The organism is Streptomyces sp. NPDC007917, assembly GCF_042959105.1.
Lineage (GTDB): Bacteria > Actinomycetota > Actinomycetes > Streptomycetales > Streptomycetaceae > Streptomyces.
Genome location: NZ_JBIBKK010000010.1, coordinates 171,249 through 227,916, shown reverse-complemented (window position 1 = coordinate 227,916; position 56,668 = coordinate 171,249). Strand labels below are relative to the sequence as shown.

General features: G+C 72.2%; 46 protein-coding genes and 1 tRNA gene (2 of these 47 only partly in view). 15 read left to right on the top strand and 32 right to left on the bottom strand.

Annotated features, from left to right (window positions below; genetic code table 11):
• The 6 genes from ACFZDL_RS22175 to ACFZDL_RS22150 all read right to left on the bottom strand — a co-directional run.
• A protein-coding gene (locus ACFZDL_RS22175; protein WP_353593642.1) for a bifunctional DNA primase/polymerase crosses the window boundary here: on the bottom strand, positions 1 to 16 show its 5' portion. The gene continues 548 nt to the left of window position 1, outside the view; 16 of the gene's 564 nt are visible here — the first part of the coding sequence; the start codon lies at positions 14 to 16; its stop codon lies off the left edge, out of view.
• Between the two features lie 124 nt (positions 17 to 140).
• Positions 141 to 506 carry a hypothetical protein gene (locus ACFZDL_RS22170; protein WP_353593641.1) on the bottom strand — a complete coding sequence of 122 codons (366 nt, stop codon included), beginning with the start codon at positions 504 to 506 and terminating at the stop codon, positions 141 to 143.
• 61 nt (positions 507 to 567) lie between these two features.
• Positions 568 to 1,941 carry an AAA domain-containing protein gene (locus ACFZDL_RS22165; RefSeq protein ID WP_353593640.1) on the bottom strand — a complete coding sequence of 458 codons (1,374 nt, stop codon included), beginning with the start codon at positions 1,939 to 1,941 and terminating at the stop codon, positions 568 to 570.
• Positions 1,938 to 3,554: a hypothetical protein gene (locus tag ACFZDL_RS22160; protein WP_353593639.1), complete on the bottom strand. Its 1,617-nt coding sequence runs from the start codon at positions 3,552 to 3,554 to the stop codon at positions 1,938 to 1,940. Before ACFZDL_RS22160 ends, ACFZDL_RS22165 begins: the two co-directional genes overlap by 4 nt.
• Positions 3,545 to 4,741, bottom strand: a complete 1,197-nt coding sequence (locus ACFZDL_RS22155) for a hypothetical protein (RefSeq protein WP_353593729.1) — start codon at positions 4,739 to 4,741, stop codon at positions 3,545 to 3,547. The genes ACFZDL_RS22160 and ACFZDL_RS22155 overlap by 10 nt, the downstream gene beginning before the upstream one ends.
• On the bottom strand, positions 4,722 to 5,756 hold the full coding sequence (locus ACFZDL_RS22150; protein WP_353593638.1) for a phosphatase PAP2 family protein: 1,035 nt from the start codon (positions 5,754 to 5,756) through the stop codon (positions 4,722 to 4,724). Before ACFZDL_RS22150 ends, ACFZDL_RS22155 begins: the two co-directional genes overlap by 20 nt.
• A 290-nt stretch (positions 5,757 to 6,046) precedes the next feature.
• Here ACFZDL_RS22150 and ACFZDL_RS22145 point away from each other — a divergent pair, with 290 nt between their 5' ends.
• Positions 6,047 to 6,640 carry a histidine phosphatase family protein gene (locus tag ACFZDL_RS22145; protein ID WP_353593637.1) on the top strand — a complete coding sequence of 198 codons (594 nt, stop codon included), beginning with the start codon at positions 6,047 to 6,049 and terminating at the stop codon, positions 6,638 to 6,640.
• A gap of 16 nt (positions 6,641 to 6,656) precedes the next feature.
• Here the strand turns inward: ACFZDL_RS22145 and ACFZDL_RS22140 are convergent, their stop codons facing one another.
• Entirely contained in the window at positions 6,657 to 8,048 is a 1,392-nt protein-coding gene (locus ACFZDL_RS22140; RefSeq protein WP_353593636.1) for a hypothetical protein, read from the bottom strand.
• 209 nt (positions 8,049 to 8,257) lie between these two features.
• On the opposite strand from ACFZDL_RS22140, the gene ACFZDL_RS22135 reads away from it, so the two are divergent.
• Positions 8,258 to 8,677: a hypothetical protein gene (locus ACFZDL_RS22135; RefSeq protein WP_353593635.1), complete on the top strand. Its 420-nt coding sequence runs from the start codon at positions 8,258 to 8,260 to the stop codon at positions 8,675 to 8,677.
• Positions 8,678 to 8,754: 77 nt separating this feature from the next.
• Positions 8,755 to 9,651 (top strand): fused MFS/spermidine synthase, encoded by an 897-nt coding sequence (locus tag ACFZDL_RS22130; protein ID WP_353593634.1) that lies wholly within the window; start codon positions 8,755 to 8,757, stop codon positions 9,649 to 9,651.
• A 76-nt stretch (positions 9,652 to 9,727) separates the two neighbouring features.
• Here ACFZDL_RS22130 and ACFZDL_RS22125 read toward each other — a convergent pair whose 3' ends face one another.
• The 5 genes from ACFZDL_RS22125 to ACFZDL_RS22105 all read right to left on the bottom strand — a co-directional run bounded on the left by ACFZDL_RS22125 (position 9,728) and on the right by ACFZDL_RS22105 (position 16,427).
• Positions 9,728 to 11,401, bottom strand: coding sequence for a ubiquinol-cytochrome c reductase cytochrome b subunit (locus tag ACFZDL_RS22125; RefSeq protein ID WP_353593633.1), 1,674 nt, complete (start codon positions 11,399 to 11,401; stop codon positions 9,728 to 9,730).
• Positions 11,402 to 11,562: 161 nt separating this feature from the next.
• A complete protein-coding gene (locus ACFZDL_RS22120; protein ID WP_353593632.1) occupies positions 11,563 to 12,966 on the bottom strand; it encodes a GH1 family beta-glucosidase in 1,404 nt (467 codons plus the stop codon).
• Between the two features lie 154 nt (positions 12,967 to 13,120).
• The gene (locus ACFZDL_RS22115) at positions 13,121 to 14,038 is read right to left on the bottom strand and encodes a carbohydrate ABC transporter permease (protein WP_353593631.1); all 918 of its coding nucleotides are present in this window, start codon (positions 14,036 to 14,038) and stop codon (positions 13,121 to 13,123) included.
• Between the two features lie 18 nt (positions 14,039 to 14,056).
• Entirely contained in the window at positions 14,057 to 15,082 is a 1,026-nt protein-coding gene (locus ACFZDL_RS22110; RefSeq protein ID WP_353593630.1) for a sugar ABC transporter permease, read from the bottom strand.
• A gap of 7 nt (positions 15,083 to 15,089) precedes the next feature.
• On the bottom strand, positions 15,090 to 16,427 hold the full coding sequence (locus tag ACFZDL_RS22105) for an extracellular solute-binding protein (protein ID WP_353593629.1): 1,338 nt from the start codon (positions 16,425 to 16,427) through the stop codon (positions 15,090 to 15,092).
• A gap of 281 nt (positions 16,428 to 16,708) precedes the next feature.
• Here ACFZDL_RS22105 and ACFZDL_RS22100 point away from each other — a divergent pair, with 281 nt between their 5' ends.
• A complete protein-coding gene (locus ACFZDL_RS22100) occupies positions 16,709 to 17,755 on the top strand; it encodes a LacI family DNA-binding transcriptional regulator (RefSeq protein ID WP_353593628.1) in 1,047 nt (348 codons plus the stop codon).
• A 263-nt stretch (positions 17,756 to 18,018) separates the two neighbouring features.
• Here ACFZDL_RS22100 and ACFZDL_RS22095 read toward each other — a convergent pair whose 3' ends face one another.
• The gene (locus ACFZDL_RS22095; RefSeq protein WP_353593627.1) at positions 18,019 to 19,497 is read right to left on the bottom strand and encodes an MFS transporter; all 1,479 of its coding nucleotides are present in this window, start codon (positions 19,495 to 19,497) and stop codon (positions 18,019 to 18,021) included.
• Positions 19,498 to 19,594: 97 nt separating this feature from the next.
• Between ACFZDL_RS22095 and ACFZDL_RS22090 the strand changes: the two genes are divergently transcribed.
• Entirely contained in the window at positions 19,595 to 20,605 is a 1,011-nt protein-coding gene (locus ACFZDL_RS22090) for an AsnC family transcriptional regulator (RefSeq protein WP_353593626.1), read from the top strand.
• 182 nt (positions 20,606 to 20,787) lie between these two features.
• On the opposite strand, the gene ACFZDL_RS22085 is transcribed toward ACFZDL_RS22090, so the two are convergent.
• Both ACFZDL_RS22085 and ACFZDL_RS22080 read right to left on the bottom strand, forming a co-directional pair.
• Positions 20,788 to 22,188, bottom strand: a complete 1,401-nt coding sequence (locus ACFZDL_RS22085) for a glycoside hydrolase family 6 protein (RefSeq protein ID WP_353593625.1) — start codon at positions 22,186 to 22,188, stop codon at positions 20,788 to 20,790.
• Positions 22,185 to 23,672: a cellulase family glycosylhydrolase gene (locus ACFZDL_RS22080; protein ID WP_353593624.1), complete on the bottom strand. Its 1,488-nt coding sequence runs from the start codon at positions 23,670 to 23,672 to the stop codon at positions 22,185 to 22,187. The genes ACFZDL_RS22085 and ACFZDL_RS22080 overlap by 4 nt, the downstream gene beginning before the upstream one ends.
• 327 nt (positions 23,673 to 23,999) lie before the next feature.
• Here ACFZDL_RS22080 and ACFZDL_RS22075 point away from each other — a divergent pair, with 327 nt between their 5' ends.
• On the top strand, positions 24,000 to 26,936 hold the full coding sequence (locus ACFZDL_RS22075) for a glycoside hydrolase family 48 protein (protein WP_353593623.1): 2,937 nt from the start codon (positions 24,000 to 24,002) through the stop codon (positions 26,934 to 26,936).
• Between the two features lie 76 nt (positions 26,937 to 27,012).
• Here the strand turns inward: ACFZDL_RS22075 and ACFZDL_RS22070 are convergent, their stop codons facing one another.
• From ACFZDL_RS22070 to ACFZDL_RS22045, 6 genes are all read right to left on the bottom strand, one after another.
• On the bottom strand, positions 27,013 to 28,017 hold the full coding sequence (locus ACFZDL_RS22070) for a glycosyltransferase family A protein (protein ID WP_353593622.1): 1,005 nt from the start codon (positions 28,015 to 28,017) through the stop codon (positions 27,013 to 27,015).
• A complete protein-coding gene (locus ACFZDL_RS22065) occupies positions 28,014 to 28,403 on the bottom strand; it encodes a hypothetical protein (protein ID WP_353593621.1) in 390 nt (129 codons plus the stop codon). Before ACFZDL_RS22065 ends, ACFZDL_RS22070 begins: the two co-directional genes overlap by 4 nt.
• A gap of 44 nt (positions 28,404 to 28,447) precedes the next feature.
• On the bottom strand, positions 28,448 to 30,907 hold the full coding sequence (locus tag ACFZDL_RS22060) for a glycosyltransferase (RefSeq protein WP_353593620.1): 2,460 nt from the start codon (positions 30,905 to 30,907) through the stop codon (positions 28,448 to 28,450).
• A gap of 189 nt (positions 30,908 to 31,096) precedes the next feature.
• Complete coding sequence (locus ACFZDL_RS22055) at positions 31,097 to 31,447, bottom strand: hypothetical protein (RefSeq protein ID WP_353593619.1); 351 nt, start codon at positions 31,445 to 31,447, stop codon at positions 31,097 to 31,099.
• Positions 31,448 to 31,579: 132 nt separating this feature from the next.
• Complete coding sequence (locus ACFZDL_RS22050) at positions 31,580 to 33,016, bottom strand: hypothetical protein (RefSeq protein WP_353593618.1); 1,437 nt, start codon at positions 33,014 to 33,016, stop codon at positions 31,580 to 31,582.
• Positions 33,017 to 33,094: 78 nt separating this feature from the next.
• A complete protein-coding gene (locus ACFZDL_RS22045) occupies positions 33,095 to 34,726 on the bottom strand; it encodes a N,N-dimethylformamidase beta subunit family domain-containing protein (protein WP_353593617.1) in 1,632 nt (543 codons plus the stop codon).
• 142 nt (positions 34,727 to 34,868) lie between these two features.
• On the opposite strand from ACFZDL_RS22045, the gene ACFZDL_RS22040 reads away from it, so the two are divergent.
• Both ACFZDL_RS22040 and ACFZDL_RS22035 read left to right on the top strand, forming a co-directional pair.
• On the top strand, positions 34,869 to 35,225 hold the full coding sequence (locus ACFZDL_RS22040; RefSeq protein WP_391191960.1) for a hypothetical protein: 357 nt from the start codon (positions 34,869 to 34,871) through the stop codon (positions 35,223 to 35,225).
• 23 nt (positions 35,226 to 35,248) lie between these two features.
• Positions 35,249 to 35,479: a hypothetical protein gene (locus ACFZDL_RS22035; protein ID WP_353593616.1), complete on the top strand. Its 231-nt coding sequence runs from the start codon at positions 35,249 to 35,251 to the stop codon at positions 35,477 to 35,479.
• Between the two features lie 53 nt (positions 35,480 to 35,532).
• Here the strand turns inward: ACFZDL_RS22035 and ACFZDL_RS22030 are convergent.
• The 4 genes from ACFZDL_RS22030 to ACFZDL_RS22015 all read right to left on the bottom strand — a co-directional run bounded on the left by ACFZDL_RS22030 (position 35,533) and on the right by ACFZDL_RS22015 (position 38,383).
• Positions 35,533 to 35,605 (bottom strand) — tRNA-His (locus ACFZDL_RS22030).
• Between the two features lie 91 nt (positions 35,606 to 35,696).
• A complete protein-coding gene (gene orn, locus ACFZDL_RS22025; protein WP_353593615.1) occupies positions 35,697 to 36,305 on the bottom strand; it encodes an oligoribonuclease in 609 nt (202 codons plus the stop codon).
• 5 nt (positions 36,306 to 36,310) lie between these two features.
• Positions 36,311 to 37,618: a helix-turn-helix domain-containing protein gene (locus tag ACFZDL_RS22020; RefSeq protein ID WP_353593614.1), complete on the bottom strand. Its 1,308-nt coding sequence runs from the start codon at positions 37,616 to 37,618 to the stop codon at positions 36,311 to 36,313.
• Between the two features lie 438 nt (positions 37,619 to 38,056).
• Positions 38,057 to 38,383, bottom strand: a complete 327-nt coding sequence (locus ACFZDL_RS22015; protein WP_353593613.1) for a hypothetical protein — start codon at positions 38,381 to 38,383, stop codon at positions 38,057 to 38,059.
• A gap of 452 nt (positions 38,384 to 38,835) precedes the next feature.
• Here ACFZDL_RS22015 and ACFZDL_RS22010 point away from each other — a divergent pair, with 452 nt between their 5' ends.
• Complete coding sequence (locus tag ACFZDL_RS22010; RefSeq protein ID WP_346174501.1) at positions 38,836 to 39,357, top strand: universal stress protein; 522 nt, start codon at positions 38,836 to 38,838, stop codon at positions 39,355 to 39,357.
• A gap of 400 nt (positions 39,358 to 39,757) precedes the next feature.
• Here the strand turns inward: ACFZDL_RS22010 and glmS are convergent, their stop codons facing one another.
• The gene (gene glmS, locus ACFZDL_RS22005) at positions 39,758 to 41,599 is read right to left on the bottom strand and encodes a glutamine--fructose-6-phosphate transaminase (isomerizing) (RefSeq protein WP_353593612.1); all 1,842 of its coding nucleotides are present in this window, start codon (positions 41,597 to 41,599) and stop codon (positions 39,758 to 39,760) included.
• A 78-nt stretch (positions 41,600 to 41,677) separates the two neighbouring features.
• A complete protein-coding gene (locus ACFZDL_RS22000) occupies positions 41,678 to 41,953 on the bottom strand; it encodes a hypothetical protein (protein ID WP_319694380.1) in 276 nt (91 codons plus the stop codon).
• A gap of 217 nt (positions 41,954 to 42,170) precedes the next feature.
• Between ACFZDL_RS22000 and ACFZDL_RS21995 the strand changes: the two genes are divergently transcribed.
• The 3 genes from ACFZDL_RS21995 to ACFZDL_RS21985 all read left to right on the top strand — a co-directional run bounded on the left by ACFZDL_RS21995 (position 42,171) and on the right by ACFZDL_RS21985 (position 45,968).
• On the top strand, positions 42,171 to 42,830 hold the full coding sequence (locus ACFZDL_RS21995) for a response regulator transcription factor (RefSeq protein WP_353593611.1): 660 nt from the start codon (positions 42,171 to 42,173) through the stop codon (positions 42,828 to 42,830).
• 37 nt (positions 42,831 to 42,867) lie between these two features.
• Positions 42,868 to 44,214: a HAMP domain-containing sensor histidine kinase gene (locus ACFZDL_RS21990; RefSeq protein ID WP_353593610.1), complete on the top strand. Its 1,347-nt coding sequence runs from the start codon at positions 42,868 to 42,870 to the stop codon at positions 44,212 to 44,214.
• 92 nt (positions 44,215 to 44,306) lie between these two features.
• The gene (locus tag ACFZDL_RS21985) at positions 44,307 to 45,968 is read left to right on the top strand and encodes a S41 family peptidase (RefSeq protein WP_353593609.1); all 1,662 of its coding nucleotides are present in this window, start codon (positions 44,307 to 44,309) and stop codon (positions 45,966 to 45,968) included.
• 42 nt (positions 45,969 to 46,010) lie between these two features.
• Here ACFZDL_RS21985 and ACFZDL_RS21980 read toward each other — a convergent pair whose 3' ends face one another.
• Positions 46,011 to 46,958, bottom strand: coding sequence for a DUF4429 domain-containing protein (locus ACFZDL_RS21980; RefSeq protein WP_353593608.1), 948 nt, complete (start codon positions 46,956 to 46,958; stop codon positions 46,011 to 46,013).
• 110 nt (positions 46,959 to 47,068) lie between these two features.
• Between ACFZDL_RS21980 and ACFZDL_RS21975 the strand changes: the two genes are divergently transcribed.
• Positions 47,069 to 48,721: a beta-N-acetylhexosaminidase gene (locus tag ACFZDL_RS21975; RefSeq protein WP_353593607.1), complete on the top strand. Its 1,653-nt coding sequence runs from the start codon at positions 47,069 to 47,071 to the stop codon at positions 48,719 to 48,721.
• A 97-nt stretch (positions 48,722 to 48,818) separates the two neighbouring features.
• Here ACFZDL_RS21975 and ACFZDL_RS21970 read toward each other — a convergent pair whose 3' ends face one another.
• The 4 genes from ACFZDL_RS21970 to ACFZDL_RS21955 are packed head-to-tail and all read right to left on the bottom strand — an operon-like array spanning position 48,819 to position 54,751.
• The gene (locus ACFZDL_RS21970; RefSeq protein WP_353593606.1) at positions 48,819 to 49,985 is read right to left on the bottom strand and encodes an acyl-CoA dehydrogenase family protein; all 1,167 of its coding nucleotides are present in this window, start codon (positions 49,983 to 49,985) and stop codon (positions 48,819 to 48,821) included.
• 3 nt (positions 49,986 to 49,988) lie between these two features.
• Entirely contained in the window at positions 49,989 to 50,933 is a 945-nt protein-coding gene (locus ACFZDL_RS21965) for a hydroxymethylglutaryl-CoA lyase (protein ID WP_353593605.1), read from the bottom strand.
• Positions 50,933 to 53,059, bottom strand: coding sequence for a biotin carboxylase N-terminal domain-containing protein (locus tag ACFZDL_RS21960; RefSeq protein WP_353593604.1), 2,127 nt, complete (start codon positions 53,057 to 53,059; stop codon positions 50,933 to 50,935). The genes ACFZDL_RS21965 and ACFZDL_RS21960 overlap by 1 nt, the downstream gene beginning before the upstream one ends.
• Positions 53,060 to 53,098: 39 nt before the next feature.
• On the bottom strand, positions 53,099 to 54,751 hold the full coding sequence (locus tag ACFZDL_RS21955) for a carboxyl transferase domain-containing protein (RefSeq protein ID WP_353593603.1): 1,653 nt from the start codon (positions 54,749 to 54,751) through the stop codon (positions 53,099 to 53,101).
• A gap of 143 nt (positions 54,752 to 54,894) precedes the next feature.
• On the opposite strand from ACFZDL_RS21955, the gene ACFZDL_RS21950 reads away from it, so the two are divergent.
• The gene (locus ACFZDL_RS21950) at positions 54,895 to 55,536 is read left to right on the top strand and encodes a TetR/AcrR family transcriptional regulator (RefSeq protein WP_353593602.1); all 642 of its coding nucleotides are present in this window, start codon (positions 54,895 to 54,897) and stop codon (positions 55,534 to 55,536) included.
• Positions 55,537 to 55,667: 131 nt separating this feature from the next.
• On the top strand, positions 55,668 to 56,668 hold the 5' portion of the coding sequence (locus ACFZDL_RS21945; protein WP_353593601.1) for an acyl-CoA dehydrogenase family protein. The gene runs 157 nt beyond the window's last position; only the first 1,001 of its 1,158 coding nucleotides appear in the window; it begins with the start codon at positions 55,668 to 55,670; the stop codon falls past the right edge of the window.

Sequence of the window (56,668 nt, the reverse complement as noted above, 5' to 3'; positions counted from 1 at the left end):
GGGGCCATTCGCTCATGTTTCTACACTTACCGGTGGAAGAGGCTACGGAGGGGAATGAGGCAAAACCGGTACGTGACGACGAGGGGTGCGGTATCTTCCGCCCGCATATGCCAACGGCCGCATACCGCTCACAGTCGCGATCAGTCCGTCGCGTCGCCGCCCCGCATCAGCTCGCGGCCGAATTCGATCATCTTCTTGGCGTAGTCCTCGGTCCACTCCGCCCGCTCCGCGATCACGGCCGGGGTCAGCCGGTCGAACCGCCGCGGATCGGCGAGCTGGGCCGCGGCCATCGCCTGGAACTCCATGGCGCGGTCGGTCGCCGCGCGGAAGGCGAGCACGAGTTCCGTGGAGCGGGACAGCAGCTCACGCGGGTCCTCGATGGACTCCAGGTCGAAGAAGTGCGCCTCGTCCGCGACGGCCGCGGTGGGCTCGAAGAGCAGGGGTGCGGGTTTCAGCCGCCGGGGCGCTGTGCCGTGGGGGCCTTGAGCCGGATGCGGCTCGGGCATGTGATCTCTCCTCGTGAGTCGTCGTCTCTCCCCCTATTGTCGCGCCTGGGGCAAGAGCGCCTCAGGACATACCCGATGGCCGCCAGCTCACACGGTGCTCCGACAGGTGGGCCATGACCGCGTGGTTGGCCTCCCACCCGTCCGGGAACTTCACCGTGACGCCCAGCTGCACCGGCTCCGTCGACGGGTGCTCATCCAGCAGTTCGGCCACGCCGGCCCGGCACACCACGATGCACGCGTGCCGGTGCCGGGAGGCCAGCACGCACAGCCGGCCGGTCTCCAGGTGGAACTCCGTCGCGTCCGGCCGGCCCGACAGCGGGTGCAGCACCACCGTCACGTCGAACTCACGCCCCTGGAGCCGGTTGGCCGTGTCGACCGTGACCCCCACCACCCCCAGGTCGGCCAGCGCGGCCCGGACGGCCGCCGCCTGGTCCCGGTGCGCGGTGCCCACCGCGATCCGGTCCGCCGTCAGCGGCACCGGGTCCGCCGAACGCTCGCTGACCGCGGCCCCGCCCCGGTCCAGCAGCCGCCGCGCCACCAGGGCCACGGCGCCCACCGCCTCCGGGTCGGTGCGCGGCGTCCGCCGGGCGGGCAGCTCCAGCAGCCCCCAGCCCGTCTCGGCGGCCTCGTCCAGCACCCGGTCCGGGCCGGAGCCGTCGGAGGGCACGCCGAAGCGCAGCCGCCGGACGCCGTGGCCGGTGCCGCTGCGGAACGGCGTGTACGGGTAGAAGGCGTCCGAGACCAGCGGCGCGGCGGAGGCGGGCAGCCGCCAGGACACCGGCAGCCGGTGCTGCGGAAGGTGCGGATTGTGCGCCAGCAGCGTGCTCACCGCGCTCGCCGACGGGTCGTACGACAGGCCCGCCCACTGCTCCGCGCCCACCACGCTGAACGGGTCCAGCTGCCCGGGGTCGCCCACGAACAGCGCCCGCTCGAAGAGGCCCGCGACGGCCAGCAGCGCGTCCGACCGCATCTGGTACGCCTCGTCGACGATCGCGTGCCGCCACGGCTCCACGTTCTTCACGTGCGCCCACTTCGCGGCCGTGGAGACCACGACGTCGAGCCCGGCGAGGTCCGCGACCTTGGCCGAGGCGCGGACCGAGGGGTGCTGGTCGAGCACCGGGTCGTACGGGTGCGGCTCGCTGCTGTGCAGCCGCCCCACGGGCAGCTCCGGGTCCTCCCGGGCCAGCCGGTCCACCAGGTCGTCCACCTGGGCGTTGGTCTGCGCGACCACCATCAGCGGCCGTCCGGCCGCCGCCAGCTCGCGGGCCGCGCGCACCACCAGCGTCGACTTGCCCGCGCCGGGCGGGGAGTCCACGACCACGCCCCGGTGCGGGCCGTGCAGCGTGTCGTGCAGGATCGCGTCCGTCGCACGGGCGGCGGCCGCCGCGGGGTCGAACGCCTCGGCGCCACCCGCGGTCGGGTTCGGGGCGGTCAAAGGAAGTCCTCCTCGGTCACCGGATCGGGGGCCTGGGCCGCGGCCGCGTCGGGCGGGCCGCCGTGGGTCCAGGGCGTGGCCTCCGGGTCGGGCAGCTCCGGGCCGCCGCGCGGGGCGTGCTCGAACAGGGTCCAGCACACGCGGTCGCCCGCCTCCGGCACCGACCCCGGCTCGGGGGTCTTGCCCCGCCCCATGCCGCCGGTCAGCCGCACGACCAGGGCGTTCTCCTCGCCTTCCGGCGTCTCGTCCGGGTCGGCGTGGCCCGCGAACTCCCCGGTCTGCGTCCTGCCGTCGGCCAGCACGCGGTACAGCTTCACGCCCTCGTCCAGGTGCGGGCGGTCCCCGGTGCGCACCGTGACCAGCGGGCGCGGGCGGGGGACCTTCGCCTCCGACCAGGCCATGACCACCTCGGCGACCTCCCCGGCGAACGCCTCCCCGGCCAGCCGCCGCCCCGCCATCACCAGCGGGTCGTCCAGCGCCTCCTGCGCCTCGAGCTGCGCCTGCGCGGTCTCGCGGGCGGCCAGCTTCTGCGCGGCGGTCACCGCGTCGTCCCGCTTGGGCTGCGGCGGCTCCCCGGCGCGCACCCGGTCCCGGTGGCCGGTGTACGACCAGCGGTCCCGCTTCCACCGCTCGGCCACCCGTGTCCCCTCCGGGAGTGTCCGCAGCAGGTCCAGGCCCCGCCACACCGCGTCCCAGGTGGGCCGCAGCTGGCCGGCGATCAGCTCGCGGATCTCGGCCTCGGCGCGGTGCAGCTCGGCGTGGTGCCGTTCCGCGCGGGCCCCGTCCACGGCCCCGGCGGCCGCCATGCGCGCCGCGTCGTACCGGGCCATCGCGGGGGCCAGCAGCTTGTTGTCGAAGGCCGGGTCGGTGGCCGGGCCCGCGGGCGGGCACAGCAGCTGCCCGGCCGCGTCCCGCTCCGACTCGGCCCGCAGCGCCGCCTCGCCCCCCGCCATCCCCTCCGGCGGGTCGATCCAGGCCAGCAGCGCGCCCAGGTGCTGGTCCTCCAGATTGGACTGCCCGGTCGCCCAGTGCCGGGTCAGCAGGTCCGTCATCGCCTGCAGCAGGCACGACCCGGGCACCCGGGACCGCTCCCCGTAGTGCGTCAGCCACCGCCCGAGCAGCGGCACCCGCGCGGGCGCCGGGAAGGGCGTCTCCGGGTCCTGCTCGGCCGTCCGCCGGAACCGCATCGACCGGCCCAGCAGCCGTACGAATTCCACGCCCGCGCCGCTGGGCACCACCAGCTGCGGCGCGTCCGCGCACAGCTCGACCTGGACCGGCACCTTCTTCCCGGTCTCCGGGTCGGTCTCCTTGCGCTCCTCCAGGTCGACCTCGTCCGCGTACGAGTCCAGGTACGGCAGCACCACCTCGGCCAGCTCGGCGAGGAACGCGAACCGCAGATCGCGGTCGCGCGGCTGCGCCACGACCAGCAGCCGCGGGGCGTCCCGCTCGGTGCCCACCAGCGCGCCCAGCGGGGCGCCGGCCTCGCCCGCGGTGGTCAGCGGCACGAAGACCAGCGGCCGGCCGGACAGATGGCGATGGCGGACGGTCGCGACAGGCCGCGCCCGCCCGTCCCGGACGGCTTCCATCCGGGCCAGGGTCGTGATCAGCGACACACCGCCTCCACGGCCTCCGCGGCCTCCGCGGCCTCCTCGCTGGGCGTCCGGGCGGCGCTCAGCGCCTCGGCGCGCAGGGCGGCCGCGCGGCGCAGGGCACCGGCGGCGGGGTCGTCGGTGGGCGCGGCCGGGCGGTCGGTGCCCCCGGCGCCGCTCGCCTCGCCGAGGGCCGCCGCGAGCACCGCCTCGACGGTCGTCAGAGAGCCCAGCTCGCCCCGCACGCCACGGCCGAGCGATTCGACGCCGCCCGCCGCCCGGCACCGCGCCCGGCAGTGGACGGCCAGCTCGCACGCGGACAGGCACTCCGGGGCGTAGGCGGCGTCCACCGCGTCCACGGCGGCCATCAGCTCCTCGACCGGCCGGGTCACCGTGCGGCCGTCGTCCGCGAGCCGCAGGTCGAAGGTGAGGCCTTCAGGGAGCGCGGCGGCGATCTCCTCGATCCGGGTGAGGCGGGCCAGCTGCCGACGGGTGACGGCCAGCTGCTTGCGCACGTCGACCAGTTCCGCGGTGGGGAGGTTGGAGAAGTCCTTGGGGCACACCAGCAGCACCTCATGGCGCACCCGGGTGTGCGCCTGGGCGGCCACCCGCTCCAGCGCCAGCGCGTACACCCCGGCCTGCCGGGCCGCCGCGCCCACCTTCGCCGGGTCCGCCGAGCCGTCCACCATCGGGAAGGACTTGATCTCGACGACGGTCCAGGAGCCGTCGGGGTGCACCACGACCGCGTCCGGCTCCAGGAAGGCGGGGGAGCCGGCGATGTCCAGGCTCACCATGGGGTGGTCGAGCAGCGCCCAGCCCCCGGCCGCCGTGGCCTCCCGCAGGGCCAGCGCCGTACGCGCCGTGCGGCCCTGCGGGCCGGCCGCGGTCAGGTCCGGGACCGCGGTGGTGCCCGGCTCGGGCGCGGGCGAGCCGTCGCGCAGCCGCTCGTACAGCAGCCGCATCAGCGCCTCGCCGCCGTCCGCCTTGGTCCGCGCCTCGAAGGTGTTGCCCCGCTGGTGGGCGAACTGGGACTGCCCGAAGGACCCGGGCGACCCCAGGGCCTCGGCGAGGGCGAGCTTGTCGACCCCCGCGCCGTCCAGCAGCGCGCGGCGGCGGCAGCCGGGATTGGCGGCCAGCGCGGCCAGCGCGCGGGCGTCCAGGGGGTGCGGGGCGATGGCCGGGCCGCGCAGCTCAGCGAGCCGCTGCCGCAGCGCCGTCCCCGGCTGCGGCGGTCTTGCCGCCGCTGCCGCTTCGGACCGCTGCCTCGGCCTCCCTGCCGCTCCTGTCGCCGACCGTGCCTCTGTCCGCGTCCCTGCCCTGCTGTCGAGGGATCCGTTCCCGTTCACGCGCCGAAGTCTCGCACTTGTCACCGACATTCGAGGCGACATTGAGGTTTGAGGCGCCGTTCACGGCCGGAGCAGCGGTTCCGGCGGCCTGCTTGGACGGGCGGACCGAGCCGAGACGGGCCCGGATCCGGGCGGTGAGCCGCAGCGCCGGCTTGGCCAGCAGCAGCCCGACGCCCATGACGGCCGCCCCGGCGACCGCGTCGAGGAAGTAGTGGTTCGCGGTGCCCATCACCACGAGGGCGATGCTCAGCGGATAGACGATCCCGACGGCCTTGGCCCACACCGAGCGCCCGTGCCGCCACAGCACCACACCGCACCACAGCGCCCACCCCACATGGAGGCTGGGCATGGCCGCGTACTGGTTGGTGAGCCCGCCGAGCCCGCGCGGCGCGCTCGCCTCGCCGCCCCACCAGCCGTACGAGCTGTACTGCGCCATGGTGTCGACGAAGCCGTGCCCCGCGTCGAGCAGCCGTGGCGGACAGGTCGGCATCAGCGTGAAGCCGACCAGCCCGATCAGCGTGGAGACCAGCAGCCAGGTGCGCAGCAGCCGGTAGTCGGCGGCCCGGCGGCGCTTCCACAGCCAGGCCAGGATCGCGGGGGTGACCACGTAGTGCAGTGAGGCGTACGCGAAGTCGGCGGGTATGCCGATCAGCTTGTTGGTGGTGAATATGTCGTTGAGCGGGGTCTCGAAGTCTACGTTCAGCCGCTGTTCGAGATGGAGGATCCCCAGGCCGTGGCCGACGGCGGTGGACACATCGCCCCGGGCCAGCAGCCGGCCGGCCGAGTACGCCGCGTACACCACGGCTATCAGCGGCAGTTCGGTCCACCAACGTGGTCGACTGCCCTGCCATGTTCCGGCGCGGGGCGCGGTCTGGGGCATCCGGACGCTCTCCAAAAAGATCAGGCGGCCAAGAAGTGGCGCGCGGTCAACCGTACGGTGTAGGCCAAGCGGCTTGCGCACCGCCCCCAAGATGCGTCCGGAAAAAGCGGGTCGCCGCTGTTGGAAGCCCCCGACATCCCCTGCCCGGCATCCCCTGACGGACGGGTGCGCGATCAGGAAGACGCTGGGATCGCCCCCCAGGTTGCGTCCGGAACGCGTGAGCGATGATGGGACGGTACGGCGCTGCCGCCCCGGTGAGGCGCTCCCGATCCGGTGAAAGGCGATCCCCCATGGCACCCCGCATCCTCCTGGCCCGGCACGGACAGACGGAGTGGTCGCTGTCCGGGAAGCACACCGGCCGCACCGACATCCCGCTCCTGGAGGAGGGCCGGCGCGGCGCCAAACTGCTCGGCGAGCGGCTGCACCACGCGCCGTGGGAGGGCCTGCCGGGCGTCGAGGTGCGCACCAGCCCGCTGGTGCGGGCCAAGGAGACCTGCGAGCTGGCGGGGTTCGGGGACCGGGCGCGGGACTGGGACGCGCTGCTGGAGTGGGACTACGGCGCGTACGAGGGGATGACCCCCGCCGAGATCAAGGCGCTCCGGCCCGACTGGCTGATCTGGCGCGACGGCGTCCCGGAGGGCGAGACCCTGGACGAGATCGCGGCGCGGGCGGACGCGGTGGTCGAGTGGGCCCGCTCGGCCGACCGGGACGTACTGGTCTTCGCGCACGGCCACATCCTGCGCACGCTGGGCGCGCGCTGGCTGGGCCTCGACGTGGCCTTCGCGGCCCGCATCCGCCTGGAGCCGACCTCCCTGTCCGTCCTGGGCTGGGCGTACGGCGAACCGGCCATCGAGCGCTGGAACGACACGGGCCACCTGGGCTGACGGGCGGGCCGCGGACTCAGGGGCGTTTCGGCGTCCCCTGTCCTGTCGGCTCGTAGCGGGCGAGGAAGTCGGCCACCACCGCGTTGCGGCCGTGGGGGCGCAGGACGCGGGCGGTGTCGTCGAGCATCAGCCGGATGCGGGCGGACTTGACCTGGTCCATCAGCTCCAGGGCGCGGCCCGCGGCGGCGGCCGCCTCGTCCGGGGCGCCGTCCGCGAGCAGGTCGCTGGCCAGCTCCGTGGTGAACAGGGCGATGTTGCGGGTGAAGTGCGGGTTCTGCAGGGCGACCGCGCGTCGGGCGTGCTCGACGGCCCGGCCCCAGTCGCCGAGCGCCGACCAGCACTGCGCCTCCAGGCCCTCCAGTTCGGCCTCTCCGTAGAAGGTCATCCACTCGGGGTCGGCGTCGGACGGGCCGCGGCTGAACAGCGCCTGGGCGCGCAGCAGGGCGCGCTCGCAGCCGGACCGGTCGGTCAGCCAGGCCCAGCCGCCCGCCTCGCGCAGCGCGATCAGCGACAGCAGCCGCGGCGAGGCGAGGCGGCCCGCGGCGCGCTGCGCCGCCTGGGCGGCGCGTACGGCCTCGCGGGGGCGGCCCGCGTCGCGGGCGAGGAAGGAGGCGTTGCAGAAGGCGTGCGCCTCCAGGGCGGGGTCGCCGGTGACGCGGGCGGTGGCCAGGGCCTCCGCGTAGTGCGCGCGGGCGTCGGTCAGCCGGCCCGAGTCATGGGCCAGCCAGCCCACCGAGATGGCCAGTTCGCCGGCGCCCGCGTACAGCCGGTCGGCGATCGAGCGGCGCCGCGCGCCCGCGTCGAGCAGGGCGTACGCGGCGTTCAGCGGCTGGGCGGTGTGCGGGTAGATGCTGTCCGCGCCGTGCCGGTCGTCCAGCAGCCGGATCCGGCGGACGGCCTCCTCGACGGCGGCGGCCTCCGGCTCGCCGACCCGGCCGCCGGACCCGCCGACGGGTTCCTGGAACAGGAAGGGGCGGCGCAGCGGATCGCCGTCCCCGGCGGCGGCCGCCCGGCGGCCGGGGCCGGTCGCGGGTCCGGGGGCCCGCCCCGGGCCCGGGGCGGGGGCTGACGCGGGGGCTGTCGCGGGCATGGGCTGCGCCGCCGCGGGCCAGGCCTGGCGGCCGCGTACCGCCTCGCGCGGCGAGAACCCCAGGTCCGTCAGCGTGCGGCCGGGGAACATATGGCGGAAGACGCGCTCGTAGGCGTAGTTGGGGCAGCGGATCGCCCCGGACTCGACGCGTCCGATGTAGCGGGCGTCGCAGGAGACCTGTTCGCCGATCTCCCGCGCGGCTCTGCGTACGGCCGCCGCGAACTCGGACGGGGAAAGCTGTCCGCGCAGCCGCCGGAAGGCGGTGTTCGGCCGCGGCGCTGAAGGCTGCGGCGGCGAAGACGCTGGAGGCGGCGTCATGGCGGCCCCTCCCTGACGGTGCTCCCGTGTGGGCGAGAGGAGAACCGTACCGGCTGAGGCGCGCCCGACACTCGGACGGTACGGATGAAAACGGTGAATATCGCCCACGATGTGCCATGAAGTGCCATCCTTTATGGCGGCATTCGGCCGTAGCCGTTGACACTGTCGTGCGTTGAGCTCTTTGCAACCCGTCGGAGAGGGAGGCCGGAGTGGACATCAGTGGCTCGCGGACGGCTGCTCAGCATCTCCCGTGTAAGGACTGTGACCTCGTGACCGTGCCCGCCCGCCAGGGGCTGGAGGCGGTGGACATCCTGCGTCGCGTGCGCGACGGCGTCGGCCCCGTGCTGCACGACAACGCCTGCGACACGCTCGGCTTCGTGGTGCCCGCCGGCACCGCCGCGGGCTGGGACCTGCCGGGCAGCGAATGCGCCGAGACGCCTGGGTGCGGGGTCCGTCTGAGTACGGGCGGTGCCGCCGAGGAGGGCGGCGGCGCGTCACCGCCGCTGACCGGCACCGGCTGGCTGGTGCCGCCGGGCGACGCGTACACCGGCGCGACCGACCCGGTACAGCTGCGCGCCGCGCTCGGGGAGGCCGCCCGTCTGATCGAGGCCGTCGACCGCTGCCAATGACCGGCCGCCGCCGGTGACCCGCCGCCCATGACCGGCCGCCGCCCATGGCCCGTGCCGCTCACCGCATACTGGAGCGCATGGCGAAGGGCGTACGGAAGCGGGCGTCGGCCGTGCGGGAGCGCGGACCGGCGCGGGCGCGCGCCCTGGAGCCGGTCACCGCGCCGGTGGACGGCGGGCTCGCCGAGCTGGTGCCCGACCGGGACCGCCCGCGTGCGTGGACCCTGCTGGTGGACGGCAAACCGCAGTCGCATGTGGACCTCGACGACCCGTCGTACCTGGACTTCGAGTACCAGCGCCGGCTCGGCCACATCGCCGATCTCGCCGCCCCGCCCGGCCGCCCGGTCCACGCCGTCCACCTCGGCGGCGGCGCCTTCACCCTCGCCCGCTACATCGCGGCGACGCGGCCCCGCTCCACCCAGCAGGTGGTCGAGATCGACGCCCCGCTCGTCCAGTTCGTACGGCGTGAGGCGCCGCTGAACCCCGCCGACCGGATCCGGGTGCGCGGCGCGGACGCGCGGGCGGGCCTGGCCAAGGTGGCCGACGGCTGGGCCGACCTGATCATCGCCGATGTCTTCAGCGGGGCCCGCACCCCCGCCCATCTCACCAGTGTGGAATTCCTCGCCGAGGTGCGCCGGGCGCTGCGCCCCGACGGGCTGTACGCCGCCAATATCGCGGACGGCCCGCCGCTCGCTTATGTGCGCGCCCAGGTCGCCACCGCGCGCGCGGCGTTCGCCCACGTGTCGCTGACCGCCGACCCCGCCGTGCTGCGCGGCCGCCGCTTCGGCAACGCCGTCCTGCTGGCCGCCGACCGCGAGCTGCCCGTCGCCGAGCTCACCCGCCGCGCCGCCGGGGACCCCCACCCGGCGCGGACCGAACACGGCCGCGCCCTCGCGGATTTCACCGGGGGCGCGGCCCCGGTCACCGACGCGACCGCCGCGCCCTCCCCGGCGCCCCCGCCGAAGGTCTTCGACTGACCGGGCCGGCTCACCGCGACGGTGTGCCCGGGACCGGAACGGGAACCGCGGTGCGCCGGCGCGGCGCGCCGACCGGTCAGTGAGCCGGTTCGCGCTCCTCGGGCTCCTCGTGGTGGTGCTCCCGGTACTCCTCCACCGTCGCCTTGGGGATCTGTCCGCGCGAGCCGAAGTAGCTGCGGGACAGCCTGGCGCGCAGCTTCTGCTTCCGGGACGCCTTCCGGGGGATTCCGGCCTCGTCGATCTCCGCCGGGAGCTCCAGGGGCTCCTGCTGGTCGTGGGCGGTCAGGGTGTACCGCTCGGCCTGGGTGAGCGGTTCGTGGATCTCGATGTACTCGCCGTGCGAGAGGCGCTTGATGATGCCGGTCTCGCGGCCGTGCAGCACCTTCTCCCGGTCCCGCCGCTGGAGGCCGATGCACCACCGCTTGGTGACGATGAACACGATCACCGGCACCGCGAAGAAGGCGATCCGCGCGGCCCAGGTGACCGCGTTCAGCGACAGGTCGAAGTGCGTGGCGAAAAGGTCGTTGCCGCCCTCGACCAGCAGGACCACGTACAGGCCCACCCAGGCGGCGCCGAACGCGGTGCGGGTCGGGGCGTTGCGGGGGCGTTCGTTGAAATGGTGCTCGCGCCTGTCGCCGGTGATCCATGCCTCGAGGAACGGATAGAGCCAGATGACCAGCAGCACCGTTGGAAAGATCACCAGGGGGATGAAGACCCCCAGGACCAGGGTGTGGCCCCACAGATTGATCTCCCAGCCCGGCATCACGCGGATCAGGCCCTCGGAGAATCCCATGTACCAGTCGGGCTGGGCGTCGGTGGACACCTGGTCGGGCCGGTAGGGGCCGTAGAGCCAGATCGGGTTGACGCTGGCGACGGCCGACATGATGACGTTGACGCCGAAGACGAGAAAGAAGAAGCCGCCGGATTTGGCGACATAGATGGGCCACAGGGGCGGCCCGACGATGTTCATGTTCTTTCTCCCCGGCCCCATGTGGTGGGTGTGCTTGTGGTAAACGAGCACGATCATGTGGACGGCGAGCAGACCGAGCATGATGCCGGGCAACAGCAGGACGTGGAAGGTGAAAAGCCGCGGAACGATGATGTCGCCGGGGAACTGGCCGCCGAAGACGAAGAAGACCAGATAGGTGCCGATGATCGGCACCGACAGCATGGCACCTTCCAGAAAGCGCAGGCCCGTGCCCGAGAGCAGATCGTCGGGCAGGGAGTAGCCCAGGAATCCGTCGAACATACCGAGGATCAGCAGGCCGGCGCCGGAGAGCCAGTTGATTTCACGCGGCTTGCGGAAGACGCCGTTGAAGAAGGTGCGCATCATGTGGATGAGCATGCTCGCCACGAAGAGGATGGCCGCCCAGTGGTGAATCTGCCGGATGAGCAGCCCGCCGCGCACATCGAAGCTGATGTCCAGGGTCGTCTTGTACGCCTCCGACATGCGGATGCCGTTCAGCGGCCGGTACGAGCCGTGATAGACGACCTCGTTCATGCTCGGTGTGAAGAACATGGTGAGGTAGACGCCGGTCAGAATGATGATGATGAAGGTGTAGAGGGCGATTTCGCCGATCAGATAGGACCAGTGGTCCGGGAAGACCTTTCTCAGCTGGGCCTTGCCCATCTTGTAGAGGCCGATTCGCCCGTCGAACCAGTTGGCGAGAGCCTCCCCCTTGCCGACCCGTTCGGTCCGGCTGGGGCCGTCTTGGTGTGCGGTCGGTCGGCGCCCCGGTTCTGCTCTCATGCCTCACCCTCGTCACCGAGTCTGGATATGCCAGATTTACCAGCACATTCCGGTCGGCGACCATGCGCGGCGGGCCCGCGTAGGCCGTACGGAGGAAAGGCACGCCCGTATGCCGGTACGGGCTCGACCCGGTCGCCGGACGCGACCGGGTCACCTGCGACTTACGCGTCCGGCACTTCACCCGTACGGGCCACCTGCCCGTACCAGTGGGCGCTGGCCTTGGGCACGCGGGCCAGGGTCGCGTAGTCGACGTAGACCGCGCCGAACCGCTTGCTGTAGCCGTACGCCCACTCGAAGTTGTCCATCAGCGACCACAGGAAGTAGCCGCGCAGATCGGCGCCGTCCGCGATGGCGCGGTGGGCGGCGGCCAGATGGACGCGCAGATAGTCGATGCGCTCCTGGTCGTGGACCACGCCGTCCGCGTCCGGCTTGTCGTCGTAGGCGGCGCCGTTCTCGGTGATGTAGAGCGGTACGCCCGGCGCCTCGCGGGTGTAGCGCATCAGCAGCTCGTGCAGCCCGGTCGGGTCGACCGTCCAGCCCATCTCGGTGCGCTCGCCCGGGACCTGGTGGAAGGCCACCTGCTCCGAGCCGGGCCAGGGGGAGTGCTCGCTGGCGCCGTGGCCGTCGTGGCGGGTGGCGGGCCCCTCGCCGGTGGGGGCCGACACCAGGGACGTCGTGTAGTAGTTGATGCCCAGTGCGTCGAGGGGGTGCTTGATGGCGGCGAGGTCGCCGTCGCGCACGAAGGACCAGTCGGTGATGGACGCGGTGTCCGCGATCAGATCGCTCGGGTAGGCGCCGCGCAGCAGCGGGCCCGAGAAGACCCGGTTGGCGAGCGCGTCGATGCGCCGCTGGGCGTCGAGGTCCTGGGGCTGCTGGGTGAGGGGCCTGACCACTGCCGGGTTGAGGCTGATGGCGACCTGGGCGCGGGCGGGCAGCGCGGCGCGCAGCGCCTGGGCGCCGAGGCCGTGGGCGAGGTTGAGGTGGTGGGCGGCGCGCAGCGGGGCGAGCCGTTCGGTGCGGCCCGGGGCGTGCACCCCGGAGCCGTAGCCGAGGAACGCGCTGCACCACGGCTCGTTGAGGGTGATCCAGAACTCGACGCGGTCGCCCAGCGCCTCGGCCACGATCCCGGCGTACTCGGCGAACCGCTCGGCGGTCTCCCGCTCCGGCCAGCCGCCGGTGTTCTCCAGCTCCTGGGGCAGGTCCCAGTGGTAGAGGGTCAGCGCCGGCTGGATTCCGGCCGCCAGCAGTTCGTCGACCAGCGAGCGGTAGAAGTCGAGCCCGCGCTGCACGGCGGGCCCGCGGCCGGTGGGCTGGACGCGGGACCAGGAGACCGAGAAGCGGTACGCGCCCATGCCCAGCTCGGACATCAGACGGACATCGTCGCGGAAGCGGTGGTACTGGTCGATGGCGATGTCGCCGGTGTCGCCGCCGATCGTCTTGCCTGGCGTATGGCTGAAGGTGTCCCAGATGGACGGGGTGCGGCCGTCCTCCTGTGCGGCGCCTTCGACCTGGTAGGAGGCGGCGGCCGAGCCCCAGAGGAAGCCAGGGGGGAAGGTCAGCGTCATGGAAGCGCTCCCATTCGATGTTGTGGTGCGGGGCGGAAGGGAGGGGGGTTTTGGGTGAGGTGAGACGACAGGGGGGTGGGTCACGGCGCGCCGGCCAGGTCGTGACCGGCGCGCCGGGTCTGGTCGGGCCGAGGGCGGAAGCCGGTGTGGAGCGTCAGCCCTTGACCGCGCCTTGCATGATGCCTCCGACGATCTGCTTGCCGAAGAGGACGAAGGCGATCAGCAGTGGCAGCGTACCGAGCAGCGCGCCGGCCATGATCAGCGACTGGTCGACGGTGTAGCCGCGGCCGAGGCCCGTCAGGGCCACCTGCACGGTCGGGTTACCGGCCTGGGTGAGGGCGATGATGGGCCAGAAGAAGTCGTTCCACGCCTGGACGAAGGTGAGCATACCCAGCACGGCCATGGCGGGACGCGCCACCGGGAAGACGATGTGCCAGATGATCCGCAGACTGCTGGCGCCGTCCACGCGCGCGGCCTCGATCAGCTCGGTCGGCAGCGCCTGGGTCAGGTACTGCCGCATGAAGAACACGCCGAAGGCGCTGACCAGCGTGGGCAGGATGACCGCCTGTAACTGGTCGGTCCACTCCAGCTTGGCGATCGCCATGTACAGCGGGACCACGCTCAGCTGGGGCGGCACCATCATCGTCCCGATGGTCAGCATCAGCATCAGGTTCTTGAACCGGAAGCGCAGCTTGGCGAAGGCGAAGCCGGCGATGGTGGAGAACAGCACGGTGCCTGCCGTGATGGTCCCCGCCACGATGGTGGTGTTGAGCAGCGCGGAGCCCATGTTGACGTCGTTCCACGCCGTGTCCAGGTTCTTGAAGAGATTGCCGCCGAACCAGAAGGGCGGTGGCGTCTCGGCGAGCCGGGTGCTGGTGCGGGAGGCGGCGATGGCCGTCCACACCAGCGGGAAGAGCGAGCCGATGGTGAACAGGATCAGCACGGCATAGGTGATCTTGCCACCGTGCAGCTGCCGGCCGGCGCCTTTGGGCCCCTTGCCCGCCTTGCCGTCCGGGCGTTTTCCGCCCTTGGTGGCCTCGGCGGCCCTACCGGAAGAGATAACAGCGCTCATGGTTCTCCCTCGGGCAACTCACTGGCTCTTGCGCAGCCGTCGGGCCACGAGCGCGTTGACGGCGGCGATCAGCAGCAGGATCAGGAACATCGTCCAGGCGATCGCGGAGGCCCGGCCGAGGTGCAGGTTCACCCAGCCCTGCTCGTACAGGTACAGACCGAGCGTCTGGTACTGGTGGTCGGGGCCTCCTGAGGCCCCGGCGCCGCCGTTGAACAGCAGCGGCTCACCGAAGAGCTGGGTGGCCCCGATCGTCGAGACCACGACCGTGAACAGGATCGTGGGCCGCAGCGAGGGGATGGTGACGTGGATGAACTGCTGCCAGCGCGAGGCGCCGTCCAGCGCCGCCGACTCGTACAGATCGCTGGGCACGGCCTGCATGGCGGCCAGATAGATCAGCGCGTTGTAGCCGGTCCACCGCCAGATGACGATGGTGGACACCGCGAGCTGCGAGGTCCAGGTGCCGTTCTGCCAGTCGATGTTGTCGATCCCGACAGCCCCGAGCGCCCAGTTGATCATGCCGTAGTCGCGCCCGAAGAGCAGCACGAACACCAGCGTCGCGGCGGCCACCGAGGTGGCGTACGGGGTGAGGATCGCCACCCGGAAGAACATCGAGCCGCGCAGCTTGTAGTTGAGCAGATGCGCGAGGCCCAGCGCCATCAGCAGCTGTGGAACGGTCGAGATCACCCCGATGGTGAAGGTGTTCTGCAGCGCGTTCCAGAAGAATTCGTCGTCCCACAGCCGGGAGTAGTTGTGCCACCCCGCCCACTCCATATGGGTGGGGTCGGTGAGCTCCACCCGGTGCAGCGAGGCCCAGCCCGTGTAGAGCAGCGGAAAGAGCCCGAAGGCCGCGAAGAAGAGGAAGAACGGGGCGACGAAGGCGTACGGGGAGTACTTGATGTCCCAGCGGTAGCGGCGGCTGCGCCGGGCGCGCCGCCGCTCCTCGCCCGGATCGGGGGCCTTGGCGGCCACGGCGCGCGGGGCCGCGCCCCCCTGCCCTGTGGGGGGCGCGGCCGTACCAGCAGTGAAACCGGAAGGGGGTGTCATCCCGGAATCACTGGTCCAGTGCGTTGTCGATCGTCTTGGTGGCGGCCTTCCAGGCGTCCTTGGGGGACTTGCCCTGCTGGTCCACCTGGAGCAGCCCGATGTCGGCGATGTTCGACCCGATGATCTGGTCCTTCGGACCGAGGACCTGGGTCGGGATGCCCTTCGCGGCCTCGGCGAAGATCTTGCCGGTCGGCGCGTTGCCGAAGTACGGGTGCTTGGCGTCGCCCACCTGGGGCAGGCTGTACGCGGCCTGGGAACTCGGCCAGCTGGCCTGCTTCTCGAAGACCTTGGCCTGCTGCTCGGGCGCGGTCAGCCAGGCGGCGAGCTTCATCGCCTCTTCCTGGTGCTTGGACGCCTTCGGCACGGCGATGAAGGACCCGCCCCAGTTGCCCGGCTTGGGGGCGGCGGCCACGTCCCACTTGTCCTTGGCCTTGTCCCCGGCCTTCTCCTTGATGTGGCCGAGCATCCACGGCGGGCAGGAGACGGTGGCGAACTTGCCGTTCGCGAAGGCCTGGTCCCAGGACTTCTGGAACTGCTGGAGCTTGGCGGTCAGCTTGTCCTGCGACGCGGTGGTCGCGAGGTTCCACGCCTCCTTCACGGCGGGGCTGTCCTTGTAGATGACCTTGCCGCTCTCGTCGTAGTAGCGCTTGGCGTTGCTGGAGATCACCGCGTTGTAGACACCGCCGGCGGAGTCCACGAAGGTGGTGTCGCCCGGCGCCTTCTCCATGTACCGCTTGCCGGTCTCGATGTACTTGTTCCAGTCGCCTGCCCACAGCTTGGCGACCTCGGTGCGGTCGGTGGGCAGTCCGGCCTGCTGGAAGAGGTCCTTGCGGTAGCAGACGGCCATCGGGCCGATGTCGGTGCCCAGGCCGATCGTCTTGCCGTCCTTGGTGGTGCCCTGGGCCCACTTCCAGTCGAGCCAGTTGTCCTTCTTGACCCCGGGCGCCTTGGAGAGGTCGACGAACTTGTCCGCCTGGGTGGTGGTGATCTCGGTGATATTGGCGATCTCGATGGCCTGGATGTCGGCCAGGCCGCTGCCGGCTCCCAGATGGGTCAGCAGCTGCGGATAGTAGTTCTCGTTCCGCTCGATCGACGTTTCCTCGATGTTGATATCGGGGTGGAGCTTCATGTACTCGTCATAAAGCCCGGCCTGCTTGTAGCCGAAGACGCCGAAGGTGCCGACCGTGATGGTCGTTCCCCCCTTGTTGCCGCCCTTGCCGCCGCCGGACGAGCCGGTCTCGTCATCGCTGTCGTCGGCACAGCCCGCGAGTAACCCGGCGCCCAGCGCCGCCACGGCCGCGAGGGTCACCGCCCGCCGTCGGTACGTACCAGAACTTCTGAACATTCGCGTCCTCCTTGACGCCCTGACGTACCGGTCCCGGCCAAAAGGTGGCAGTGCGTGGGGGTTTGTGGTGCATCGGCGCGGGCGGGCAACGTGCGGGTTGTGTATGGCTCAGGTACTGTGGGAGCGCTCCCAGGTTGATGTGTTGAAGGGTCGCGGCTCCCCGCTGGGGTGTCAAGGGAGCATGCGGAAACTTTTCGGTCCCACTCCTGCTGTTGAATGGCCCAACAGCTCCCCACGCGGGGTGGTTCTGCTCGGTGTACCCGGACGGCTGGAGGCGCGAAATGGCAGGAACCCGACGGCGCGGTGTGGGGCGCGCGAGGCCCACGCTCGAAGAGGTCGCGGCCCGCGCGGGGGTGGGCCGGGGCACCGTGTCCCGGGTGATCAACGGCTCGCCGAGGGTCAGCGACCGTACGCGCACGGCGGTCGAACAGGCGGTCGCCGAGCTGGGGTACGTCCCCAACAGGGTGGCCCGCGCGCTGGCCGCCAACCGCGCCGACGCGGTCGCGCTGGTGATCCCCGAGCCCGAGACCCGGCTGTTCGCCGAGCCCTACTTCTCGGACATCATCCGCGGCGTGGGCGCCGAGCTCGCCGAGGCCGATCTGCAGCTGCTGCTGACCCTCCTGCGCACCCCCAAGGAGCGCCAGCGCTTCGCCGAGTACCTGTCGGCGCACCGGGTGGACGGGGTGCTGCTGGTGTCGGTGCACGCGGACGACCCGCTGCCCGATCTGCTGGAGCGCATAGAGATGCCCGCGGTGCTCAGCGGCCGCCGCTCCGCCCATGAGTCGGTGCCCTACGTCGACTGCGACAACACGGGCGGCGCCCAGTCCGCGGTCGAACACCTCATCGGACGCGGCCGCTCCACGGTCGCCACGATCACCGGGCCGCTGGACATGTACGTGGCGCAGTGCCGCCTCGACGGCTATCGCGCCGCCATCCAGGCGGCGGGCCAGGAGGTGGACCCGGGGCTGATCGTGGCCGCCGACTTCACCGAGGAGGGCGGGCGCCGGGCGATGAGCGACCTGCTTGAGCACCGCCCGGGCCTCGACGCCGTCTTCGCGGCCTCCGACGTGATGGCCGCCGGCGCCCGCCAGGTGCTGCGCGAGCGGGGCCGCCGGGTGCCGGACGACGTGGCGCTCGTCGGCTTCGAGGACTCGGCCGTCGCCCGCCACATGGACCCGCCGCTGACCAGCGTCCGGCAGACGACCGAGGAGATGGGGCGGGCCATGGTCCGGGTGCTGCTGGAGGAGATCGAGGCACAGGGCGAGCGCACCTCGAAGCGGCCGCAACTGGTGCTGCCGACCGAGCTGGTGCGGCGCGGGTCGTCGTAGGGGCGCGCTCCGCTGCGCCTTCGCTGCCCTGCGCCTGTGCCTGTGCGCCGTCTCGCGGCATTCGGCTCAGGCGGGCGCGGCTTTCGTCTCGGACCCTCCGGGTCCAAAGCGCCGGCAGGAAGGGGGAAGGGGGGCGGCCGGCCCGGTGCCCCGATTCCTCGGCGCTCCGCCGCGACTGCTGCCGCGCGATGGTTGAGCGAGGAGTCCAGCGGTGCGCTGGGCCGGGGCCCGGGAGCGCGACGGAGAAGCGAGGCCCTCGGGGATCAATGAGTAGCCGTGGCATCGGGAACGAAGGGCTGATCCGGGCTCGTGGGCGATGGGCGCCGCCGCGGGAGCATCATGGCCGTGGTCACCGCGGTGGCGAGGATGAGCGCGGCGGCGAGGCAGAAGGCGTTGCGAGCGCCGGTGAGCGCGGCGGCGGCCGGGGTGGGGTCGCCGGGCGCGGCGGCATGGAAGAAGAGACTGCCGAGCAGGGCGACGCCGAGAGTGCCGCCGAGTTGCTGCACCGCGTTGAGCAGGCCGGCGGCGGAACCCGTCTCGTGGGGGCGGACTCGGTGCAGGGCGGTGGTGAAGAACGGCACGGCGTACAGGCCCTGACCGATCCCGGCCACGGCCAGCGCGGGCAGCAGCAGCCAGGGGTAGGAGTCGGGCGGGCTGGTGGCGTACACGGCGGCGGCCGATACGACTCCGGCGAGCAGGGCCAGCAGGCCGAGGCTCATGACCCGGGCCCCGTAACGGGGTACGAGCCAGGCGCCGGCGACCCAGGACGACAGCGCCATCATCGCCGACCACGGCAGCAGCGTGAAGCCGGCCGAGAGGACGTCGCGGTGCAGGCCCAGCTGCATCTGCACCACGGCCACCAGCATCAGACCGCCCACCACCGCGAAAAACAGCACGCTGGACACCAGCGCGGCGGTGAAGCCGCGGTCGGCGAACAGGCCCGGCTCGATGAGCGGGCTGCGGCCGCCGCGGGCCCTCCGCCGTTGATGTGCGGCGAAGCCCGCCAGCACCGCGCCGCCGGCGGCGAGCATGGCCCAGCACCAGCCCGGCCAGCCATACGCGCCGCCCTGGATGAGCGGATAGACCAGCAGGCTGCTGCCAAGGACCGCCAGCGCCGTGCCGGCGTGGTCCAGCCGCGGTCGAAGCGCGGCACGGTCCTCGCGCAGCAGCGGCGTGGCCGCCAGCACGGCGACGCCCAGGGGAACGTTGACGAGGAAGACCGCGCGCCAGGAGGAACCCAGCACATCTGCTCGGGTCAGCGCGCCACCAACCATCGGGCCGGTCACCGCGGCGAGCCCCATGACCGGCCCGATGGTGCCCATGGCCCGGGCCAGTGCTGGGCCGGTGAACATGGCGCGGATCATGCCGATGGTCTGCGGAATGATCAGTGCGGCTGCGGCGCCCTGCACCGCCCGCAGGGCGATCAGCGCCGCCATGGATGGTGCGAGCGCGCACCCCAGTGAGGCCAGGACGAAGCCGGCCATGCCGAGGCGGAACACCCGCCGCCGGCCGAGGATGTCACCCAGCCGCCCACCGGTGATGAGGAAGACGGCGAACGGCAGGGTGTACGCGGCACTGAGCCACTGGATGCTGGAAGCCGGACCGCCCAAACCGGCTCGGATCACGGGGGCGGCGACGGTCATGATGGTGGCGTCGAGGAGGTTCATGGCCTCGGCGACCAGCAACACGCCGAGCGCGGCCCAGCGCCGCTGCAGCGGCGGGATGGTGGTGGAGTACGACATGCGCCCGACAGTGCACGCCGCCGCCGGGACACCTCCACTTTGAGCGGCTGGATTGCTGAATCATTCCATCGGAATCTCTCTGGTGCATGATTCTCACATGCTGGACGACATCGACCGTGGCATCATCCACGCCTTGCGCATCGACGGGCGGGCGCCCTTCAGCGCGATCGCCGACGTCCTCGACGTCTCGGCGCAGACGGTCTCCCGCCGCTACCGGCGGCTGTGCGCAGACGCCGAGTTGCGGGTGGTCGGCCTGGCCGAGCCGCAGCGCAGCGACCGCACCCAGTGGCTGCTGCGGCTGACCACGGGCCCGCGCGCCGCTCAGGACCTTGCTGAAGCGCTGGCCCGCCGCGCCGACACCTCCTGGGTCAAGCTCGCCTCGGGCGGCACCGAGATCGTCGCGATCGTGCACACCTCCACCGCCGACGGGCCCGCCGGGCACGCGCTGCTGTTGCACGACATCCCGCGCACGGCCGGCATCACCGCAGTCTCCGCACATTGCGTGCTGCACACCTACCTCGGTGGGCCCACCGCATGGTCCGGCCATCAACAGGCCCTCGACGCCACGCAGCAGCGCCGCCTGCGCACCGCTGTAGCTGAGGCGGCGTCTGTCACCGCCGCCCCTGGAGCGCGGGCGGCCCTCAGCGATGCCGACTCCGATCTGCTCGCTGCCCTCCAGCGCGACGGTCGGGCGAGCCTCAGCAGCCTTGCCGCAGCCACCGGTTGGTCGCCCGCCACCGTCGCGCGCCGACTGGAGCAACTGCGGGCCGGCGGCCGGCTCTTCTTCGACGTCGAACTGGACTCCACCCTGCTGGGCGTCGCCACGCAGGCACTCCTGTGGATGGCCGTCGCCCCCGCCCACCTCGACCAGGTCGCTCGTACCCTGGCCCGGCACCCCGAGCTGGCCTATGTGGCCGCCGTCACCGGTCCCCACAATCTCACCGCCCATGCCCTGTGCCCCGACCCGGCGGCGCTGCACCGCTACCTCACTGAACGCCTTGGCACCCTGAAGGCGATCCGCACCCTGGAGACCGCGCCAGTGCTACGCACGATCAAGATGGCCGGACCGCTCCCGGCCACCGGCAAGCCGCCTGTGCGACGCCGCTGACTCGTGCCAGACGAGGCGCGGCCCGCGGCGACCGGCCGGCCACCGCGCGGCAGCAGTCGCGGCGGAGCGCGGCGCAGCCACCCGCAGCGAAACGCAGCCGCATGCCGACGGGGCCGGCGGAGCGCGTGTGCGCGTCCACCGGCCCCGTCGTGTGCGGGTGCCTGCCGTGGTCTATCTGTGGGTCACAGCGCCGGGTACGCGTTCTTCAGGAGTTCCTGGAACTGGGCCGAGAACCAGTGGCCCGCCAGGGGCGAGTTCGGCAGCGCGCCGGACATGTTGTAGCCGTTGCGCACGTTGCCGGTGTACGTCGGGTCGCACATCCGGTCGAAGCCCTTGCCCTCGTCGTTCGGCACGGCGGAGCTGGCGCCGTCGGACTCACCCGGGGGCTTCATCCACACGTACGCGTCGATCCCGGCCGCGGGTGCCGCCTTGGGCCGCTCACCGAGGCCGGCGCCGGACTGGTTGCACCAGTTGCCGACGTGGAGCCGGCGGTCGTAGCGCCCGCCGTTGACGTAGGTGTCCACGTCCGTCTTCGCACCGGGGCCGCTCGGCCGGGCCGAGCCGCCCCAGCCGTTGCGGGAGGTGTCGATCAGGGCGCCGACGTTGGACGGGAAGCCGACGTTCACCAGCTCCTGGCGGAAGGCCTGGGCGTAGGACAGCTCGTCGACGTAGCGGTTCCAGTCCACCCACTTCGACTGGCGGACGGTGGTGCCGTTGACGTTGTCGTTGATGGTGAAGTTGTTTTCCTTCAGGGCGCTGTAGTTGGCCGTGTTGGTGATGATCCCGGCCACCTTGTCGACCGTGCTGCCCTCGGCGGTCGCGGCCTGCTTGAGGATCTGGGCGGTGGGGTTGAAGTTGTCGTCCCAGCCGATCCAGCCGTGGTGGCCGGCGTCCAGGTAGTTGTAGACGTTGGGGACGGCGCCCAGCTTGTTCAGGGCGTAACCGACGCCCTTCACGTAGTTGCCGTTGGCCTTCATGGTGTCGCACTGCGGGGTCGCGGTGGGACGGCCGCTGGTGTTGGTGACCAGGTTGGGCAGTGAGTCGATCTCGACCGTGGCGACGATCCGCAGGTTGGAGTTGGCGTACTTCGACTCCGAGAGGATCGATGCGATCGGGTCGATGAACTGGGTCTTGTACTTGTCGATCTCGGTCGGGCCGAGCTCGCCGTTGGACGCCAGCGCGGAGCAGTCGCGGCCGGGCAGGTCGTAGACGACCAACTGGACGACCATGGGGCTGCCGCCCGACTGGGCCAGCGCGGTGTCCAGGTGGGCGCGCAGACCGCGGGCGCCACCAGTGCCGTTGATGGCGGCGATGCGGTCCAGCCAGATGCCGGTCGGCTGGTTGGAGACCTTGCTGCCGCCGGGTTCGGCGGCGGCCTTCGCGGACCAGTCGGGGTTCACGTACACCTTGGCGCCCGCGTACGGGTTGTCCACCTTGGCGGCGGCCGCTCTGGCGCCGTCGGGCTGGGCGGCGGCGGTGCCGCTCAGGGAGGAGACGGTCAGCGCGGTGGCGGCCAGCAGCGCGGAGCCGGCCAGTGCGGCGGCCCTGCGGTGGCGGGTGGGGGGTGAGGTAGTGCGGCTCATGACAATCCCTTCAGGTGATCACGGAGGCCCACGCCGAAGCCGGTCGGCGTGCCGTTGAAATCGCTGATCAGAGACGGGCCGGAGGAGCAGTCCCAGGTGTTCCAGGTCCAGCCCAGGTACGAGGCGCCCTTGGCGTCGAGCCAGGCCATGACCCGGTCGATATAGCCGTGTGAGCAGGTGTTCTCGCCGATCTCACCCGCCACGAAGGGCACGTGGCCGATGACCGGGGCCAGTTGTTCGTTCCAGCAGCTCTCGCTGGAGCAGGTGTTGAAGTTGTAGGTGTGCCAGGCGGCGGCGAGGTTGCCCGCCGGGTCGCTCGGCTTGTGCGTCAGCCATTGGCGCATGTCATTGGAGTAGGCGACTCCCGGGATCAGGACGAGGTTCTTGGCACCGGTGCCCCGTACCGCGTCGAGCAGGTCCTGCATCCCGGCCACCTCGAAGTCGATGCCGGGGCATTTCCCGCCGTCGCGCCAGCAGGCCCACGCCGCCGTCAGGTCGGTGGTGGCGCGGTCCGGGAACGGCTCGTTGAACAGGTCGAACACCACGGCCTGGTCGCCCTTGAAGGTCTGGGCGACCGAGCTCCAGAAGGCCGGGGTGTACTGCGCGTTCGGCATCGGCTTCTGGCAGGTGGCGTACTCGGTGTCGGGGCAGTGGCTGTCGCCGCCCGTGTACGTGCCGTGGGTCCAGTGCAGCTCGACGATCGGGGTGATGCCGTGGGCTTCGAGCCGGGCCACGAAGTCCTTGACCGCCGAGATGTATGTGGCGCCCCGGTAGGCCTCGTTGATGTGCGACAGGCCGAGCCAGCACTCCTCGTTGAGCGGGATGCGGACCGCGTTCACCTTCCAGTCCGCGATGGCCTTGACGGACGCGTCGTCGACCGGGCCGTCGAAGATGCCGCGCCCCTGTACGCACATGAACTCACCGCCGGAGCGGTTGACGCCGAGCAGCCTGCGGGTGGCCCCCTTCTCGTCGACCAGCTTGTTGCCCGAGGCGCGCAGCTTCGGCGGTGCGGTGCCGGGGGCGGGCGGATCGGTGGGCGGGTCGGTCGGGCCGTTGGTCCCGTCGCACGCCACGCCGTTGACCGAGAAGGCCGTGGGCGGGGGGTTGGAGCCGGACCAGGAGGCGGTGAACCCGGCGGTGACGCTGCCGCCGGCCGGGACCTTGGCGTTCCAGGACTCGTTGACGGCGGTGACGGTCGTGCCGGACTGGGACCATGCGGCGCTCCAGCCCTGGGTCACCTTCTGGCCTCCCGCGAAGTCGAAGGTCAGCGTCCAATGGTCGAGCGGGGTTCCCCCCGCGGTGACGGTGACGTTGCCCTGGAACCCGCCGCTCCACTGGCTGGAGACGGCGTACTTGACGGTGCAGGCGGCCGCCCGGGAGCGGGTCGCCGCCCCCGACGCGTCGGCGACGGGGAGCAGGGCGGTGGCCGCGAGGGTCAGTGCCGCGGTGGCCGCCAAGGCATAAAGGCGCGGTGGTGCTCGCATGGAGCGACTCCTCGAAGTCCAGGCGCCCGACGAGGGGACCCGAAGGTGGCGCAGACTGCTGGAACCGCTCCCACTGGTTTACCTGACCGTAATGCCTGTGCGGCACATGTCAACAGAGGCGTTCACAGATTTATCGCTCGAATACGTTCGACAGCCGCATCTTGTTCAAAGACTTGACACCCCTTCAGGTGCGCCCGCATCTTGGGAGCGCTCCCACTGGTTCGCACCGCCCTTCACCCGCACGGACCCGCGAGGAGGACCTCCCCGATGCGCCCACAGCGAGGCTCGCCGTTATCAGGGGCACGACCATTCATCGGCCGGAAGGCGATGAGACGGCCGAAGACGCGACTTCCGGGGACGAGGCGACCGAGGGCCAGACAGCTGCTGACCGCCCTGGCCGCCGCGCTCTCGCTCCCGTTGGCCATGACCGCCGCAGGCGGGGCGGCCCCCGCGCACGCGGCCGCCGTCCAGTGCGGCGTCGACTACAAGACCAATGACTGGGGTTCGGGTTTCACCGCGGACCTCACCATCTCCAACCCCGGCTCGGACGCCATCGACGGCTGGACCCTGACGTACGACTACGCGGGCAACCAGAAGCTGGTCAATGGCTGGAACGGCGCCTGGTCCCAGTCCGGCAAGACCGTCACCGTCAAGAACGCCGCCCACAACGCGAAGATCGCGGCGGGCGGCAACGTCACGACCGGCGCCCAGTTCAGCTACAGCGGCACCAACACCGCGCCCACCACCTTCGCCGTCAACGGCATCAGCTGCACGGGCGCCCACCAGCCGCCCCTCGCCGTGCTGACCAGCCCGACCCCCGGCGCGACCTTCAGCTCCGGCGGCACCGTCCCGATGGCCGCCACCGCCGCGGCCGCCGACGGCGCGACCGTCACCAAGGTGGAGTTCTACAGCGACACCAAGCTCCTCGGCACCGACACCACCTCCCCGTTCACCTTCGACTACACCGACGTGCCCGCGGGCGACTACTCGCTCTACGCCAAGGCGTACGACAGCCAGGGCGCGTCCGCCGAGTCCAGCCCCGTCGGCATCCGGGTGGCGGCCGGGCCCGCGCTCGTCGCCAGCCCCGCCCAGCTCGGGGTGCAGCAGGGCAAGACCGGCACGTTCGGCGTGAAGCTGTCCACCAAGCCGTCGGCGAACGTCACGGTCTCCGTCGCCCGCACCTCGGGCGTCACCGGTCTGTCCGTCTCCTCGGGCGCGACCCTCACCTTCACGCCCACCAACTGGGACACCGCCCAGCAGGTGACCATCGCCGCCGCGAACAGCGGCACCGGCACGGCGACCTTCACCGCCACCGCCACCGGCCACACCAAGGCCGAGGTCACCGTCACCCAGCTGGCCGCCTCCAAGGCGTACGACGCCCGCTTCCTGGACCTCTACAACAAGATCACCGCTCCGGGGGCCGGCTACTTCTCGCCCGAGGGCATCCCGTACCACTCGGTGGAGACCCTGATCGTCGAGGCCCCCGACCACGGCCATGAGACGACCTCCGAGGCGTACAGCTATCTGATCTGGCTGCAGGCGATGTACGGCAAGGTCACCGGCGACTGGTCCAAGTTCAACAACGCGTGGGACACCATGGAGAAGTACATGATCCCCACCCACGCCGACCAGCCGGCCAACAGCTTCTACAACGCCTCCAAGCCGGCCACCTACGCGCCCGAATGGGATCTGCCCTCCCAGTACCCCTCGCAGCTCAACGGCAATGTCTCGGTCGGCAACGACCCCATCGCCGCCGAGCTGAAGAGCGCGTACGGCACCGATGACATCTACGGCATGCACTGGATCCAGGACGTCGACAACGTCTACGGCTACGGCAACTCCCCCGGCAAGTGCGAGGCGGGGCCGAGTGACACCGGACCGAGCTACGTCAACACCTTCCAGCGCGGGCCGCAGGAGTCGGTCTGGGAGACCGTGACCCAGCCCACCTGCGACAGCTTCAAGTACGGCGGCAAGAACGGCTATCTGGACCTGTTCACCGGCGACGCCTCGTACTCCAAGCAGTGGAAGTTCACCGACGCCCCGGACGCCGACGCCCGCGCGGTCCAGGCCGCCTACTGGGCCGCCGAGTGGGCCAAGGCGCAGGGCAAGGGCAGCCAGGTGGCGGGCAACGTGGCCAAGGCCGCCAAGATGGGCGACTACCTGCGCTACGCGATGTACGACAAGTACTTCAAGAAGATCGGCAACTGCGTCGGTGAGACCTCCTGCGCGGCGGGCAGCGGCAAGAACAGCTCCCACTACCTGCTGTCCTGGTACTACGCCTGGGGCGGCGCCACCGACACCTCCGCGGGCTGGGCCTGGCGCATCGGCTCCAGCCACGCCCACGGCGGCTACCAGAACCCCATGGCGGCCTGGGCGCTGGCCAACTACGCCGACCTGAAGCCCAAGTCGGCCACCGGCGCCGCCGACTGGTCCACCAGCCTCAAGCGGCAGCTGGAGTTCTACCGCTGGCTGCAGTCCAGCGAGGGCGCCATCGCGGGCGGAGCCACCAACAGCTGGCAGGGCCGCTACGCCACGCCGCCGTCGGGCACGTCGACGTTCTACGGCATGTACTACGACGAGAAGCCGGTCTACCACGACCCGCCGTCCAACCAGTGGTTCGGCTTCCAGGCCTGGTCCATGGAGCGCGTCGCGGAGTACTACAACCGCACCGGTGACGCCTCCGCCAAGACGGTCCTGGACAAGTGGGTCAAGTGGGCGCTGTCCAAGACCACGATCAACCCGGACGGCACCTACCGGATTCCGTCCACCCTCCAGTGGTCCGGCCAGCCGGACACCTGGAACGCCTCCAGCCCGGGCGCCAACGCGAGCCTGCACGTCACCGTCGCGGACTACACCAACGACGTCGGCGTGGCGGCCGCGTACGCCAAGACCCTGTCCTACTACGCCGCCAAGTCGGGCGACACTCAGGCCAGGGACACCGCGAAGGCCCTGCTGGACGGCATGTGGAGCAACTACCAGGACTCCCTGGGCATCGCGGTCCCCGAGACCCGTGCCGACTACAACCGCTTCGACGACCCGGTCTATGTGCCCAGCGGCTGGACCGGCACCATGCCGAACGGTGACAAGATCGACTCCAGCTCCACCTTCGAGTCGATCCGGTCCTTCTACAAGAACGACCCGGCCTGGTCCAAGGTCGAGGCGTATCTGAAGGGCGGGGCGGTCCCCAGCTTCACGTACCACCGGTTCTGGGCGCAGGCCGACATCGCGCTCGCGATGGGGTCATACGCCGATCTCTTCGAGTAGCGCCCTCTTCGAGTAGCGCCATCCGCACCCGGCACCACGGGGCGGGGCTCCCTCCGGAGCCCCGCCCTCGCCGCGCTCAGACGGGCAGCGGGATCTCCCGTTCGGCCAGGGCGCGCTCCAGCCGCTGGATGTGACGGTGCTGCAGCCGCGCCGTGCGCTGGAGCGACATGACCGCCCGCAGGAACTGGTCCATGTCGGCCGCCCGGGTGAGGATGTCGTCGGGCACCCGCTCGTCGGCCAGGCACTCCCGCTCGCCCTGGGCGAGCACGGCCCGCGCCCAGGCCCGGGTGACCGGCTTGAACATCCCGGGGTGGCGCACCACGATCGCGGCGCGGACCGCCAGGTCGTTCTCCGCCGCCTCCACATGCAGGCCGTCGTCCTTGTTGCGCGCCCCGAACAGCGCCTCGTGAAGGTGATGGGCCGTGAAGCCGCGCTCGGCGCAGGCGATCCAGAAGTCCCAGTCCTCCCCGGTGCGCATGTCCTCGGCGTAGCCGCCCACCGACTGCCACACCTCGCGGCGGTAGAGCGAGCAGTAGAACATGATCAGCCGGCGCAGCAGCAGGTCCTTGTCGTAGGCCGGGAGCTGGAGCACCTGCGCGGGCAGGCCGTCGTCGGTGAAGACGGAGACATCGGTGGAGACGATGGCGATCTCCGGCCTTTGGTCCAGCACCGCCACCGTCCGCTCCAGCATGGTGGGGGCGATCACGTCGTCGGCGTCCAGCGGCAGCACATAGCGGCCGGTGGTGGCCGCGACACCCGCGTTACGGGCGGCCGAGACGCCCGCGTTGGCCTGGCGCAGCAGCCGGATGCGGCGGCCGGGGTGCTCGGCGATCAGCGACCGGGCCACCGCCGCGGTGTCGTCGGTGCTGCCGTCGTCGACCACGACGAGCTCCCAGTCCGGGTAGGTCTGGGCCAGCACGCTGTGCACCGCCTGCGGCAGGTAGTGGCCGTAGCCGTGGCAGGGGATGACCACCGAGACCACGGGGGCCGAGCCGCCCTGCTGGGGCGGGGCGGCCGCGGCCCCCGGGAGGACTCCAGCCTCCAGGGGGCCGCGTTCCGGGCCGGACGGTGCCGAGGTCATCGGTGCCCGGCGCCGTAGCCGCCCTGCCCGCCCATGCGGGGGTGGCCCGCCAGGGACTGCGACGGGGAGGTGAGGGCGACGTTGGCGCAGTGCGAGCCCGTCTCGCCGCCGCCGGTGGGGGCGAGGACGGTGACGTTGGCCGCGCTGCCGACTTTGGAGTCGCAGTGGTTCTGCTGCACCACGCCGTGCGGGTCGCCGAAGATCTCCGAGAAGTTGAGACAGTTCGCCCCCGCCCCCGGCGCCGAGACGCCCACGCCGCTGGCGGTGTCGCAGTCGTTGACCTGCTGGCTGGGGTTGTCGCCGGGGAACGCGCCGGCGCCGGTGCCGCCGAAGACCACCGCCCCGGCCGCCGCTGTCACCAGAGCGGCCGTCTTGCCGATGTTCATGTGATTCTCCTAATTTCTTGCCGCAGAAGCCCGCGGACACCGAGCTAACGACGCCCGGCGTCACGGGCTTCGCGTTCGGCGGCGGCTTCACCTGCCTGGCTCAGCGGCCCACCACCCCAATGGGCGGGGTGCACCACCTCCACCCCGGGCAGCGCCCAGCACGCGACGCCCATGTCCTGGGCCAGTGCGGCCAGTCCCTCGGTCTCGATGAGCCGCCGGTAGGGGGCGGCCGGGAACACCAGCCCGTCGCGGTGCAGATCGGCATGGACCAGCAGGGCCGTACTGCCGACCGCGTCGACGCGGACCCGCTCGTGCCCGCGCAGCTCGTCCAGATAGCTCCGGCCGAACCCCTTGGGCGGCTGCAGGATTCCGTCCCGGAGCCATCGGTCCCAGTCCAGGGTGTCGGCGTCCGGGTGCAGGACGAAGGTGTTGAGGTCGAAGCTGGGCCCGCCGGGCTCGGTGACGCAGTGCGCGGCGACGATCTCCTCGCGCGCGCCGAGCAGCCGCTGGACGAGGTCGGCCGGATGGTCCGTCACATCGACGTCGAGCCACAGGACCCAGCGTTCGTCGGTGAGCGCGCGCGCCAGGAGGTGGTTACGGGCCATGGCCAGCGCGGAGCGCCGCTGCCGCTGGACGCCCGGCGCCCAGCGCGGCCCGGTGAGCCGGAGGCCGAAGTGGCGCCGTACGAGGGTGACCCGCCGGAAGTCCGCCTCCAGCGCGGGCAGGGCGTCCTGGAGGGCCTGCCAGGTGCCGTCACGGCTGTCGCCCTCCAGCAGGCCGACGGAGAGCGCGTCGCGCGGGTGGTCGAGGGCGCGCAGGTTGTCGAGGTAGCGGGGGAGGAAGGCGGCGGCGTCCTTGACGGGGGTGAGGACGAGCAGCGGCGGAGGCCCGTCCGGGTCCGCGTCCGCGTTCACGGGGGCGGGCCGTCTCGCCCGCGGGACGCGCGCCGACGGGTCGGCGGCGCCGTCCGCGGCGACGTCCCCGGTGGTCTCCGCCGCCAGGAGGTCCGCGGCGTCGAGGGGCAGCCGCGCCGCCATCGCGTACACCTGGTCCGCATAGGCGCCCCCCGTGGGCCACAGCTGGGTCGCGGCGTCGAAGAGACGCGTGAAGTGCGGCTCGTCGAAGGTGTTGGCCCCGTGGAACACATAGGTGTAGAGCTCGGGCGCGTCCAGGGACACCGTCCGTCCACCGCGCACCACGGCCTCCGCGACCGGGGAGTCCTCGCCGCACCGCCGCTGCGGATAGCGGGGAAGCGCCTCCTTCGCGCAGAGCATGGAGCCCTCCCACACCCGGATCCCGGAGATGGCCAGCTTGCGGCGCGCGGGCCACCACAGCCGCTCACGGGCCAGGAAACACGCCGTGGCGTCCAGCGCCAGGACCGCCGCGAGCTGCACTTCGATCCGCTCCGGGTCGTACAGGTCGTCGTCGTCCCACTGGCACACGTACGGCCCGGTGGCCAGGTCCACGGCGATGTTGCGCAGCTCGCCCAGCGTCCGCCCCTCCGGCGGCAGCCGGTGCAGCCGGATCCGTTCGTCGGCGAGGCCGCGTACGTGGTCCTCGAGGGCGCCGTCCGCGCCGTCGTCCACCACGACCAGCTCGGCGCGGGTGTAGGTCTGGGCGAGGAAGCAGCGGATCGCCCGCCTGGCCAGTGGCAGCCGGTCCTTGGTGACCATCAGACAGGACACCGTCGGCGCGGGCGATCCCGCGGCCCAGCGCCTGCGCTGGGCGTCGAGGTCGATGAGGCCGTGGGCGCAGGGCTGCAGGTCCTGGCTCGTCCAGAAGCCGACCTGACGCCTGGTGGGGGTCGCGGGCGCCCCGGAGTCCTCCCGGTGCCAGCTGCCCGACCAGTGGTGCACGGCGTGCGCCCGGTCCCGGTCGACCTCCCGCGGCCCGAACAGCTCCGCGGCGGCCGGGCTCAGCTTGGGGTACAGGGTCTCGGCCCCCAGGAGGGCGGGCGAGCAGCCCTCGGGGGCGCTGTCGACCGCGCGGGTGAGGAAGAACGGGCCCGTCGCGTCCACCGGGCCGGGCAGGGTGTGGGCGCCCACCAGCCGCCGGTGCACATGCGACCAGAACGGATGGCCGGGCCGCGAGGCCATGAACGCGTTGCAGACGATGCGCCGCATGCCGTTCCGGCGGCTCAGCGGCAGTTGGAGGTGCTCCTCCGGTTCGATCCCGAGGACGAGCTCCTGCCCGGCGAAGAGCCCGGTCATCGGGCGCAGGCACTCGAAGTCCATGTCGACGTACAGCCCGCCGAAGTGGTCGAGGAGGAAGTAGCGGATCGCGTCGGCCCGTTTGATCGGCTCCGGGTAGCCGTCGTAGACGGGCAGGAACCACGCGTAGTGCTCCTCGAGGAACGCGCGGTTGTCCGCGTCCGTCCACAGCCGGTACTCCCAGTCGGGATGGTGCCGGCGCCAGGACTCGGACCAGTCCCGCCACTCGTGCGGAACGTCCTCGTTCTTCCATGTCTGGTGGATCAGGGGTGGAATGCCATGCTTCTCGGACATCCGCGCAGTATGTCCATCTGTCGCGCCCGCCGGGCGGCGGCGCGGCGGGGGCGTCGTACGCGGACCTCTTCGAATGGTCACCCTCGAGTGGTCACCGGCACGGCGAGAGCGGGGCTCCCCAGGGAGCCCCGCTCTCGTGGTGCCACACGGTGTTCAGGTGTCATCCCCGTACGCGCCGGGGTGGTCCACCTAGTGCTTCGACGACTTCGACTTCGACTTCGACGACTTCTCGGCGACGGCGATGTTGGCGCACCGCGAGCCCTCGACGAGCTTGCTGGAGAGGGCCGCGCTGCCGCCGATCCCGGTCCCATCGGCGTCGGAGTCACAGTGGTTCAGCTGCGCCAGATCCCTGATGTCCTTCGCGAAGTTGACGCAGTCCGGCCTCGGCGGGGGCCCGCCGAAGCTGACGGCTTGGTTGGACTCGCACTTGTTGGCCTGCTTGAGGGAGGGGTCGACACCCGTTGCCCCGGCGTCGGCTCCGCCGAAGACCACTACGCCGGCCGCCGCTGCCACCAGGGCCGCCCTCCTGCCGAAGTTCATGCGATTTCTCCTCGCGCTCGCTCCACGGGACATCCGCGGACGCACCCGGCTAACGACCCCCGCCCGCCGGGGCTTCGGCGCCGGAGGGCGTTTCACCTGCCTGGCGCAGTGGCCGCGCCCCGTCGGCGGCGGTCAGCCGAGCGAGGACAAGGGCACGGCGAACAGCACCCGTTCGGGGACGATGCGGTCCTGCCATCCGCTGGACGTCGGGTCCTGCCACCGTCCCTTGGCGTCGGCGGCCCACTCGGTGACCGACCACACCGTCCTGGTGCTCCACCACAGCGACATCGACTCGGAGTGCTTGGCCCAGCACGCGTTGGCCAGGTCGGTGCCCGAGCAGGCCGTCGCGGTCGCCTTGGTGGTGTCCTGGCGCCACATGATGCCGTGCTGCCCGGGTCCGCCCCTGGCGCTGGGCACGTACCAGCGCTTGCCGCCCGCGCCGTCCTGGTAGGACAGGGCGCCCTGGACGCCCACGACCTCGGTCTCGTACGCGTCGGCGGCCTCGGCCTTCCCGGAGCCGTCCACGGCCAGCGGCATGGCGCCCTCCGTCGGGCCGAGGTCGTACCGGAACAGCCGCGCGGGCTGGGTGCCGCCCGAGGAGAACCACTCGTTGGCGACCAGGCGGTGGGGGGTGGCGCTGCGGTCCAGCGAGATGGACGCGAAGCAGGGGACGCCGTCGTCGTCGGCCGAGGAGCACTTCGCGCTCAGGCCGTACGAGCCGATGGCCGGCATCAGGTACTGGTAGCCGTGGGCCGAGTAGCCGCCGCTCACCTTGCCGATCGCGGTGGAGTTCACCGTCGCCCGCAGGATGTGTTTCATCGAGAACACGTACAGGGCGTTGTGGCTCGCGTCGCCGCCCGACGCGGTGACGATGAGCTTGTCGCCGTACCAGACCATGCCGCCCAGGTGCGAGCCCAGCTTGGCGAAGTTCGCGCCGCCCTCGGTGGGCACGGTCAGCAGCACCCAGCGGTACCTGAAGGAGCCGGGCGTGTTCGCGTCGATGAAGGCGACCCGGGCCAGGCCCCGGTCGGCGGCGGGCTCCGCGCCCGGGTACTCGTCGTAGAGGTGGTCGTTGTGCGTCCAGCCGGACAGGATGACCTTGTTCTCTCCCCAGGCGCCGTCGTCGTCCGCGTCCCCGGAGGAGGTGACCGACTGCGGCAGCCAGCTTTGCGTCAGCGCGTCACCGGTGGTGAAGCAGTACGCCGCGGTGGCCTTCGGCTGCACCGGCAGCGCGGCCTTCTCCGAGGCGCGGCAGGCCGGGCTGGAGGTGGGGGTGGGCATGGTGTGGTTGGCGCTCTTGAGGACGGTGTCCACGCCCACGTTGGGCAGCCGCCGGTCGAGTTCGGCGATCGTGGAGTCGGCGACCTCGCGCTGGGTGAGCGTGAGCTTCGATAACTCCGCCGAGGTGGTCAGTGGTTTCAGCGCGCCGGGGTTGTCGGCCACGGCGGCCTGGGACGTGGCGTTGGTGAACAGCAGCGCGCCGGCCCCGAGGGCCGCGGCCACCGCCGTGCTGATCCATGGCGCCCGGCGGCGCAGCGCGCCGTGCCGGGCCTTACCTGTTCCCCGCATGGGAGCCTCCCGTTGACAAGTCCCGGGCACCATACGGGTGTTGGGGAGCGTGCCGAAGGGTTTCGGGGAGAACGTGCCTCATGCGCGCACGCGCGAGACCCCGGGGTACACGGCGGCCACGTTGTCCGTGGGCTTCGGCCGGTGTTCCGCGCAGGGGCCCGCCGCGAAGGCGCGCAGCAGGTTCTCGGTGGTGCGGGTGACGAAGGCGCCGGTCCGCGCGTCCAGGCCGTGGTCGCGCCCGTTCTCGCGGGTCCCCGCCATGAGCCCTTCGACCCATCGCATGGTCCCGGTGGCGAACACGCCCGCCCCGCTCGGGACGGTGTAGTACGCGGAGTCGGCGTGGCTGCGCCGGCCGTTGCACACCAGGGGCGAGTGGGCGATGATCTCCAGCGGCTCCGGGGTGGGCTCGCCCGGGGCCACCCGGTCGTACTCGACCCCGACGAGATGGGCGAACGAGTCGCCCCGCCTGACCCCGGTCCCGGCGAAGAGCCAGTGGCCGGGCGTGTGCACCACATACGCGGCATCGGTCGGGTAGCCCTCGTAGAAGACACCGGTCAGCGAGGACTCGGGGTCGGCGGCCGGCGGCTGGCGGAAGTCGGTGGTGACCAGGTCGCGGCGGTCCGCGAGATACGGGTCGTCGTGGTACGCGCTCTTGTAGCAGACCACCGTGCGGTCCGCGCCGCCCGGACCGGCCTCCAGCCTGATCCGGCGGAAGCAGGTGTTGGCGCCGAGGAACGCCACATTGGTCCCGGCGTCGCGGGCGCGGGTGACGTACTGGCGCTGCTGCGGGGTCCAGTACTCGTCGTGGCCCAGCGATATCACCGCCGCGGCGCCGCGCAGCACCGCCGGATCGCGGTGCACGTCCACGCCCGTGGTGTAGGCCAGCGGTATGCCGAGCCGTTCCGCGAGCACCACCAGCGCCCGCTCGTGGACCAGGAACTTCACCGCGCCGTTGCCGTCGTACGGCCGGTCGAAGCCGACGGCGAGCGAACGCGTCCCGTACGCCCCGTCCTGGCCCTGGTAGAGGCTGAACCCGCCCCAGGTGTTGTACGCCTGCCAGGTGGCCACCGCGTGCATCAGCAGGGTCCGGCCCGCGGCCTTCTCGGAGCGGACGACCAGCGGGACATAGCGCTGGTGGCCGTCCTCCGCGTCCAGCCGGAGCAGATACGCGCCCTCCGGCCAGCCCTCGGTGCGCACCCGGACGGTGCGCCGCCAGCCCGCCCGGACCGTCCGGGTGGCGTCGATCAGCACGGGCGGGCTCTGCCTGCGGCCGGGCAGCCGGCCCGAGCGCCAGACCAGCCGCGCCTGCGCCCCGCCGTACCAGCCGATCCGGTACGCCGAGACGCGGAAGCCGGGCGCGGTGGTCGACACATACAGCCCGAACCCCTCGCCGGGCACCACGCTCACCTTGTCCGTGTAGCCCTCCACGGCGTTCTGCGGGCCGACCGAGCGTATCCGCCAGTCGGCGTCCCCCGGCTTGCTCCGCTCCGCGTCCACGGCCCGCCGCGGGGCCCTGGAGGGGCGCGCCGCCCTGCCGTGCTCCCCGCCGCCCGACGACTCGCACCCGGCCACCGCCGCCCCGGCGGCCCCCACCGCCCCGAGGAAGCGCCTGCGCCCGAGGGCGTGCCCCGGGGTGCGCCCCGGGGCACCGTCCTGGCCCGGGCCGCCCCCCTGCTCCCGGCCCTCGCCGCCTATCGCCTCGTCGTCCATCGCATCCGTCCCGGCCGCCGTGGTCCTGCGGCCATCCTGAGCGGCGGCCGGGGGCCGGGCGACCGGGAGGCACCCGAACCGGCGACGCCCGACCGGGACGGTTCGAGGTGCAAAGCCGCCGCGGGGGCCGCAGCGTGGACCTATGACCGAGAGCGAGAGCCCACGCGTCCACATGCCACCGATCGTGGTGCTCGGGGTGCAGCCGAACCATCCTCCGTTCCGTCTGATCGAGGTCGCCGGGGAAGTGATCGGCAAGGCGCACTCGGTCCTGGACGTGATCGAGATCGCCCGCATGCTCGGCATGGAGGACATCGACCTCGACGACCCGGACGTCGTGCGCTGGGTGGGCGGCGACAAGTTCACCTGGACGCCGTTGTGGCCGGTCGCAGGGAAGCGGCGGAGGGGGCACGGGGGCAGGGGCGAGGGTGAGGGAGGCGAGAGTGGCGAGACGGGCGAAGGCCCCGGCGAGGCCCACCGTCACCACCGCTGGAGATCCTGAGCGCCCGACTTATGATCCAACGCGTGGACATCCCCGACAGACTCATCACCCTCCAGCGGAACGCGGACGCCGAGCGCGCCAGGCTCACCGGGCTCGACGGCGAGGAGCGCGAGGCGCAATGGAAGCGCTGGTACGAGGCCGCCGTCGAGATCCAGGCGGCGGTGACCGCGCACGCCCAGGAGACGGGCGCGCCGCGCGGACAGATCGAGGCCGCGGTGAAGAAGGTCGTACGGCATCCGGCCCCGGAGGGGTGACAACGGCTGAGGGCCCGACCTGCTCGCGCAGATCGGGCCCTCAGCCGCATCAGGGTGAGTAACGGGACTCGAACCCGCGACATCCTGGACCACAACCAGGTGCTCTACCAGCTGAGCTATACCCACCATGACCGGCGCTTTCCGCACCGGCCGAGAAAAAGTGTACAGGGTCCGCGGGGGTGCTCGCTCCCGGCTTTTCGGGGCCGGGAGCGAGGGGTCACGGCTGCCGGGCCGGGAGGACGTGCTTCGCGGCGATCGACCTGGCCGTGTCCGAGTCCGGACCGGGCTGCGGGACGAAGACCGCCTCCCGGTAGTAGCGCAGCTCCGCGATGCTCTCGTGGATGTCCGCGAGGGCGCGGTGGTTGCCGTTCTTCTTCGGGCTGTTGAAGTAGGCCCGCGGATACCAGCGGCGGGCCAGCTCCTTGATCGACGAGACGTCGACGATCCGGTAGTGGAGATAGCTTTCGAGCTCGGGCATGTCCCGGAGCAGGAAACCGCGGTCGGTGCTGACCGAGTTTCCGCACAGGGGGGCCTTGCCGGCCTCCAGGACGTGCTCGCGGATGTATGCCAGGACCTGCCGCTGGGCGTCTTCCAGCGTGGTCCCGCCGTCCAGCTCCGCGAGCAGTCCGGAGGCCGTGTGCATCTCGCGCACCACCTCGGGCATGGTGGTCAGCGCTTGTGCGGGCGGCCGGACAACGATGTCCACCCCTTCGCCCAGGATGTTCAGCTCGGAGTCCGTGACCAGCGCGGCCACCTCGATAAGCGCGTCGTCCGACAGCGAGAGCCCGGTCATCTCGCAGTCGATCCACACCATGCGATCGTTCATACGTCTCACCCTACGGGGCGTTCCCGCTGGCCGGGCAGGGTCGGGCGACCGGGCGCGCGACCGGTGGCCTGCTCGGGCAGGCGCGGGGCGTAGGCGTCGGACTCCGGCTTGCCCGGATCGCCCCCGCCGTGCGGATGCGGAGCGTGATGCGGGTGGGCCGGATGGGGGAGGGGCCCGCCGGGGCGCCGCAGCGGCATGGAGTGCTCGCCGGGCCGCTGCTCGACCGGCTCGGCCCGTTCCAGCCGGTCACCCCGCTCCAGGCGCTCGGGGCGGTCCGTACGGTCCGGGACGCCGCTCTGGGGCCTGCGGGCGCGGTACGCGGCCCGGTAGGCGGCCGGGGAGGACCCCAGCTGCCGCCGGAAGTGCCCGCGCAGCGCGACCGGGGAGCGGAAGCCGCAGCGCCCGGCGACCTCGTCGACGGAGTAGTCGGAGGTCTCCAGGAGACGCTGCGCCTGCAGCACCCGCTGGGTGATCAGCCACTGCAGTGGAGCGCTCCCAGTGAGCGAGCGGAACCGCCGGTCGAAGGTGCGGCGGCTCATATAGGCGCGGGCGGCCAGGGCCTCGACGTCGAACTGCTCGTGCAGATGCTCGAGCGCCCACGCCACGACCTCGGCGAGCGGATCCGCGCCGATCTCCTCCGGTAAAGACCTGTCCAGATAGCGCTCCTGCCCTCCGCTGCGGCGCGGCGGGACGACCAGGCGGCGGGCCAGGGCGCCCGCGGCGTCCGCGCCGTGGTCGGTGCGCACGATGTGCAGGCACAGGTCTATGCCCGCGGCGGTGCCCGCCGAGGTCAGGATGTCCCCGTCGTCCACGAACAGCTCGCGCGGATCGACGTGGACGGACGGATAGCGCTTGGCGAGCGTCGGCGCGTACATCCAGTGGGTGGTCGCCGGGCGGCCGTCCAGCAGCCCCGCGGCGGCGAGTACGAAGGCCCCGGTGCACAGGCCCACGATCCGCGCGCCCTCCTCGTGCGCGCGGCGCAGCGCGTCGAGCGCGGCGGCCGGTGGCGGCTGGGTTATCGACCGCCAGGCCGGTACGACGACGGTGCCGGCCCGGGACAGCGCCTCCAGGCCGTATGGTGCGGTCAGTTCCAGTCCGCCGGTCGTTCGCAGTGGCACATCTTCGCCCGCGCACACCAGCAATCGGTACCGCGGGACTCCGGCGTCCTGGCGGTCGATGCCGAAGACGGAGAGCGGGATGGAGCTTTCGAAGATAGGGCCGCCGCTGAAGAGCAGCACCGCGACGATTTCTCGTCGCCGGCGTCCGGAGAGCTTGCGCGAGGTCTCCGGTACGGTCGTGGAGTCCTGGCTCATCGAACTAAGCCCCCCTCGGTGGTCGCGTCCTCTCGGTCCTGCACGTTTCCCCTCGGTCCTGAACGGTTCCCCCGCCGGTCATGGCCAAGATCGAATCTACTGTGTCGCGTGTGGTCGCCGTGACCAGTTCACCACCCGCCACTATGTCGACATGACAACTTGGCGGGAAGCATTCGATCACGAAGCGTTGCACTCGTGGGCCTCCCTGTGAAGTACGCCTAGCCCTCGGACCCACTTCGCGTAGGGGGTAGGGGCGGCTCATACCCCTTTCCTCGCTGGTCGGAGGGGGTTGGGGCGAGCGTTTGCCAAGGAAAGAACTTTGAAGGGAAGTTGGCCGAAAAGGAGTGGGCGCAGACGTGCGGAAGGGTCCTCCGCCGGGCGTACGACCCCTCCGGTGACGCTCACCACTGTGTGCCCGGAGCGCTACGGAGCGCGCCCTCAGCCCCGCCGGCCGCCCCTGTGCGCCCCGATTCCGGTCCTCCCATGTCGTCCACGATGTGGACTGACGGCCGTTCCCGCGAGCCTGGCGGCCTCGCGCTCACAGCGCCGCAGCAGCGCCCGGCTGACGGCGGTGACCGCGGCCAGCCCGACGGCGGCGCCCGCCGCCGCGGCGAACGGCGAGCCGCACACCAGCAGCACGACGGGCACCAGGGCGCAGCTGAACGCGCCCCAGCGGATCACCTCGCCCGACGCCTCGCCGGCCGGGGTCGGGACGGGGCGCTCACGGCCCTCGCGGGGCGCGTCGTACTCCAGGGTCGCGGGCACGTATCTGCTCCTCGCAGGGTGGCGGACGGGGGCCGGGACGGGCGCGATCAGCGCGCGGCTACTACAACGCCGGGCGGGCGCGGGGGTCACTGTGGGCCGTCCGCGGGGTGTACGCCCCACGGCGGCTCGGGGTTTGCTGGAGGCTCGCTCGGGCCGTGCCGCGGAGCCGCACATCGGCACGGTCGGGACCACTTGGGGCATTGCGTTACGGGCCGCCCTCCGGCATGCTCCGTGGAATGCCTCGGGCGGTTCGCCGCCCAAGAGCTCTCTGGGCAGGAGGGGAGTGGCGCCGTACCCTTAGGGGTAAGGGCTTGGATAGATGAATCCCGGACGGATTCGGTTCGTTCGATACGCTTCCCCGAGCGCCGGCGAGCCGCCGCCCCCGACAACTGCAACCCTTGAGCCCCCCCCGCCGTTCCCTCCTCACGAGGACTTCCTTCGCCGAGACACCGATGGCCGGTCACGACATCCCCGAACCCGCGGACCGCAAGCGGGTCGCCGATCACATGGCGCACCCCGAAGCGGCGGAAGAATCACGTCATTCCTGCGATCCGGCGTTCCAGCACGGCGTCGTGGTGGGATTCGACGGTTCGACATCCAGCGAGCGCGCCCTCGCGTACGCCATCGGCATGGCCCGGCGCTCCGGCTCCGGGCTGATCATCGTCCATGTGGCCAACCGGCTGCCGACGACGGTATGGGCCGGGTGCGAGCCGCCCGTCTTCGTCGATGTGCCCGACCACCGCACCGAGGTGCTGGGCCTGGAGCTCGCCTGCGCGGACCATCTCGCCGAGGTGCCCTGGATCCTGGTGGAGCGGGGCGGGGACATCTGCCATGAGCTGGAGGAGGTCGGCCGGGAGTACGCGGCCGACGCGATCGTGGTCGGCTCCACGCACGGGCTGGTGGGGCGCATCTTCGGCTCGGTCGCGGGACGGCTGGCGCGCCGGGCCCAGCGGCCCGTGGTGGTCATTCCCTGAGCTGCCCCGACTCCGGACCCCGGCCGGTTCCCCGGCGGGCTCCGGGGCGGTTCGCGACCGGTCCCAGGCCGGTTCCCCCGCGGATTCCGTGGTCGGTTCCCGTCCGGGGGGAACAGGCGTCGGGAATCGGACACGCTCAACTCCCTTTGACCGCCGGTCAGATGGCGCCAGGACCGGCTTGACAACCGGCGAATCCACCCGGGCGTAGAGGTGGATTGTGCGTTTGTGACGGGTACAAACCGAGCGAACGGGCGTGCAGTGACGCGCCGCCGGCCGGGAAGTGACGGTTCCCGTCGGCGGCTCACCTGCCGGCGCAAGGGCGACGCCGGCACAGGGGAGGCGGCCCCCGCGTGCGTGGTGGCACACGCGGGGGACCGCCGAGCGGCCGTCTGGCGGGTGATCACTCCACCGTGACGGACTTCGCCAGGTTGCGCGGCTTGTCGATGTCGCGGCCGAGGGCCAGCGCCGTGTGGTACGCGAGGAGTTGCAGCGGAATCCCCATCAGGATCGGGTCCAGCTCCACCTCGTTGCGCGGCACCACGATCGTGTGGTCCGCCTTCTCCTGCTCCTGGTGCGCCACGGCCAGGATCCGGCCGCTGCGGGCCTTGATCTCCTCCAGCGTCGCGCGGTTCTTCTCCAGCAGATCGTCGTCCGGCAGCACGGCGACGGTGGGCACCTCGGGCTCGATGAGCGCCAGCGGGCCGTGCTTGAGCTCGGAGGCCGGGTACGCCTCGGCGTGGACGTAGGAGACCTCCTTGAGCTTCAGGGAGGCCTCACGGGCCACCGGGTAGCCGCGCACCCGGCCGATGAACATCATGCTCTTCGCATTCGCGTATTCCGCGGCGAGCTGTTTGATCTCCTCCTCGCCGCGCAGCACCTCCGCGATCTGCTCGGGCAGCCGCCGCAGCCCGGCGATGATCCGCTTGCCGTCGGCGACCGACAGGTCGCGGATCCGGCCGAGGTGGAGGGCCAGCAGGGCGAAGGCGACGGCGGTGTTGGTGAAGCACTTGGTGGACACCACGCACACCTCGGGGCCCGCGTGGACGTACACCCCGCCGTCCGTCTCGCGGGCGATCGCGCTGCCGACGACGTTGACGACGCCGAGCACGCGCGCGCCCTTGCGCTTGAGCTCCTGGACGGCGGCCAGCGTGTCGTAGGTCTCGCCGGACTGGCTGACCGCGATGTAGAGCGTGTCCGGGTCGACGACCGCGTTGCGGTAGCGGAACTCGCTCGCGGGCTCGGCGTCCGCGGGGATACGGGCCAGCTCCTCGATCAGCTGGGCGCCGATCAGACCCGTGTGGTAGGCCGAGCCGCAGCCGAGGATCTTCACCCGGCGCACCCCGCGCGCCTCGCGGGCGTCCAGGTTGAGCCCGCCGAGGCGGACGGTGGCGAAGCGGTCGTCGATGCGCCCGCGCAGCACCCGGTCCACGGCGTCGACCTGCTCGTGGATCTCCTTGTGCATATAGGTCTCGTGGCCGCCCATGTCGTACGACTCGGCCTCCCACTCCACGGTGGTGGGCGTGGCGGAGGTGCGGGAGCCCTCGGTGGTGTACGTGCGGAAGTCGTCGGCCTTGAGGGTGGCCATCTCGCCGTCGTCGAGGGTGACCACCTGGCGGGTGTGGCTGACCAGGGCGGCGACGTCCGAGGCGACGAACATCTCCTTCTCGCCGATGCCCAGCACCACGGGGGAGCCGTTGCGGGCGACGACGATCCGGTCGGGGAAGTCCGCGTGCAGTACGGCGATGCCGTAGGTGCCCTCGACCAGGGCGAGGGCCTGGCGGACCTTCTCCTCCAGGGTGTCGGCCTGCGAGCGGCCGATCAGATGGGCCAGGGTCTCGGAGTCGGTCTCGGAGGCGAGCTCGACCCCGTCGGCGACGAGCTTGGCGCGCAGCTCGGCGGCGTTGTCGATGATGCCGTTGTGGACGAGCGCGACCTTGCCGTCCGCGTCCAGGTGCGGATGCGCGTTGGCGTCGTTGGGCGCGCCGTGGGTGGCCCAGCGGGTGTGCGCGATGCCGACGGTGCCCGCGAAGCGCTTGGGCAGCCTTGCCTCCAGGTCGCGGACCCGGCCCTTGGCCTTGGCGGTCTTCAGCCCGGGGGACTGCGCCGCCTGCCCCGATTTGGCGGGCTTGGCGTGGATCGCGATCCCGGCCGAGTCATAGCCGCGGTACTCCAGTCGCTGCAGCCCCTCCAGCAGCAGCGGCGCCACATCGCGTTTCCCGATATATCCAACGATTCCGCACATGGTGTCGATCCCTCCCTGATGGGTCGCTCATGGGTGCTCGGCTCGGCCGGTGTCCCGGCTGCCTGCTCGGCAGGTGGCTCAGCCGTAGACGATGCGGCGCAGCTGGCGCAGCGAGAGATCGGGCGGCGCCACCGCGCGGTGCGGCAGCTCGGCCGTGATCCGCTCGAAGATGTCCGCGTTCGTCAGCCCGCCGGACTGCAGCTCCCGGTGGCGGCGGCGGACGAACTCCTCGGTCGTCTCGTCGAAGTACGCCAGCACGTCCAGCACCACCCGGGCGGCCTCGCCGCGGCTGAGCGGCGTGCTGCGCACCAGGTGGTCGATGAGGTCATCGTGGGACATACGGCGATCGAGCACTCGTAGATACTGCGGTGAGCCGCCCCGTTTCGCAACAATCCTGCCCGATATCGGGCAGGAGGAAGGGGTGGGTGACTGACAAGGCTCCTCATGTGGCGAGTCTGCGGTAGTGGAGGAGGGGGCGGGCAGTCACTGGTACGTTCGCCCGGCCGGCGCTGGAGCCGGCCCGGTGGGGCTGCGGAACACTGGGACGACGACACGAGAGGGGGGCCGGGGGATGCGCGTGCTCATCGTCGATGACGACGAGGAGATGGCACAGGTCGTCGCGGTGGGCCTGCGCCGTGCGCAGATGGCCGTCGACGTGGCGTTCGACGGTACGGAGGCGCTGGAACGGCTGGGAGCCGACGGCGGCGCGTACGACGTGGTCGTCCTGGACCGGGACCTGCCCGGGACGCACGGCGACGAGGTCTGCGCGGCGCTGATCGCCGCCGGGTGCCGCAGCCGCATCCTGATGCTCACCGCCGCGGGAACGGCGGACGACATCGTGGACGGGCTGGGCCTGGGCGCCGACGACTACCTCCCCAAGCCCTTCGATTTCCCCGTACTCGTCGCCCGGATCGCTGCCCTGGCCCGCCGCGCGCATCCGGCCGTACCGCCCGTGGTGCGCCACGGCGACCTCCTGGTCGACAGCGCCCGGCGCACCGCCGTACGGGCAGGCCGGGCGCTGGCCCTCACGCCCAAGGAGTTCGGCGTCCTCGAACTGCTCCTGGCCGCCGGGGGCCGTGCCGTCTCCGCCGAGGAGCTGCTCGAACGGGTCTGGGACGAGGCCGCCGACCCCTTCACCAGCGCCGTGAAGATCACGATCAGCCGGCTGCGGGCCAAACTCGGGGCGCCGCCGGTCATCGAGACGGTGGCCAGGAGCGGTTACCGGATCTGAGGGGCGCGGGATCCAGCCGAAAGGTCGCCACGTTCACATGCCCGTCCACACCTCCGCCGCCGTCCGCGGCCTCGCGCCCGCCGCTCTGCGCCGGCTCACCGGCCGGATCGTGCGCGCGGGCCTGCCCCGCCGCACCGTACGGTTGCGGCTGACCGCCTTGTACGGAGGGCTGTTCCTGGTGTCCGGCGCCGCGCTGCTCGCGGTGACGTACGGCCTGGTGGCCGGCGCCGTCGATCGTCCGCCCACGGTCCTGAAGCGGGAGGTGACAGTGGCCTCCCCCAGCCCGGGCGGACCGGCCGGCCGGGCATCCGGGAACGGCCGGGCCTCCGGGAACGAGGGGACACGGCCCGCCGAGCCCGGCGACCGGGCGGCCATGGACACCGCCATGGCGGCCCTGCAGAAGGACGTACAGCGGACCGTCGACCACCAGAAGTCCGCCATGCTGCACACCCTGCTGGTCCAGTCGGGGATCGCCCTGGGCCTGATGTCACTGACATCCGTGCTGCTGGGCTGGGTCGTGGCCGGCCGTGTCCTGCGCCCGCTGCGGACCATCACCTCCACCGCACAGGACATCTCGGCGACCAGCTTGCACCGGCGGCTGGCCCTGGCCGGCCCCCGGGACGAACTGCGGGAGCTGGGCGACACGTTCGACGCGCTGCTGGCCCGGCTCGACGGTTCCTTCCAGGCGCAGCGGCAGTTCGTCGCCAACGCTTCCCACGAGCTGCGTACGCCGCTGGCCCGCCAGCGCGTGCTGGGCCAGGTCGCCCTGGCCGACCCCGACCCGACCGTCGAGTCCCTGCGTACGGCCCACGAACGGATACTTGCCGCCGGACAGCAGCAGGAACGGCTCATCGAAGCGCTGCTGACCCTGGCCCGCGGCCACGCGGGCCTCGACGAGCGCCACCCCTTCGACCTGGCCCGGCTCGCCCGGGAAGCCGTGGCCGCGCGCGCCACCGCGGCCCACGAACGGCAGGTGACGCTGCGCCCCCAGACCGGCGCGGCCGTCTCCTCGGGCCACCGGGCGCTCGCCGAACGGCTGGTGGCCAATCTGCTGGACAACGCGATCCGCTACAACATGCCCGGCGGACAGGTGGACGTCACCACCGGCACACAGGCCGGGCGCGCCGTCCTCACGGTCGCCAATACCGGCCCGGACGTGCCCGCGGACGCCGTCGAGCGGATCCTCCTGCCTTTCCAGCGTCTCGGCCCGGCTCGCACCGGCGGCGGCGCCCGCGGCGCGTCGTCCCAGGGGTTCGGCTTGGGCCTGTCCATCGTCTCGGCCATCGCGGCCGCCCACGATGCCACCCTCACCGCCGCCCCGCGGCCCGGCGGCGGCCTGATCGTCACGGTCGGCTTCCCCACCGCGGCGACGCAACCGCCCTGAAACCACTGGCCGCGTAGAACGTCCGTCAGCGTCGCCGCACCGACCGCGGCGACGCCCACGGCACGACCGACGCGCGTTCAGGAGCACTCCGCATGAGCAACACACCGGCCGACCCGCTGCCGACCGCCACCACCCCGCCCGACCCCGTACCGGCCGACTCCCTGCCGGCCGAGCCCGTACCGGCCGAGCCCGTGGCCACCCGAGCCGCGCCGATCGGGCCCTCGTCGGCAGAACTCCCGGCCGCCCAACCGCCGTCGGCCGGCCGCGGGCCCGGCCACCGCCGGATCGGGCTGCCGCGGCAGCGGCGCGTACTGGTCACGACCGGGATCGCCGTACTCGCGGGCAGCGTGCTCGTCACCGCCCTGACCGCGTCCGCCAGCCCCTCGGCAGAGCCGGACCAGGCCGACCGGCCCGCCGCCTGCGCACCGCAGGACCCGACCAGCCCCCGGCCGCCCGCGCAGGACCCGGCCCCGACCTCCGTCAGCACGGTGGAGCAGGCGTACTACTGCATCTTCGACAACTATTACGGCGGTTCCCGGCTCGATGACCGCCCACTGCTCCAGTACGCCGGCCAGGCCGTCGTCCGGGAACTGCGCAAACGCGGTGTCGACCAGCCGTTCGCCGTCCTGCCGGCGCTGACCGGCGACCGGGACAAGGACTGGTCGCTCTTCGCCAAGCGGCTCCAGGAAGTGCTGGACGCGGTGCCGGACGACGACCAGGCGCTGCGCTCCTCGCTCGCCGTCGCCGCGATCCAGGGGATGCTGGCCGCCCTGCACGACAACCACGCCGACTACCAGGGTCCCGGCAGCCCGGGTGCCACGCCGGACGCCCACCCGTGGGGCCTGGGCATCGGCCTGAACCGGACCCTCCCCCCGGCCGCGACCGCCCCGGACTTCACCGGTCCGCTCTTCCCCACCACGGTCGGCACCGGTACTCCCGCCGCCGCGGCCGGGCTCAAGCCCGGAGACGTCATCGAGGCGGTGAACAATGTCCCGGTCTTCACCAACGGCCGGCTCAACCCGGGAGTTGTGGACTCCCTCCACCCCTCGTATCCCCGGCGCGCCCCGGTGACCCTCACCGTACGGCGGCCCGCGACCGACCGGACCCGGCGCGTGCGTGTCACTCCCGGCCCGCTGCCCGCGCGGCCCAAGCCGCAGGTGGACGTCACCCTGGTGGCCGGCGGCATCGCCGACGTCCGCCTGGACGCCTTCTATCCGGGCGCCGCCCAGGAAGCCCTCAAGGCCATCGCCGACCTCAAGGCGACCACCAAGCTCACCGGCATCATCTTCGATCTGCGCGGCAACCGCGGCGGCGTCGCCGACGAGGGCAACAAACTGATGGGCGCGTTCGTCCACGACGCGACGGCCGTTTCCTTCTGCGACGCCGACGGCACCTGCGACCCCCAGCCCGTCGACAACAGCACCCCGTTGCTGAACCTGCCCATGGTCACGCTCACCGACGACGGCTGCGCCTCCGCGTGCGAGGTATTCGCGACGGGCGTCAAGGACCTCCACCTGGGCGCCCTCGTCGGCACCCGCACCGCGGGAGTGAACTCCGGCCCCGCCCACCTGTACGCGCTCAACGATCACACCAGCCTGATCCGCTTGCCGTCGCAGCGCGTCATCGGCGCGAACGGCGAGATCATCGACGGTATCGGCGTCCCCCCGGACCACTACGCGCCGCTGACCGCGGCGGACGTGTCCACCGGCAAGGACCCGGCCCTCGACAAGGCGACGGCGATCCTCTCGTCGTAGCCGACGCGGCGGCCCTGCCTCCGGTGAACTGCGGATCACGTCTCAGAAACGGCGGAGCACGGCCTGTTTGACGGTGGCGAACTCCTCCTCCGTGAGCACCCCGTCACGGCGCAGCTCGCCGAGCTCGCGCAGCCGGCGCAGCAGCGCGTCGTGATCCGCCTCACCCTCGCCGTCGCCGCCGCCGTTACGGCCGCCCCCGCCCCCGCCCCCGATCCCAGCGGGGGCCTTGGCCGGCGGCACCGGCACGGCGTCGGCGGGCACCGGGACGGCGTCGGCGGACTCCGGCGGCCCGGCGGGGTGCGGCAGCCGGGCCGTGACCGCGGCCGCGACCAGGGCCATCAGCGGGTCCTTCTTCAGGCCGTACGTCACGATGGCGTACGGGTCGTACTTCGGCGGGGCCGAGGCCGGGACCTTGACCAGGGCGAAGCGCAGATAGCCGTTCTCCAGGCCCTTGGCGGGGCTCCACTTCACCGCCTCGACGTCGGACACCGGGAAGACCCGCGGCCCGCCCGACTTCTTCGCCTGTTCGGTCTTCCAGTTCCACTCCAGCCGGATCTGCTCGCCGTCGAAGAAGACCGTGCCGTCGCCCGCCGACGCCGACAGCGGCACCGAGGGGCCCGGCAGCAGATAGCGGTCGCAGGGGCCGGAGTCCACCTGCTCCAGCAGCAGGGCCTGGCGCACCTCGTCGACCATGTACTCGGCGACGCCCGCGCGCTCGGACTCCACCGGGAGCTGATACGGGTCGGCGGCGTCCGGCAACTCGCCGCCCGCCGCCTGCAGCAGCGGGTCCGCGCCCTCGCGCAGCTTCAGCCGCAGCCGCCCGGTGCGGCGCCCCTGCTCGTACGCTATGCCGGCCAACGCCTGCAGCGGGACCGCGAGTTCGCCGAGCGCCTGGCGCACCGGATTCACTCGCTTGTCGCGGCCGGGGACGATCCGCACGGTCTCGCCGTCGAAGCTCCAGGTTCCGTCGCGCTGGGTGAGTTCCGCCATGGAGTGAATTCTGACAGGCCGACAGGCGCGTATTGGTCTGGACCTTGACCTCGAACGGGGCCCGCGGTACTCAGGATTGAAGGCCTGGTCCGCCCAACGAAGGGGGCGCCGTGGGACGACGCCGGATCCGCCTCAGCCTCCTGTGCTCCCTGCTGCTCGCCGTGGCGGCGGGAGCGGGGACCGCCGCCACGGCGAGCCCGTCCGACCCGGTCGCGGGCGGAGCGGCGCCCGGGGCCGCCGCCGGGGCGCGGCCGGTGCCGCTGGACCGGGTCGTGCCCGCCCCCGCCTCCGTACGGCCCGCGAAGACCCCGTACACCATCGGCCCGCACACCCGCATCCAGGTGGCCCCCGGCTCCCGCGCGGCGCGTCAGGTGGGCGACTATCTGGCGGGCGTGCTGCGCCCCTCCACCGGATACCGGCTGCCGGTCACCGCGGGCTGGAGCACGGCGGCGGGCCGGGACGGCGACGCCATCCGGCTGAGGCTCCTCGGCACGTCGCCCGGCGGGCGCGGCCTCGGGGCGGAGGGCTACCGGCTTGAGGTGGGCCGGCGCGCGATCACCATCAGCGCCCGCGGGCCCGCGGGCCTGTTCCACGGCGTGCAGACCCTGCGCCAGCTGCTGCCCGCCGCGGTCGAGCGGGGGACCCGGCAGCCCGGCCCCTGGACCGTCTCCGGCGGCACCGTCACCGATGTGCCGCGCTATGCCTACCGGGGCGCGATGCTCGATGTGTCCCGGCACTTCTTCACCGTCCGCCAGGTCAAGGCGTATATCGACCAGCTCGCCCTGTACAAGATCAACGCGCTGCATCTGCATCTGTCGGACGACCAGGGGTGGCGGATCGCCATCGACTCCTGGCCACGGCTCGCGGCGTACGGGGGCTCCACCCAGGTCGGCGGCGGGCCCGGCGGCTTCTACAGCAAGGCGGACTACCGGGAGATCGTGCGGTACGCGGCGAGCCGCTATCTGACCGTCGTCCCCGAGATCGACATGCCCGGCCACACCAACGCCGCGCTCGCCTCCTACGCCGAGCTGAACTGCGACGGCGTCGCGCCCCCGCTCTACACCGGCACCGAGGTCGGCTTCAGCTCGCTGTGCGCGCCCAAGGAAGTGACGTACGACTTCGCGGACGACGTGATCCGGGAGGTCGCCGCGCTCACCCCCGGCCGCTACCTCCACATCGGCGGCGACGAGGCGCACTCCACCAGCCACGAGGACTTCGTGGCGTTCATGGACCGGGTCCAGCCGATCGTCGCCAAGTACGGCAAGACGGTGATCGGCTGGCACCAGCTGACCGGCGCCCGGCCGGCCAAGGGGGCCATCGCCCAGTACTGGGGGCAGGACGGCAGCGAGAAGGAGGTCGCGGACGCCGCCAGGGCGGGCACCCGGCTGATCCTCTCGCCCGCCAACCGCGCCTACCTCGACATGAAGTACGACAAGGACACGCCGCTGGGGCAGGACTGGGCCGGGCTGGTGGACGCCCGGCAGTCCTACGACTGGGACCCGGGCGCGTATGTCCGGGGCGCGCCCGCGTCCTCGGTCCTCGGGGTCGAGGCGCCGCTGTGGACGGAGACCCTGTCGACGAGCGCGCACCTCGAGTACATGGCCTTCCCCCGGCTCCCCGGCATCGCCGAGCTCGGCTGGTCCCCGGCCGCCACGCACGACTGGGCCGCGTACCGGATGCGGCTGGCCGCGCAGGGGCCCCGGTGGGACGCGCTCGGCATCGACTACTACCGCTCGCCCCAGGTGCCGTGGCCCCCGCGCTGAGCCGCGCGGGCCACGGCCGGGTGACGCCGAGCTGGAGGGACCATGGCCGTACGGGCGCCGGGCCGCAGGGGCCACGGCCGTACGGGCGCCCGTACGGTCAGCCGGCGAGGCCCAGTTCGCGGGCGATCAGCATCCGCTGCACCTCGCTGGTGCCCTCGCCGATCTCCAGGATCTTGGAGTCCCGCCACATCCGGGCCACCGGATACTCGTTCATGAAGCCGTATCCGCCGTGCACCTGGGTGGCCTCCCGCGCGTTGGTCACCGCGACCTCGGAGGAGTAGAGCTTGGCGATCGACGCCTCCTTCTTGAACGGCTCCCCGCGCACCAGCCGCGAGGCCGCGTCCCGCCAGGCCACCCGGGCCATGTGCGCCCGCATCTCCATGTCCGCGATCTTGAACTGGATGGCCTGGTTGGCGCCGATGGGGCGGCCGAACGCCTCGCGGGTCCTCGCGTACGCCACCGACTCGTCCACACAGCCCTGGGCCAGGCCGGTGGCCATCGCGGAGATCGCGATCCTGCCCTCGTCCAGGATCCGCAGGAACTGGGCGTAGCCGCGGCCCTGCTCGCCGAGCAGATGGTCCGCCGGGACCCGGCAGTCGGAGAAGGACAGCTCGCGGGTGTCCGACGCGTTCCACCCCACCTTGGAGTAGGGGGCGGCGACGGTGAGGCCGGGGGTGCCCGCCGGCACGATGATCGTGGAGATCTCGGGGCTGCCGTCCGGCTTGCGGCCGGTGACCGCGGTGACCGTGATCAGGGCGGTGATGTCCGTGCCGGAGTTGGTGATGAAGCACTTGGTGCCGTTGATCACCCACTCGCCCGTGGCCTCGTCCAGCCGGGCGGTGGTGCGGGTGGCCCCCGCGTCCGAACCGCCGCCGGGCTCCGTCAGACCGAACGCGCCCAGGGACTCGCCCGAGCACAGACCGGGCAGCCAGCGGCGCTTCTGCTCCTCCGTGCCGTAGCGGAAGATCGGCATCGCGCCCAGCGAGACCCCCGCCTCCAGGGTGACCGCCACGGAGGAGTCCACCCGGGCCAGCTCCTCGATGGCCAGACAGAGCGCGAAGTAGTCGCCGCCCATGCCGCCGTACTCCTCGGGGAACGGCAGCCCGAACAGGCCCATCCGGCCCATTTCCCGGACGATCTCGTACGGGAACTCATGCTGCTCCCAGAACTCCCCGATCTTCGGGGCGATCACGTCGTGCGCGAACGCCTCGACGGTGCGGCGCAGCTCCTCGTGCTCGGGAGTCAGGCGGTGATCGGTCGACATGGCTCAGATCTCCTTCGGGGAGAGCGCGCGGACGGTACGGGACGGGCTCGGGCGGCCCAGGTGCCGGGCCATCCAGGCGCTGGTCGCGGCGAGCCGGCGCAGGTCGACCCCGGTCTCGATGCCGAGGCCGTCGAGCATCCACACCAGGTCCTCGGTGGCGAGGTTGCCGGTCGCGCTCTTCGCGTACGGGCAGCCGCCGAGGCCTCCGGCGGAGGCGTCGACGCAGGTGACGCCGTACTGCAGCGCCGTCAGGGTGTTGGCCAGCGCCTGGCCGTAGGTGTCGTGGAAGTGGACCGCCAGCTTCTGCGCCGCGATGCCCGCCTCGCTCAGGGCGGACAGCAGCTCCAGCACATGGCCGGGGGTGGCCACGCCGATGGTGTCGCCCAGGCTCAGCTCCCCGCACCCCATGTCGAGGAGGCGGCGGGCGACCGAGACGGTCTGGGAGACGGGGACCGCGCCCTCCCACGGGTCGCCGAAGCACATCGACAGATAGCCGCGCACCCCGGCGCCCGCGGTGCGGGCCTCGGCGACGACGGGCTCGAACATCTCCAGCACCTCGTCCACCGAGCGGTTGAGATTGGCGCGGGCGAAGGACTCGGTGACGCTGGCGAACACGGCGACATCGCGCGCGCCGAGCGCCAGCGCGCGCTCCAGGCCGCGCTTGTTGGGCACCAGTACGGGCAGCCGGGCCTCGGTGCCCTCCAGCAGTGGCATCAGCTCCTCGGCGTCGGCCAGCTGGGGCACCCACTTGGGGTGGACGAAGCTGGTCGCCTCGACGGTGGTCAGCCCCGCCTCGACGAGCCGCCGGATGAACTCGGCCTTCACCGCCACGGGGACGAACGTCTTCTCGTTCTGCAACCCGTCCCGGGGGCCCACTTCATGGATGCGGACCCGGGCGGGCAGCCCGGGGGCCGAGAAGGTCATGGGCAGGGTGTCGGGGAGGGCCATCACTCACGCTCCTCGGTCTCGCGCGGGGCGACGACGGGCTTGTGCGGGGCGACGACCGCCAGCAGCTGGTCCATGGCGACCGTGGAGCCGGGGGTCACATCGAGCTCGGTGACGGTGCCGTCGTGCGGTGCGGAGATGACGTGCTCCATCTTCATGGCCTCGACCACCACCAGGCCCTGCCCGGCGGTGACCTCGTCGCCGACGGCCGCCTTGACCACCGTGACCGTGCCGGGCATCGGCGCGGTGAGCTCCCCGGCGTGGGATCCGGCCGCCCCGCCGCGCAGCGCCGCCTCCACCGGGTCGTGGTCGGCCACCTGCCAGGCGTCGCCGTCCCGGCCCAGCCAGTGGCCGGCGCCCTGCGCGGCGTACGCGAAGGTGTGGGTGACGCCGCCCCAGTCCAGCACGGCCCGGGAGGCGGCGCCGCCCTGGGACAGGGTGAGCCGCGCGCGGACCGTCGCGTCGGCAGCGGGCGTCTCGGGTGCGTCGGGTGCCTCGGGTGTGTCGGGGGTGTCCGGGCCCGCCACCCACACCTCCGCGTCATGCGCCCGGCCGCGCACCCGGACGGTCACCGGGGAGTGGCCGGGCACCCGCAGAGAGTGGACGGTCCAGGCGGGCTCGCCGCCCAGCCGCCAGCCGGTCGGCACGGAGAACGGGTCGACCCACCCCGAACCGTCCGTGGTGGAGGGCCCGCCCGGCTCCAGCGCCGCCTGGCGCAGCAGGGCCGCCACCGCGTACACCTCGTCCGGGACGGTGGCGGGCACCAGGCCGGGTGCCTCGCGGTCGACGAGGCCGGTGTCCAGGTCGCCGGAGACCACGGCCGGATGGGCGGCGAGGCGGCGCAGAAAGCCGGTGTTGGTGTCCAGGCCCAGGGTGGTGGTGCGGGCCAGCGCGGCGCGCAGCCGGCGCAGGGCGGTGGGGCGGTCGGGGCCATGGGCGACGACCTTGGCGAGCATCGGGTCGTACACCGTGCCGACCTCGGTGCCGACGGCCAGCCCGGAGTCGACCCGCACCCCCTCCCCGTCCGGCTCGGACAGCGCGAGCACGGTGCCCGCCGAGGGGAGGAAGTCGACCCTGCCGCCGCTGACCCGGGCGGTCTCCGCGCAGATACGGGCCTCGACGGCGTGTCCGGTGAGGGAGATGTCCTCCTGGGCGAGGGGCAGATGCTCGCCGGCCGCGATCCTCAGCTGCCACTCCACCAGGTCGAGACCCGTGATGAGCTCGGTCACCGGATGCTCGACCTGGAGGCGGGTGTTCATCTCCATGAAGCAGTACGCCGCCGGGTCGGCGCCCGGGACGATGAACTCCACCGTGCCCGCGCCCACATAGCCGCAGGAGCGCGCCGCCTGCACCGCGGCCTCGCCCATGAGCGCCCGGGTGCCGGGGTCGAGCAGGGGGCTGGGCGCCTCCTCGATGATCTTCTGATGGCGGCGCTGCAGCGAGCACTCGCGCTCGCCGAGGTGGATGACATGGCCGTAGCCGTCGGCCAGCACCTGGATCTCGATGTGCCGGGGGCCGTCGATCCACCGCTCGACCAGCAGCGTGTCGTCCCCGAAGGCGCCACGGGCCTCGCGCCGCGCGGCCGCGATCTCGTCCGCGAGCAGCGCCTCGTCCCGCACCAGCCGCATGCCCTTGCCGCCGCCGCCCGCCGAGGGCTTGAGCAGCACCGGCATGCCGATCTCCCGGGCGGCCTCCGCGAGCTCGGCGTCGGTCAGGGCGCTGCCCGTGGAGCCGGGCACCACGGGCACGCCCGCCGCCCGCACGCTCTCCTTGGCGCGGATCTTGTCGCCCATCAGCTCGATCGCCGCGGCGGGCGGGCCGATGAAGGCGAGCCCGGCGCCGGTGCAGGCGCGCGCGAAGGCCGCGTTCTCCGCGAGGAAGCCATAGCCGGGGTGCACCGCCTGGGCGCCGGCCCGGTCGGCCGCGTCCAGCAGCCGCTTGGCCGACAGATAGCTCTCGGCGGGGCTCGCCGGGCCGAGCCGGACCGCCGTGTCCGCCTCGCGCACATGCGGCGCGTCCGCGTCGGCGTCGCTGAACACGGCGGCCGAGCGCACACCGAGCCGCCGCAGCGTGCGGATCACCCGGACGGCGATCTCCCCGCGGTTGGCCACCAGGACTGTCTCGAACATCGGGCTCATCGGGCTCTCACTCTTCAGCTCCACGGTCCCTCACATCCGGAAGACGCCGAAGCCGGGCGTCACGGGATCCTGGCCGGGCTTGCCGGGAAGCGGCGCGTTGGCACAGGCGGTGAGGGCCAGGCCCAGCACCGCGCGGGTCTCCAGGGGGTCGATCACGCCGTCGTCCCACAGCCGGGCCGTCGCGTAATAAGCGTTCCCCTGGGTCTCGTACTGCTCGCGGATCGGCGCCCGGAACGCCTCCTCCTCGTCCGCGGGCCACTCCTCGCCGCGCGCCTCCATCTGGTCGCGCTTGACGGTCGCGAGCACCGAGGCCGCCTGCTCGCCGCCCATCACCGAGATCTTCGCGTTGGGCCACATCCACAGGAAGCGCGGCGAATAGGCACGGCCGCACATCGAGTAGTTGCCCGCGCCGTACGAGCCGCCGATGACGACCGTGAGCTTCGGCACGCGCGTACAGGCCACGGCGGTGACCATCTTGGCGCCGTGCTTGGCGATGCCGCCCGCCTCATAGCTGCGGCCGACCATGAACCCCGAGATGTTCTGCAGGAACACCAGGGGGATGCCGCGCTGGTCGCACAGCTCGATGAAATGGGCGCCCTTCTGGGCCGATTCAGAGAAGAGGATGCCGTTGTTGGCGACGATGCCCACCGGGTGGCCCATGATGTGGGCGAAGCCCGTCACCAGCGTCGTGCCGAACTCGGCCTTGAACTCGGCGAACCGCGAGCCGTCCACGAGCCGCGCGATCACCTCGCGCACGTCGTACGGCGTGCGCGAGTCGACCGGCACCGCCCCGTAGAGCCCCGCGGGGTCGACCGCGGGCTCCTCGGAGGGCTCCACCGGCCAGGGCGGCTCCCCGCGCCCCGAGCGGGGCGCCGGGAGCGTCGAGACGATCGTGCGGACGATGCGCAGGGCGTGGGCGTCGCTCTCGGCGAGGTGGTCGGTGACGCCGGAGACCTTCGAGTGGACCTCGCCGCCGCCCAGCTCCTCGGCCGTGACCACCTCTCCCGTCGCTGCCTTCACCAGCGGCGGCCCGCCGAGGAAGATCGTGCCCTGCCCGCGCACGATGACGGCCTCGTCGCTCATCGCCGGGACATACGCCCCGCCCGCCGTGCAGGACCCGAGCACGGCCGCGATCTGGGGAATCCCGGCGCCCGACATCCGCGCCTGGTTGTAGAAGATCCGGCCGAAGTGGTCCCGGTCGGGGAAGACCTCGTCCTGCATGGGCAGGAAGGCGCCTCCGGAGTCGACCAGGTACACGCACGGCAGCCCGTTCTCCAAGGCGACGTCCTGGGCGCGCAAATGCTTCTTGACCGTCATCGGGTAATACGTGCCGCCCTTGACGGTGGCGTCATTGGCGATCACCATCACCTCGCGGCCCGCCACCCGCCCGATCCCCGCGATCACCCCCGCCGCCGGGGCCTGCCCCCCGTACATCCCGTCGGCCGCGAGCGGCGCCAGCTCCAGGAACGGCGAGCCCGCGTCCAGCAGGGTGTCGACCCGGTCGCGGGGCAGCAGCTTGCCGCGCGCCGTGTGCCGCGCCCGCGCCTTCTCGCCGCCGCCCAGCCGCGCCGCGGCCAGCTTCTCGCGCAGCCGCGCGGCGAGCTCGCGGTGCGCGGCCTCATTGGCCGCCCAGGCGTCGGACGCCGGATCGGCGGCGCTGCCCAGCACCGGTGCCTGCTCCATGACGACGGGCCCCCTTGCCTCGCGGTCCTGACTGCCTCGTGGTTCTGACTGCCTCGTGGTGCTGCGCTCGAGCGTGGTTAATGAGCGTTAACCAATCCCCACCAGGTTAACGACCACTAACGCCGCTGTCTAGAATCAAGTCCATGAGCACGCAAGCCCCTGCCCCCACCCGCCGCGAACAGATCCTGAAGGAGGCGGCGCGCCTGTTCGCCGAGCGCGGCTTCCACGGCGTCGGCGTCGACGAGATAGGCGCGGCGGTCGGCATCAGCGGGCCCGGTCTCTACCGCCACTTCCCGGGCAAGGAGGCCATGCTGGCGGAGCTGCTCGTCGGCATCAGCGGCCGGCTCCTGACGGGCGGCAAGCAGCGCGCCGCCGAGGCCTCGGGGCGCGAGCGCGACCCGGCCGCCGTGCTGGACTCCCTGGTCCGGGGCCATATCGACTTCGCCCTCGACGACCGCCCGCTGATCATCCTCCACGACCGCGAGCTGGACCGGCTCCGGGACACCGACCGCAAGCTGGTGCGCTCGCTCCAGCGCCAGTACGTCGAGCTGTGGGTCCAGGTGGTGCGCGAGGTCCATCCCCAGCTCGCCGAGACCGAGGCGCGGGCGTGTGTCCACGCCGTCTTCGGACTGCTCAACTCCACCCCGCACCTCAGCCGCCCCGGCGCCCTCCCCGGCCGCGCGGCCACCGCCGAACTGCTGCACCGCCTGGCGCTCGGCGCCTTCGGTGCGGCGGCGGACGGCGCCGCGCCGGGCGAGGGGTCCGAGGCCCGGCCCGAGGTCTGAGCCGCGCGCGTCCGGGTCACCTTCCGGGTCGCCTTCCGGGCCGGGACGGACGGGTCTGGACAGCCGGCCGACCGGCCGGTAGCTTTCGCTGAGCAAGCGCTTAGCCAGCCGGACCGAGGAGGTCGCCGCAGATGCGTCGCACGGTGTTCAATGAGGACCACGAGGCGTTCCGGGAGACCATCCGCGACTTCATCGCCGCCGAGGTCGTGCCGTACTACGAGGAGTGGCGGGAGGCCGGCCAGGCGCCGCGCGAGTTCTACAAGAAACTCGGCGAGCTGGGCATCTTCGGCATCGAGGTGCCTGAGGAGTACGGCGGTGCCGGAGAGACCAGCTTCAAGTTCAACGCGATCATCACCGAGGAGACCGCCCGGGCCGGGGTCAGCTTCGGCGGCAGCGGCGTACACACCGCGCTGTGCCTGCCGTACCTCCTCAAGTACGCCACCGAGGAGCAGAAGCGGCGCTGGCTGCCCCCGTTCGTCTCCGGCGACATGATGACCGCGATCGCCATGACCGAACCGGGCACCGGTTCCGACCTGGCGGGCATGAAGACCACCGCCAAGCTGTCCGAGGACGGCACGCACTACGTCCTCAACGGCGCCAAGACCTTCATCACCGGCGGCGTCCTCGCCGACCGCGTCCTGGTCTGCGCCCGCACCGCCCCCGCCACCCCCGAGGACCGCCGCGGCGGCATATCCATCCTCGTCGTCGACACCAGGAGCGAGGGCTACGCGGTCGGCCGCAAGCTGGAGAAGCTGGGCCTGAAGACCTCCGACACCGCCGAGCTGTCCTTCACCGACGTCAAGGTGCCGGTGGAGGACCTGCTGGGCGAGGAGGGCCGGGCGTTCGAATACCTCACCCACAACCTCCCGCAGGAGCGCCTGGGCATCGCCGTCAGCGCGTACGCGCAGGCCGCGGCGGCCGTCGAGTTCGCCAAGGCGTATGTGGCGGACCGTACGATCTTCGGCAAGACGGTGGCGTCCTTCCAGAACACCAAGTTCGCGCTCGCCGACTGCAAGTCCGAGGTGGACGCGATGCAGGCGGTTGTCGACCGGGCCCTGGAGGCACACGACGCGGGCGAGCTCAGCGCGGCCGACGCGGCCTCCGCGAAGCTCTTCACCACCGAGCGCGCGGC

Bases quoted from the DNA above. Each gene is read 5' to 3' on its own strand.
- ACFZDL_RS22130 (WP_353593634.1), top strand. From the start codon at position 8,755: ATGGCGAAGGGCGTACGGAAGCGGGCGTCGGCCGTGCGGGAGCGCGGA.
- ACFZDL_RS22145 (WP_353593637.1), top strand. From the start codon at position 6,047: ATGGCACCCCGCATCCTCCTGGCCCGGCACGGACAGACGGAGTGGTCG.
- ACFZDL_RS22170 (WP_353593641.1), bottom strand. From the start codon at position 506: ATGCCCGAGCCGCATCCGGCTCAAGGCCCCCACGGCACAGCGCCCCGG.
- ACFZDL_RS22115 (WP_353593631.1), bottom strand. From the start codon at position 14,038: ATGAGCGCTGTTATCTCTTCCGGTAGGGCCGCCGAGGCCACCAAGGGC.
- ACFZDL_RS22095 (WP_353593627.1), bottom strand. From the start codon at position 19,497: ATGTCGTACTCCACCACCATCCCGCCGCTGCAGCGGCGCTGGGCCGCG.
- ACFZDL_RS22040 (WP_391191960.1), top strand. From the start codon at position 34,869: ATGACCGAGAGCGAGAGCCCACGCGTCCACATGCCACCGATCGTGGTG.
- ACFZDL_RS22055 (WP_353593619.1), bottom strand. From the start codon at position 31,447: ATGAACTTCGGCAGGAGGGCGGCCCTGGTGGCAGCGGCGGCCGGCGTA.
- ACFZDL_RS22085 (WP_353593625.1), bottom strand. From the start codon at position 22,188: ATGAGCCGCACTACCTCACCCCCCACCCGCCACCGCAGGGCCGCCGCA.
- ACFZDL_RS22060 (WP_353593620.1), bottom strand. From the start codon at position 30,907: ATGTCCGAGAAGCATGGCATTCCACCCCTGATCCACCAGACATGGAAG.
- orn (WP_353593615.1), bottom strand. From the start codon at position 36,305: ATGAACGATCGCATGGTGTGGATCGACTGCGAGATGACCGGGCTCTCG.
- ACFZDL_RS21960 (WP_353593604.1), bottom strand. From the start codon at position 53,059: ATGTTCGAGACAGTCCTGGTGGCCAACCGCGGGGAGATCGCCGTCCGG.
- ACFZDL_RS21995 (WP_353593611.1), top strand. From the start codon at position 42,171: ATGCGCGTGCTCATCGTCGATGACGACGAGGAGATGGCACAGGTCGTC.
- ACFZDL_RS21965 (WP_353593605.1), bottom strand. From the start codon at position 50,933: ATGGCCCTCCCCGACACCCTGCCCATGACCTTCTCGGCCCCCGGGCTG.
- ACFZDL_RS21980 (WP_353593608.1), bottom strand. From the start codon at position 46,958: ATGGCGGAACTCACCCAGCGCGACGGAACCTGGAGCTTCGACGGCGAG.
- ACFZDL_RS22105 (WP_353593629.1), bottom strand. From the start codon at position 16,427: ATGTTCAGAAGTTCTGGTACGTACCGACGGCGGGCGGTGACCCTCGCG.
- ACFZDL_RS22110 (WP_353593630.1), bottom strand. From the start codon at position 15,082: ATGACACCCCCTTCCGGTTTCACTGCTGGTACGGCCGCGCCCCCCACA.
- ACFZDL_RS21950 (WP_353593602.1), top strand. From the start codon at position 54,895: ATGAGCACGCAAGCCCCTGCCCCCACCCGCCGCGAACAGATCCTGAAG.
- ACFZDL_RS21990 (WP_353593610.1), top strand. From the start codon at position 42,868: ATGCCCGTCCACACCTCCGCCGCCGTCCGCGGCCTCGCGCCCGCCGCT.
- ACFZDL_RS22070 (WP_353593622.1), bottom strand. From the start codon at position 28,017: ATGACCTCGGCACCGTCCGGCCCGGAACGCGGCCCCCTGGAGGCTGGA.
- ACFZDL_RS22090 (WP_353593626.1), top strand. From the start codon at position 19,595: ATGCTGGACGACATCGACCGTGGCATCATCCACGCCTTGCGCATCGAC.
- glmS (WP_353593612.1), bottom strand. From the start codon at position 41,599: ATGTGCGGAATCGTTGGATATATCGGGAAACGCGATGTGGCGCCGCTG.
- ACFZDL_RS22065 (WP_353593621.1), bottom strand. From the start codon at position 28,403: ATGAACATCGGCAAGACGGCCGCTCTGGTGACAGCGGCGGCCGGGGCG.
- ACFZDL_RS22080 (WP_353593624.1), bottom strand. From the start codon at position 23,672: ATGCGAGCACCACCGCGCCTTTATGCCTTGGCGGCCACCGCGGCACTG.
- ACFZDL_RS22120 (WP_353593632.1), bottom strand. From the start codon at position 12,966: ATGACGCTGACCTTCCCCCCTGGCTTCCTCTGGGGCTCGGCCGCCGCC.
- ACFZDL_RS22140 (WP_353593636.1), bottom strand. From the start codon at position 8,048: ATGACGCCGCCTCCAGCGTCTTCGCCGCCGCAGCCTTCAGCGCCGCGG.
- ACFZDL_RS21955 (WP_353593603.1), bottom strand. From the start codon at position 54,751: ATGGAGCAGGCACCGGTGCTGGGCAGCGCCGCCGATCCGGCGTCCGAC.
- ACFZDL_RS22010 (WP_346174501.1), top strand. From the start codon at position 38,836: ATGGCCGGTCACGACATCCCCGAACCCGCGGACCGCAAGCGGGTCGCC.
- ACFZDL_RS22050 (WP_353593618.1), bottom strand. From the start codon at position 33,016: ATGCGGGGAACAGGTAAGGCCCGGCACGGCGCGCTGCGCCGCCGGGCG.
- ACFZDL_RS21985 (WP_353593609.1), top strand. From the start codon at position 44,307: ATGAGCAACACACCGGCCGACCCGCTGCCGACCGCCACCACCCCGCCC.
- ACFZDL_RS22045 (WP_353593617.1), bottom strand. From the start codon at position 34,726: ATGGACGACGAGGCGATAGGCGGCGAGGGCCGGGAGCAGGGGGGCGGC.
- ACFZDL_RS22150 (WP_353593638.1), bottom strand. From the start codon at position 5,756: ATGCCCCAGACCGCGCCCCGCGCCGGAACATGGCAGGGCAGTCGACCA.
- ACFZDL_RS22020 (WP_353593614.1), bottom strand. From the start codon at position 37,618: ATGAGCCAGGACTCCACGACCGTACCGGAGACCTCGCGCAAGCTCTCC.
- ACFZDL_RS22100 (WP_353593628.1), top strand. From the start codon at position 16,709: ATGGCAGGAACCCGACGGCGCGGTGTGGGGCGCGCGAGGCCCACGCTC.
- ACFZDL_RS22075 (WP_353593623.1), top strand. From the start codon at position 24,000: ATGAGACGGCCGAAGACGCGACTTCCGGGGACGAGGCGACCGAGGGCC.
- ACFZDL_RS22125 (WP_353593633.1), bottom strand. From the start codon at position 11,401: ATGAGAGCAGAACCGGGGCGCCGACCGACCGCACACCAAGACGGCCCC.
- ACFZDL_RS21970 (WP_353593606.1), bottom strand. From the start codon at position 49,985: ATGTCGACCGATCACCGCCTGACTCCCGAGCACGAGGAGCTGCGCCGC.